Source organism: Microbispora sp. KK1-11, assembly GCF_006874435.1.
GTDB classification, from domain to species: domain Bacteria; phylum Actinomycetota; class Actinomycetes; order Streptosporangiales; family Streptosporangiaceae; genus Microbispora; species Microbispora catharanthi.
The window spans coordinates 112,528-161,215 of record NZ_VIRJ01000023.1; the positions used below are offsets into that span (position 1 = coordinate 112,528).

At 72.1% G+C, this 48,688-nt stretch carries 37 protein-coding genes (1 of these 37 cut by a window edge); 31 read left to right on the forward strand and 6 right to left on the reverse strand.

The genetic code is table 11. From position 1 onward, the window contains the following. From FLW16_RS28585 to FLW16_RS28595, 3 genes are all read left to right on the forward strand, one after another. Positions 1-573, forward strand: the 3' portion of a protein-coding gene (locus FLW16_RS28585; protein WP_142563231.1) for a response regulator transcription factor. It extends 111 nt beyond the left edge of the window; 573 of the gene's 684 nt are visible here — the last part of the coding sequence; its start codon lies beyond the left edge, outside the window; it ends in the stop codon at positions 571-573. Between the two features lie 52 nt (positions 574-625). Continuing rightward, positions 626-1,951 carry a sensor histidine kinase KdpD gene (locus FLW16_RS28590; protein WP_142563232.1) on the forward strand — a complete coding sequence of 442 codons (1,326 nt, stop codon included), beginning with the start codon at positions 626-628 and terminating at the stop codon, positions 1,949-1,951. An 87-nt stretch (positions 1,952-2,038) separates the two neighbouring features. Then, the gene (locus FLW16_RS28595) at positions 2,039-5,374 is read left to right on the forward strand and encodes a BTAD domain-containing putative transcriptional regulator (protein ID WP_142563233.1); all 3,336 of its coding nucleotides are present in this window, start codon (positions 2,039-2,041) and stop codon (positions 5,372-5,374) included. On the opposite strand, the gene FLW16_RS28600 is transcribed toward FLW16_RS28595, so the two are convergent. Beyond that, entirely contained in the window at positions 5,375-6,232 is an 858-nt protein-coding gene (locus tag FLW16_RS28600) for an SDR family oxidoreductase (RefSeq protein WP_142563234.1), read from the reverse strand. 76 nt (positions 6,233-6,308) lie between these two features. Here FLW16_RS28600 and FLW16_RS28605 point away from each other — a divergent pair, with 76 nt between their 5' ends. From FLW16_RS28605 to FLW16_RS28635, 7 genes are all read left to right on the forward strand, one after another. After that, complete coding sequence (locus tag FLW16_RS28605) at positions 6,309-6,680, forward strand: helix-turn-helix domain-containing protein (RefSeq protein WP_142563235.1); 372 nt, start codon at positions 6,309-6,311, stop codon at positions 6,678-6,680. A gap of 56 nt (positions 6,681-6,736) precedes the next feature. After that, on the forward strand, positions 6,737-7,483 hold the full coding sequence (locus FLW16_RS28610) for an MBL fold metallo-hydrolase (RefSeq protein WP_142563236.1): 747 nt from the start codon (positions 6,737-6,739) through the stop codon (positions 7,481-7,483). Between the two features lie 308 nt (positions 7,484-7,791). Then, positions 7,792-9,948: a glycogen debranching protein GlgX gene (gene glgX, locus FLW16_RS28615; RefSeq protein ID WP_142563237.1), complete on the forward strand. Its 2,157-nt coding sequence runs from the start codon at positions 7,792-7,794 to the stop codon at positions 9,946-9,948. Positions 9,949-10,116: 168 nt separating this feature from the next. Beyond that, positions 10,117-12,327, forward strand: coding sequence for a malto-oligosyltrehalose synthase (gene treY / locus FLW16_RS28620; protein ID WP_142563238.1), 2,211 nt, complete (start codon positions 10,117-10,119; stop codon positions 12,325-12,327). Positions 12,328-12,355: 28 nt separating this feature from the next. Continuing rightward, positions 12,356-14,053 (forward strand): malto-oligosyltrehalose trehalohydrolase, encoded by a 1,698-nt coding sequence (treZ, locus tag FLW16_RS28625; RefSeq protein WP_142563239.1) that lies wholly within the window; start codon positions 12,356-12,358, stop codon positions 14,051-14,053. A gap of 109 nt (positions 14,054-14,162) precedes the next feature. Further along, positions 14,163-15,440, forward strand: a complete 1,278-nt coding sequence (locus FLW16_RS28630; protein WP_260615662.1) for an ATP/GTP-binding protein — start codon at positions 14,163-14,165, stop codon at positions 15,438-15,440. Then, entirely contained in the window at positions 15,437-16,042 is a 606-nt protein-coding gene (locus FLW16_RS28635; protein ID WP_142563240.1) for an RloB family protein, read from the forward strand. The genes FLW16_RS28630 and FLW16_RS28635 overlap by 4 nt, the downstream gene beginning before the upstream one ends. A gap of 65 nt (positions 16,043-16,107) precedes the next feature. Here the strand turns inward: FLW16_RS28635 and FLW16_RS28640 are convergent, their stop codons facing one another. Both FLW16_RS28640 and FLW16_RS28645 read right to left on the reverse strand, forming a co-directional pair. Next, positions 16,108-17,706 carry a GMC family oxidoreductase gene (locus FLW16_RS28640; RefSeq protein WP_142563241.1) on the reverse strand — a complete coding sequence of 533 codons (1,599 nt, stop codon included), beginning with the start codon at positions 17,704-17,706 and terminating at the stop codon, positions 16,108-16,110. Positions 17,707-17,745: 39 nt separating this feature from the next. Beyond that, positions 17,746-18,225 carry a hypothetical protein gene (locus tag FLW16_RS28645; RefSeq protein WP_142563242.1) on the reverse strand — a complete coding sequence of 160 codons (480 nt, stop codon included), beginning with the start codon at positions 18,223-18,225 and terminating at the stop codon, positions 17,746-17,748. A gap of 146 nt (positions 18,226-18,371) precedes the next feature. On the opposite strand from FLW16_RS28645, the gene FLW16_RS28650 reads away from it, so the two are divergent. Both FLW16_RS28650 and FLW16_RS28655 read left to right on the forward strand, forming a co-directional pair. Beyond that, positions 18,372-20,366, forward strand: a complete 1,995-nt coding sequence (locus FLW16_RS28650) for an N-6 DNA methylase (RefSeq protein WP_260615664.1) — start codon at positions 18,372-18,374, stop codon at positions 20,364-20,366. Positions 20,367-20,377: 11 nt separating this feature from the next. Then, a complete protein-coding gene (locus FLW16_RS28655) occupies positions 20,378-20,734 on the forward strand; it encodes a nucleotide pyrophosphohydrolase (protein WP_142563244.1) in 357 nt (118 codons plus the stop codon). A 19-nt stretch (positions 20,735-20,753) separates the two neighbouring features. Here FLW16_RS28655 and FLW16_RS28660 read toward each other — a convergent pair whose 3' ends face one another. Continuing rightward, entirely contained in the window at positions 20,754-21,224 is a 471-nt protein-coding gene (locus tag FLW16_RS28660; RefSeq protein ID WP_142563245.1) for an ATP-binding protein, read from the reverse strand. 132 nt (positions 21,225-21,356) lie between these two features. Between FLW16_RS28660 and FLW16_RS28665 the strand changes: the two genes are divergently transcribed. After that, the gene (locus tag FLW16_RS28665; protein WP_142563246.1) at positions 21,357-22,136 is read left to right on the forward strand and encodes a helix-turn-helix transcriptional regulator; all 780 of its coding nucleotides are present in this window, start codon (positions 21,357-21,359) and stop codon (positions 22,134-22,136) included. Further along, the gene (locus tag FLW16_RS28670; RefSeq protein ID WP_142563247.1) at positions 22,127-22,357 is read left to right on the forward strand and encodes a DUF397 domain-containing protein; all 231 of its coding nucleotides are present in this window, start codon (positions 22,127-22,129) and stop codon (positions 22,355-22,357) included. Before FLW16_RS28665 ends, FLW16_RS28670 begins: the two co-directional genes overlap by 10 nt. A 52-nt stretch (positions 22,358-22,409) precedes the next feature. On the opposite strand, the gene FLW16_RS28675 is transcribed toward FLW16_RS28670, so the two are convergent. Next, a complete protein-coding gene (locus tag FLW16_RS28675; RefSeq protein WP_142563248.1) occupies positions 22,410-22,775 on the reverse strand; it encodes a nuclear transport factor 2 family protein in 366 nt (121 codons plus the stop codon). 20 nt (positions 22,776-22,795) lie between these two features. After that, positions 22,796-24,148 carry an MFS transporter gene (locus FLW16_RS28680; RefSeq protein WP_142563249.1) on the reverse strand — a complete coding sequence of 451 codons (1,353 nt, stop codon included), beginning with the start codon at positions 24,146-24,148 and terminating at the stop codon, positions 22,796-22,798. 92 nt (positions 24,149-24,240) lie between these two features. Between FLW16_RS28680 and FLW16_RS28685 the strand changes: the two genes are divergently transcribed. The 17 genes from FLW16_RS28685 to FLW16_RS28765 all read left to right on the forward strand — a co-directional run. After that, positions 24,241-24,798 carry a TetR/AcrR family transcriptional regulator gene (locus FLW16_RS28685; RefSeq protein ID WP_142563250.1) on the forward strand — a complete coding sequence of 186 codons (558 nt, stop codon included), beginning with the start codon at positions 24,241-24,243 and terminating at the stop codon, positions 24,796-24,798. Positions 24,799-24,908: 110 nt separating this feature from the next. Beyond that, complete coding sequence (locus tag FLW16_RS28690) at positions 24,909-25,379, forward strand: hypothetical protein (RefSeq protein ID WP_142563251.1); 471 nt, start codon at positions 24,909-24,911, stop codon at positions 25,377-25,379. Positions 25,380-25,619: 240 nt separating this feature from the next. Beyond that, positions 25,620-26,888, forward strand: coding sequence for a YibE/F family protein (locus tag FLW16_RS28695; protein ID WP_142563252.1), 1,269 nt, complete (start codon positions 25,620-25,622; stop codon positions 26,886-26,888). A 134-nt stretch (positions 26,889-27,022) separates the two neighbouring features. After that, on the forward strand, positions 27,023-27,982 hold the full coding sequence (locus tag FLW16_RS28700; RefSeq protein WP_260615666.1) for a GNAT family N-acetyltransferase: 960 nt from the start codon (positions 27,023-27,025) through the stop codon (positions 27,980-27,982). A 272-nt stretch (positions 27,983-28,254) separates the two neighbouring features. Further along, positions 28,255-29,493, forward strand: a complete 1,239-nt coding sequence (locus FLW16_RS28705; RefSeq protein ID WP_142563253.1) for a histidine kinase — start codon at positions 28,255-28,257, stop codon at positions 29,491-29,493. Beyond that, positions 29,481-30,125, forward strand: a complete 645-nt coding sequence (locus FLW16_RS28710) for a response regulator transcription factor (protein WP_142563254.1) — start codon at positions 29,481-29,483, stop codon at positions 30,123-30,125. Before FLW16_RS28705 ends, FLW16_RS28710 begins: the two co-directional genes overlap by 13 nt. Positions 30,126-30,272: 147 nt before the next feature. Beyond that, complete coding sequence (locus tag FLW16_RS28715; RefSeq protein ID WP_142563255.1) at positions 30,273-30,911, forward strand: DedA family protein; 639 nt, start codon at positions 30,273-30,275, stop codon at positions 30,909-30,911. A 355-nt stretch (positions 30,912-31,266) separates the two neighbouring features. Continuing rightward, positions 31,267-33,120 carry a condensation domain-containing protein gene (locus FLW16_RS28720; RefSeq protein ID WP_260615668.1) on the forward strand — a complete coding sequence of 618 codons (1,854 nt, stop codon included), beginning with the start codon at positions 31,267-31,269 and terminating at the stop codon, positions 33,118-33,120. Then, positions 33,117-34,052: a TauD/TfdA family dioxygenase gene (locus FLW16_RS28725; RefSeq protein WP_142563257.1), complete on the forward strand. Its 936-nt coding sequence runs from the start codon at positions 33,117-33,119 to the stop codon at positions 34,050-34,052. The genes FLW16_RS28720 and FLW16_RS28725 overlap by 4 nt, the downstream gene beginning before the upstream one ends. Next, the gene (locus FLW16_RS28730; protein ID WP_142563258.1) at positions 34,049-35,830 is read left to right on the forward strand and encodes a non-ribosomal peptide synthetase; all 1,782 of its coding nucleotides are present in this window, start codon (positions 34,049-34,051) and stop codon (positions 35,828-35,830) included. Before FLW16_RS28725 ends, FLW16_RS28730 begins: the two co-directional genes overlap by 4 nt. After that, the gene (locus FLW16_RS28735; RefSeq protein ID WP_142563259.1) at positions 35,827-37,110 is read left to right on the forward strand and encodes a condensation domain-containing protein; all 1,284 of its coding nucleotides are present in this window, start codon (positions 35,827-35,829) and stop codon (positions 37,108-37,110) included. Before FLW16_RS28730 ends, FLW16_RS28735 begins: the two co-directional genes overlap by 4 nt. Before the next feature lie 25 nt (positions 37,111-37,135). After that, entirely contained in the window at positions 37,136-37,345 is a 210-nt protein-coding gene (locus FLW16_RS28740; protein WP_142563260.1) for an MbtH family NRPS accessory protein, read from the forward strand. Then, on the forward strand, positions 37,342-38,604 hold the full coding sequence (locus FLW16_RS28745) for an MFS transporter (RefSeq protein ID WP_142563261.1): 1,263 nt from the start codon (positions 37,342-37,344) through the stop codon (positions 38,602-38,604). The genes FLW16_RS28740 and FLW16_RS28745 overlap by 4 nt, the downstream gene beginning before the upstream one ends. 13 nt (positions 38,605-38,617) lie before the next feature. Beyond that, positions 38,618-42,907, forward strand: coding sequence for a condensation domain-containing protein (locus tag FLW16_RS28750; RefSeq protein WP_142563262.1), 4,290 nt, complete (start codon positions 38,618-38,620; stop codon positions 42,905-42,907). After that, entirely contained in the window at positions 42,904-45,960 is a 3,057-nt protein-coding gene (locus FLW16_RS28755; protein WP_142563263.1) for an amino acid adenylation domain-containing protein, read from the forward strand. Before FLW16_RS28750 ends, FLW16_RS28755 begins: the two co-directional genes overlap by 4 nt. Then, positions 45,947-47,245, forward strand: a complete 1,299-nt coding sequence (locus tag FLW16_RS28760) for a condensation domain-containing protein (RefSeq protein ID WP_142563264.1) — start codon at positions 45,947-45,949, stop codon at positions 47,243-47,245. The genes FLW16_RS28755 and FLW16_RS28760 overlap by 14 nt, the downstream gene beginning before the upstream one ends. Positions 47,246-47,251: 6 nt before the next feature. Continuing rightward, positions 47,252-48,688: condensation domain-containing protein (locus tag FLW16_RS28765; RefSeq protein WP_142563265.1), on the forward strand; the 1,437-nt coding region annotated here is incomplete at its 3' end.

Sequence of the window (48,688 nt, forward strand, 5' to 3'; positions counted from 1 at the left end):
CTGCGGGAGATCGCCCACCTCGCCCCCGACGTGGTCGTCCTCGACCTGGGGCTGCCCGACCTCGACGGCGCGGAGGCGCTGAAGATGCTCCGGGCGATCTCCGACGTACCGGTCATCGTGGCCACCGCGCGGGACGACGAGGCCGAGATCGTCCGCCTGTTGCGCGACGGCGCGGACGACTACCTGGTCAAGCCGTTCTCCGGAGATCACCTCAACGCCCGCCTGGAGGCCGTGCTGCGCCGGGCCAGGCCCGGGGCGCCCTCGTCGGTCGCGAGGGTCGGCGGCCTGGTCGTGGACGCCGACCGCAGGGAGGCCCGCCTGGACGGCGCGCCGCTCGACCTCACCCGCCGGGAGTTCGACCTGCTGGCCTACCTCGCCGCCCGTCCCGACCGCGTGATCTCGCGCAGGGAGCTGCTGGCCGAGGTGTGGCGGCAGTCGTACGGGGACGACCAGACGATCGACGTCCACCTGTCCTGGCTGCGGCGCAAGCTCGGCGAGAGCGCGTCCCGTCCCCGATATCTGCACACCGTGCGGGGTGTCGGCGTACGCCTCAGCCCCCCTGCCGAGGGCTGAGTCCCGAAGCGGGGACCGCGATGACGGCACTGGCCCCGGAGCGGGAGCGGCGGTGAGACGGAGCCTGGCCCTGGTGGCGGTGGCCGTGACGGCGATGGTCGCGCTGGCCTTCCTCATCCCGCTGGCCGTGGCGGTCAAGGAGATCGCGGAGAGCCGCGCGCTCGCGGACGCCGAGCGCCAGGCCGCCACGATCGTGCCCGCACTCGTGGTGACCGACGACGCGGTCGCGCTGGAGCGCGCCCTGGCCAGCACCCCGGCGGGAACCTCCCGCCTGGCCGTCCACCTCCCCGGCGGGGGCACGGTGGGCCGCTCCCGGGTCACGGCCGCCGACGTTGCGAGCGCGGCGGAAAGCGCCAGGACCGTGCCGGTCGGCAAGGGATACGTGCTGCTCAGGCCGGTCGCGCTGGGCGGCGGACGGCGGGCCGTCATCGAGGTGTACGCACCCGAGGCGGACGCGAGGAAGGGCGTGTCCACCTCCTGGGCCGTGCTGACCGGCGTCGCGGTCACCCTGGTGGTGGGGTCGGTGGTGGTGGCCGACCGGCTCGGGGCCCGGGTGGTGCGGTCGGCCCGCAGGCTCGGGCAGGCGGCGGCGGCCCTCGGGGCGGGCGACCTGACGGTGCGCATCGTCCCGGACGGCCCACCCGAGCTGGTGGCCGCCGGGCGCGCGTTCAACGCGATGGCCGACCAGGTGGCGGGACTGCTCGCGGCCGAGCGCGAGCTCGCCGCCGACCTGTCGCACCGGCTGCGCACCCCGCTGACCGCGCTGCGGCTCAACGTCGGCGGCACCGGCCCCGAGGCCGAGCAGCGCAGGCTCGCCATCGACCGGCTCGAACAGGCCGTGGACGAGATCATCGAAGCCGCCAGGCGGCCGTCCCGGGCCGTGCCGGCGCGCTGCGACGCCGCGCTCGTGCTGCGGGAACGGCTCGCCTTCTGGTCGGCGCTGGCCGAGGACCAGGCGCGGCCCTGGCAGCTCGTCGGCGCGGATGAGCCCAGCCCCGTGCCGGTCGCCGCGGCCGACCTCGGTGCGGTGGTCGACGCGCTGCTCGGCAATGTCTTCCGCCACACGCCGCAGGGCACGGCCTTCCGCGTCACCCTGCATCGGGGGAGCGGCATGGTGGGCATCCTCGTCGCGGACGCGGGCCCGGGCATCCCCGATCCGGAGAAGGCGCTGCGGCGGGGCAACAGCGGGGCCGGCTCCACCGGGCTCGGCCTCGACATCGCCCGGCGCCTGGCCGAGTCGACGGGCGGCGGGGTGCGGATCGAGCCCTCGGCGCTCGGGGGGACCGGCGTCAACCTGTGGCTGCACACCGACGGCCGGGCGGCCGGCCCGCGTCGCCGTCTGCTGCGGCGCACCCCTGCCCGCGGTTTCCGGCACTGACCTTTTGTTGCGGATCGTCCGCCGATCGTCCGAAAACTCCTACTGTCGCGGGATACATTCGGGGGACCGCAACCGGAGGGGATCACGTTGGAGTTCCGCGTGCTCGGCCCGGTCGTCGTGCTCGACGACGGGGGGACGCCGCTCGACATCGGGCCGTCCCAGCAACGGGCGGTGCTGGCCCTGTGCGTGCTGGCGGCGCCGCGTCCGGTGAGCACGGCCAGGATCGTGGACGCGCTGTGGGAGCAGGAGCCGCCGCCGGGGGCGGTCAACACCGTGCAGGCGTACGTGTCGAAGCTGCGGCGCGTGCTCGAACCCGGCCGGGCGCGCAGGGCGAAGCCGTCGGTGCTGCTGAGCAGGCCGGGCGGGTACGCGATCGAGCTGCCGCCCGAGAGCTTCGACCTCGGTCGTGCCGCGGCGGCCGTCGCGGCGGGCAGGCGGCTGCTGGAGGCGGGCGACCACGCGGAGGCCGCCGGACGGCTCCGCCTGGCTTTGAAGGAGTGGCGGGGCGAGCCGCTGGCGGGGTTCGAGGACGAGCCATGGGCGCGCGACGAGATCGCCCATCTCGCGGAGCTCAGGCTCTCGGTCGTCGAGGACGTGGCCCAGGCCGAGCTCGCGCTCGGGTTCGGGCGGGCGCTGGTGCCCGAGCTGACGAGGCTCGTGGCGGCGCATCCCCTGCGCGAGCGGCTGCGCAGGCTCGGCGCGCACGCCCTCTACCAGGCCGGCCGTCAGGCGGACGCGCTCGCCCTGCTCACCGAGGGCCGCCGGCTGCTCGTCGGCGAGCTCGGCCTGGACCCCGATCCGCGCTCCCGCGAGCTGGAGCGGCGGATCCTGGAGCAGGACCCCGCGCTGACGCCACCGCCCCCGCCCGCGACTCCCCGCGACCCCGCCCCCACCGCGACCCCTGTGCCCACTGCGACCCGTGTGCCCGAGGCGGGCACGGACGATCCAGGACGGGGGGAGGGCGGGCTCATCGGGCGGGCCGCCGAAACGCGCGCCCTGCGCCGCGCCGTCACCGCGGACGGCCCGCGGATCGTGCTCGTGGCGGGCGAGCCGGGCATCGGCAAGACCAGCCTGGCGGAGGACGCCGCGGCGCACGCGCCCGTGGTGGTCTTCGGCCGCTGCTGGGACGGCACGGGCGCGCCGCCGTTCTGGCCCTGGGCCCAGGCCGTCCGGCAGCTCACCGGACGGCACGGCGAACTGGCCGAGATGCTCGGCGCGACCGGGGAGTTCGCGCTGTACGAGGCGTTCGCCCGGCTCGTCGCGGAGCACGCCGCGGCGCACGCCGCGAGGCACGGCAGGGTGAACGGCAGGGTGTATGGCAGGGTGCTCGTCGTCCTCGACGACCTCCAGTGGGCCGACGCCTCGTCCCTGCGCCTGCTGGAGTTCCTCGCCACCACGCGGGCGTGCCGGGAGCTGACCGTGATCGCGACGTACCGCGACACGGAGGTGAGCGGGTCGCTGGCCCGCACGCTCGCCACACTCGTACGGCTCCCGCACGTCGAGCGGATCACGCTGGGCGGCCTCGGCGAGGACGCCATCGCCGAGTATCTGCGGCGGGCGGGCGCGGACGCGACGCGGGCGGCCGAGGTGGCGAGGCGGACCGGCGGCAACCCCTTCTTCCTGGGCGAGCTCGTCCACCTGGACCGCGGCGAGGTGCCGGGCGCGGTCGCGGACGTGCTGCGCGGCAGGATGGCGGCGATGCCGCCAGGCGCCCCAGGCGTCCTGTCGGCGGCGGCGCTGCTGGGCCGCGACGCCCCGCTGGACGTGCTGCTCGACGTGGTGCACGACGTCATGGACGTGCCGCGCGACGAGGTGCTCGACGTGCTCGACGCGGCCGTCCGGGCGCGCCTGCTCACCGAGCACGACCTCGTCTACCGGTTCGCCCACGACATCGTCCGCGACGTGCTGCGCGACGGCCTCGCCCCGCTGCGCAGGCGCCGCCTGCACGCCGGCATCGCGGCCGTGCTCGAACGGCGCGGCACGCACCTGGCCGAGCTGGCGCACCACTACCGCGAGGGCCTGGTCATCTCCGGCATGGCGGCCAAGGCGATCGAGTACGCCCGGCAGGCGGCCGCCCACGCCATGGCCCAGTTCGCTTACGAGGACGCCGTCGAGCACCTGGGGCACGCCGTCGCCCTCACCGGCCAGCTGCCGGTGGCCGCCTCGAATGAGAGCCTTGCGCTGCGGTGCGACCTGCTGCTCGGCCTCGCCGAGGCGCAGTCGGCGGCCGGGATGAGCACGCAGGTCCACGCCTCGCTGGAGGAGGCGGCCGAGATCGCCGACGCTCTCGGGGACGACGACCGGCTGGCCCGCGCCGCGCTCGGGTTCTCCGACCCGCTGTCGTGGGCGATGTACGAGGAATGGGCCGCCGGCGGCGCGCTGACCGGGCGGATCGAGCGGGCGCTGCGAAGCCAGGGGGAGGGCTCGCCCTGGCGGTCCCAGCTCCTGGCGGCCTTCGCCGTCACGGGCTGTTTCAGCCGGCCCGTCGAGGAGAGCTGCGCGCTCGCGGCCGAAGCCGTACGGGAGGCCCGCCTGCGAGGGGACGACGGCTCGCTGCTGCGGGCGCTGAGCGCGTACGAGATCCTCTCGCGTGGGGTCGCCGGGCACGCCGAGCGGCAGGCGGCCATCGACGAGATGGCCGAGGTGGCCCGCCGGACCGGCGACCTGGTGGCCGAATGGCTGGCGCTGGAGGCCGAGCACGTCGAGCTGGTCAAACAGGGCGAGCTGGAGCGGGCGGGCCGGCTCCTGACGTGGCTGTCGGACACCGCGCGCAGGATCAGGCAGCCCGCCCTGCTCAGCCTCACCGCCTGGCTGTCGGCGATCCACGCCCATCTCCGCGGCGATCCCGGCCGCGCCCTGGCGGAGGCGGAGGAGTCGGCCCGGCTCCATCCGGAGGGCGCGCTCGGCCGCGACCACGCCGAGAGCCGGGCCCGCGTGTTCCGCTGCCTGGCGGCGCGGATCCGGGGTGACGCGGCGGCGGCGCTTTCGCTGGCGGAGGAGGCGCTCGCGCGGCGGCCCGGCCAGCCCGGATGGCGGGTGCTGCGCTGCGCGGCCCTGCTCGACCTCGGCAGGAGGGACGAGGCCGCGGAGGTCCTCGCGGGGCTGGCCCACGACGGCTTCGCCGGCATGCGGGGCGACATCGCCTACCGGTTCATCCCCGACCTGCTGAGCGAGGTGTGCCTGGCCCTGGGCGACACGGCCGCGGCGGCGGCGCTGCACGACCTGCTCCTGTCCCACCTGCTTCCTCATCAGGGCCGCCTGCTCGGCTGGTCGGTGACCGACCTGTGCCTGGCCCGCCTGGCGCTCGCGCGGGACGACCGCGAGGCGGCGGGCCCCCGCCTGCGCGCCGCGCTCGCTCTCGTCCGCCGCTCCGGGGCCGCTCTCTACGAGAAGCCGATCCTGGCCCTGCTCAACGGCGAGTGATCACGCGTTCTTCAGGGCTTCGGCGAGGGTGTCGCGCAGCGGTGTGGTCGGCCGGCCGATGAGGCGGGACAGGTCGCCGGGGGTGTCGCCGAGCCAGCCGTCGGCGATGTCGGCGTCGACCTGGGCGAACAGGGCCGCGACCGGTGCGGGCAGGCCGTTCGCCTCCAGCGCCTTGGCGTACTCCGCGACGGGCAGGTCCCGATACTCGACCGGCGTGCCGGACACCTCGGAGACCACGGCGGCCAGCTCCGGCATGCTCCAGGCGACGTCGCCCGTCAGCTCGTACACCGCGTTCCTGTGCCCTTCACCGGCCAGGACGGCGGCCGCGGCGGCGGCGAAGTCGGCGCGCGCCGCCGAGGCGACGCGGCCGTCGCGGGCGCTGCCCGGGATGACGCCGCTCTGCGCGCCCTGCCAGGCCGCCGCGACGTAGTTCTCGTGATACCAGCCGTTGCGCAGGAAGGCGAAGGGCAGCCCGCTCGCGCGGATGTACTCCTCGGTCGCCCTGTGGTCGGGCGCGAGGCCCAGCGGGGTGGTGTCGGCGCGCGGGATGCTCGTGTAGGCGAGCAGCTCGACGCCGGCCGCCCGGGCGGCGTCCACCACGGCCTTGTGCTGGTCGACCCGCCGGCCGGGCTCGCTGCCCGAGACGAGCAGGACCCTGGTGGCGCCCTCGAACGCCGGTCCCAGCGTGGCGGGCCGGTCGTAGTCGGCCTCGCGCACCTGGATGCCCCGCTCGGCCAGGTCGGCCGCCTTCTCCGGGCTGCGCACCGCCGCGACGATCCGCGAGGCCGGCACGCGCCCGGCGAGTTCCTCGACGACCAGCCTGCCGAGGTGTCCGGTGGCTCCGGTCACGACAATCATGGTTTCTCCTCCACAGTGCTTTCCTTCGGTTAGTGCTTTCTATCAGAAAGTACTTCAAGAGCGTAAGCTGACGGCCATGGAGGAGTTCGAGGAGCTCGTCGCCGACGTCTTCTCACGGAAGTGCACTTCGCGCACCGTGCTGGAGACCATCACCGGCCGGTGGGCGATCCTGGCGCTTGCGGCCCTGTACGAGGGGCCCTACCGTTTCAACGCGCTGCGCCGCCGTGTGGACGGCGTGAGCGAGAAGATGCTGTCCCAGACCCTCCAGGCACTGGAACGCGACGGCATGGTGCTGCGGGAGGCCGAGCACACGATCCCGCCCCGGGTCGAATACAGCCTCACCCCGCTCGGTCGCGAGGCCGCCGAGCGCCTGCTTCCCCTCCTCGCCTGGGCGGAGGAGCGGATGCCCGAGGTCGTCTCCGCCCGGGAGCGCCACGAGGGACGCTGAACCCGGGCAAGCCCGCGCCAAGTTCGGAACAAGACCGTCCGTCGAGCCTGTGGAGCATGGACACACAGCCGACAGGTCCCTGGCGGATCGCGCCCGATGTGGTGCTCGTCCCGGTGATCGAACCCGTGGCGGCGGGGTACGCGCACATCGACTCGATGGTCATCACCGGACGCGAGCCGGTGATCGTGGACACCGGCGCGGCCGAGCACCGCAAGCGCTGGACCGAGGACGTCTTCGCCGTCGTCGAGCCGCGCGACGTGCGGTGGATCTTCCTGAGCCACGACGACCCCGACCACGCGGGCAACCTGGAGGTCGCCCTGGAGATGTGCCCGGCCGCGACGCTGGTCACCGGCTCGCCCCCGCGTCCGGGGCGCGGCTTCGCGCCGCCGCCGGGCCGTACGCGCCCGATCGCCGCCGACGAGTCGTTCGACGCGGGCGACCGGCGGCTGACCGCGGTGCGGTCCCCGCTCTACGACGCGCCGGCGACCCGGGGGCTGTACGACGACCGCAGCGGGGTCTACTGGGCGGCCGACTGCTTCGGCGCCGACGTGCCGGTCGCGACCGCGGACGCGGGGGACCTCCCGCTGGAGGACTACCTGGAATCCGTGCGCGCCTTCGGCGCGGGGCTCAGCCCCTGGCACCGCTGGCTCGACCCGCGGATCTTCGGCCGCCACGTCGACCGGCTCGCGGCCATGGAGATCATCGCGATCGCCTCGGCCCACGGGCCCACCGCGACCGGCGACCGCGTCGCCGGCGCGATCGGCGCCGTACGCGGTCTCGCCGGGGCGCCCGGCCCCGGGTGAGCCACGGCGGCTGCGGTGCGTGACGGACGGGGTGGACGCCCACGTCCGTCCGCGGCGAGTCGGTCCAGGTCACCGGCACTTTGCTCGCTGATGAGCGGTTCAACCCGTTGCCATACACGCAGTTAACGTGGCGGGACTGTCGGAGCCTTTTCTGGGCAGGCACGATGTCTTGTGAACGACACTCAGCACCACGATCTCGCACACGGCGTTCCGGGAAGGGTACGGACCGTGGGCGAGCGCAACCATAGAGCCGGTGGGCTCCGGGATCTTCCCGGCATGACCGCCGAGCCGGAGGGCGAGGAGGTCCAGTGAGGGAGATCTGGCCGGGGGATTCCTATCCGCTCGGGGCGACGTACGACGGAGCGGGCACCAACTTCGCGCTCTTCTCCGAGGTGGCCGAGCGCGTCGAGCTGTGCCTGTTCGACGACGACGGCAACGAGGAGCGCGTCTCGCTGAGCGAGGTGGACGGCTTCGTCTGGCACTGCTACCTGCCCGGGGTGGGGCCGGGCCAGCGGTACGGCTACCGCGTCCACGGGCCCTACTCGCCCGCCGACGGCCTGCGCTGCAACCCCAACAAGCTGCTGATCGACCCGTACGCCAAGGCGGTGGAGGGCTCGGTCAACTGGGACCAGGCGGTGTACGGCTACCGCTTCGGCGAGCCGGACAGCCGGGACGACAGCGACTCGGCGCCGTACGTGCCGAGGTCGATCGTCGTCAACCCGTTCTTCGGATGGGGACACGACCGGCCGCCGGCCACGCCGTACCACGACACGGTGATCTACGAGGCGCACGTGCGAGGCCTCACGATCAGCCACCCGAAGATCCCTGAGCGGATCCGGGGCACCTACGCCGCCCTGGGCCACCCCGAGATCATCGACCACCTCACGTCGCTCGGCGTCACCGCGATCGAGCTCATGCCGGTCCACCAGTTCGTGACCGACCACATGCTGGAGAAGCGGGGGCTGTCCAACTACTGGGGCTACAACACGATCGGCTTCTTCGCGCCGCACAACGCCTACTCCAGCTCGGGTCAGCGCGGCGGGCAGGTGCTGGAGTTCAAGGCGATGGTGAAGGCCCTGCACGAGGCGGGCATCGAGGTGATCCTCGACGTCGTCTACAACCACACGTCGGAGGGCAACCACCTGGGCCCGACCCTGTCCATGCGCGGCATCGACAACGCCAACTACTACCGGCTGGTCGAGGACGACCGGCGCTACTACATGGACACCACCGGCACCGGCAACAGCCTGCTGATGCGCAGCCCGCACGCACTCCAGCTGATCATGGACTCGCTGCGCTACTGGGTGCGCGACATGCACGTGGACGGCTTCCGCTTCGACCTCGCGGCCTCCCTCGCCCGCGAGCTGCACGAGGTCGACCGGCTGAGCGCGTTCTTCGACCTCGTCCAGCAGGACCCGGTGCTGTCGCAGGTCAAGCTCATCGCCGAGCCGTGGGACGTCGGCCCGGGCGGCTACCAGGTCGGCAACTTCCCGGCCCGCTGGACCGAGTGGAACGGCCGCTACCGCGACACGATCCGCGACCTGTGGCGGGGCGAGCCCGCCGCGCTACCGGAGTTCGCCAGCCGTCTCACCGGGTCGAGCGACCTCTACCAGGACGACAGCCGCCGCCCGGCCGCGTCGATCAACTTCGTCACCTGTCACGACGGCTTCACGCTCCAGGACCTCGTGTCGTACAACGACAAGCACAACGAGGCCAACGGCGAGGACAACCGCGACGGCGCGGACGACAACCGCTCCTGGAACTGCGGGGTGGAGGGCCCGGCCACCGGTCCGGTCGCCCAGCTCCGCGAACGGCAGAAGCGCAACTTCCTGGCCACGCTGTTCCTGTCGCAGGGCGTGCCGATGCTGTCGCACGGCGACGAGATCGGCCGCACCCAGCAGGGCAACAACAACTCCTACTGCCAGGACAACGAGATCAGCTGGGTCGACTGGGGCACGATCCTGGAGGCCGGCGCGAGGGACGACGCGGGAACCAGGGAGAGGCGTCAGCTCCTCGACTTCACCCGGCGCCTGGCCCGGCTGCGCCGCGACCACCCGGTCTTCCGCCGCCGCCGCTTCTTCTACGGCCGGCCCGTACGCGGGTCGCACGACGAGCTGAGCGACATCGCCTGGCTCACGCCGTCCGGCACGGAGATGGCCGACGCCGACTGGACGAACGGCTACGCCAAGGCGCTGGCGGTGTTCCTGAACGGCGACGCCATCACCGAGCCCGACCGGCGCGGCCGGCGGATCAGCGACGACTCGTTCCTGCTGCTGTTCAACGCCCACCACGAGGTCATCAAGTTCACGATCCCCGACGACTACGGCGAGCTGTGGGCGACCGAGCTGGACACGGCGATGCCGGTGCTGAGCGAGTCGCGCGTGTGCAGGGCCGGCGAGGCCGTGCCCGTGAGCGGCAGGTCGGTGCGGGTGCTGCGCAGAGTCCGGCCCGTGCTGGGGTCCTGACCAGCACCGATGCGCGAATAGAGTGCGCTTCGGCGTTAGTCCGTGTCACGCCGGGCAGGAGGGGAGCCGATTCTGCGCTCCTCCTGCCCGTCGCGGTGCTGGCAGGGGCGCGCCCGTGACGTGCACTATGAACACGACCTCCGGAAACGCGCTGCGAAAGGCGGTTCGGTGACTTCTACCTATCGGGTGCAGCTGACGCCTGACTTCGGATTCGCCCAGGCCGCGAGCCTCGTCGGATACCTCCGCGACCTGGGGGTGGGCCACCTCTACCTGTCGCCGATCCTCCAGGCCTGCCGGGAGTCCCAGCACGGGTACGACGTGACCGACCACGGCCGCGTACGCGAGGAGTTCGGCGGTGAGGAGGGCCTTCGGGCGCTGGCGGCCAGGGGAATGCCGCTGGTCTCCGACATCGTGCCCAACCACATGACCGTGCCGGTGCCGGAGTCGGACAACGCCCAGCTGTGGGCGGCGCTGCGGGACGGCCCGGGGTCGCCGGCCTCCCGGTGGTTCGACTTCCAGTGGCCGGTCACCCTGCCGCTGCTCGGCGACGACGCCGACGAGGCGCTGCGTGTGGACGACGGCGTGGACGGTCAGGTGCTGCGCTACCACGACCACGCGTTCCCGATCAGGCCGGGCACCGAGCACCTGCCGCTGCCGGAGCTGCTCGAGGCCCAGCACTACCGGCTGGCCCACTGGCGGGAGAGCCCCGGCTATCGGCGGTTCTTCGACGTGTCGTCCCTGATGGGCCTGCGCGTCGAGGACCCCGAGGTCTTCGAGGCCACCCACGCCGTCACCTTCCGCCTCATCGAGGAGGGAGTGATCCACGGGCTGCGCGTCGACCACCCGGACGGCCTGGCCGACCCCCGCGGCTACCTCCGGTGGCTGCGCCCGCACGTGCCCGGCCCGCTGTGGGTGGAGAAGATCCTCATCGACGGCGAACGACTGCCCGCCGACTGGCCGTGCGACGGCACCACCGGATATGACGCGCTCAATATGATCACCCGGCTGTTCGTCGACCCGGCCGGCCGCGACGCGCTGATCGAGACGTTCGGCCGCCACACCGGCGTACGCGACGACTACGAGACCGTGCGGCACGACTCCAAGAAGTACGTCATCGACCTGTTCTTCGGGGGAGAGGTCGACCGCCTGACCGACGACCTCGGCGATCCGGAGCTGCGCGAGGCCGTCGTGGAGCTGCTGGCCGCGATGCCCGTCTACCGGGCGTACGTGAACCCGGGCGAGCAGCCGCCCGCGGACTCCGAGGCGATCATCCAGGAGGCGGCCGGGCTGGCGGCCACCAGGACCGACCCCGCCGCGGTGGCCAAGGTCGCCGACCTCGTCCTGTACGGCCCGCCCGAGGCGGTCACCCGCTTCCAGCAGACCTGCGGGCCGGTGATGGCCAAGGGCGTGGAGGACACCGCGCTCTACCGGTGGTATCCGCTGGCCTGCCTCAACGAGGTGGGCGGGGAGCCCGACAGGTTCGGGGTGTCGCCCGCCGAGTTCCACGAGTTCTGCGCCGGGCTGCCGCCGCGGACGATGACCACGCTGTCCACCCACGACACCAAGCGGTCGGAGGACGTGCGCGCCCGGCTCGCGGTGCTGTCGGAGCTGCCCGAGGAGTGGGCGATGGCCGTCGACTCCTGGTCGGCGGCCGTGTCGTTCGACCCCAAGCTCGACTACCTCGCCTGGCAGTCGCTGATGGCGGCCTGGCCGATCCCTCTCGACCGATTCACCGACTACCTGCTCAAGGCGGCGCGCGAGGCCAAGACGTCGATCTCCTGGCTGAACCCCGACCCGGCGTACGAGGAGGGGATCAGGGACTTCGCCCGGCGGGCCATCGACGCCTGCGGCTACTCGGTCGCCTCGTTCACCGAGGTCGTGGACCGGTATGCCCGGGTCAACTCGCTGGGGCAGAAGGCCGTCCAGCTCCTCATGCCGGGCATCCCGGACGTCTACCAGGGCAACGAGATCACCGACTTCTCGCTGGTCGACCCGGACAACCGGCGGCCGGTGGACTTCGAGCGGCGCCGCCGGCTGCTGGCCGAGCCCGACGACAGCTGGGACGGTCAGAAGATCCGTGTCACCGCCGCCGCGCTCGGCCTGCGGCAGCGGCTCGACCCCGAGGCGCCGTACGCGCCGATCGAGGCGGGGGAGCACGCGGTGGCGTTCACGCGGGGCGTTCCCGGGCAGGGGACGGCCGCCGTCGTGGTCGCGACCCGGTTGCCGGTCGGGCTGGAGCGCAGGGGCGGATGGGGGAGCGACACGATCACGCTGCCGCAGGGGCGCTGGCGCGACCTGCTCACCGGCGCCGAGCACGCGGGTGAGGTGCGGATGGCCGACCTGCTGTCCGCGTGTCCGGTCGCGATTCTCGAAGGCTGACGGCTCCGTCCGATAGGGGGATATGCGCATGTTCGAGGTGTGGGCGCCCGAGGCGGCGCGGGTCGAGGTCGAGCACGGGGGCGCCCGGCACGAGATGTCGCGGGGCGAGGGCGGCCGGTGGACCGCCCCCGGCGACGAGCACGACCTCGACTACGCCTTCTTCGTGGACGGCGAGGGGCCGTTCCCCGACCCCCGGACGCGGCGGCAGCCGTACGGGGTGAACGGCCCGAGCCGGGTCTACCACCACGACAGGTTCGCCTGGACGGACCAGGACTGGCACGGCCGCGACCTGCGCGGCGGGGTGATCTACGAGCTGCACGTCGGCACGTTCTCGCCCGAAGGCACCTTCCGGGGAGTGGCCGACCGGCTCGACCACCTGGTCGGCCTCGGGATCGACTTCGTCGAGATCATGCCGGTGCCGCCCGTGCCGGGGAAGCGCAACTGGGGCTACGACGGCGTGGAGCTCTACGCGGTCTTCGAGGAGTACGGCGGGCCGGACGGGCTCAAGAGCCTGGTGGACGCCTGCCACCGGGCCGGTGTCGGGGTCATCCTCGACGTCGTCTACAACCACCTCGGGCCCTCGGGCAACTACCTGGCCAAGTACGGGCCCTACTTCCACGACGCGAAGGGGTCCTACTGGGGCGACGCGGTCAACCTGGACGGGCCCGGTTCGGACGGGGTGCGGCGCTACTTCATCGAGAACGCCCTGCAGTGGCTGCGCGACTACCACATCGACGGGCTGCGCCTCGACGCCGTGCACGCCCTGCACGACAAGCGCGCCGTCCACTTCCTGGAGGAGCTGTCGGCCGAGGTCGACGCGCTGTCCGCCGCCGTGGGCCGACCGCTGACGCTCATCGCCGAGTCGGACCTCAACGACCCCCGCATGGTCACCCCGCGCGAGGCCGGCGGACTCGGCATGCACGCGAGCTGGAACGACGACGTCCACCACGCCATCCACGCGAACGTCACGGGGGAGACCAACGCCTACTACGGCGACTTCGCCACCCTGTCGTCCCTGGCCAAGGTGCTGACATCCGGCTATTTCCACGACGGCACCTACTCGTCGTTCCGGGGGCGCTCGCACGGCCGGCCGGCGACCGGGATTCCCGGGCACCGGTTCGTCTGCTGCGCGCAGAACCACGACCAGATCGGCAACCGGCCCGAAGGCGACCGCATGCGGCCCGAGCAGCTCCGCCTCGCCTCCGGGCTGCTGCTGACCTCGCCGTTCACCCCGATGCTGTTCATGGGCGAGGAGTGGGGGGCGACCACCCCGTTCTACTTCTTCACCGACCACTTCGAGCCGCACCTGGCGGAGGGCGAGGGCGAACGGCGCAGGAAGGAGTTCGAGGGCTTCGGCTACGACTGGAAGGCCCCCGAACCGGGCGAGGAGACGACCTTCCTGCGCTCCAAGCTCGACTGGGAGGAGACGGCCAAGGACGAGCACGCCTCGCTGCTCGGCTGGTATCGCGACCTCATCGCGCTCCGCAAGTCTCATCCGGATCTCACCGATCCCCGCCTGGACCGGGTGCGGGTCGAGGTGGACGAGGACCGGCGCGTCGTGGTGATCGAACGCGGTGGGCTGCGGATCGCCGCCAACTTCTCCGAAGGCCCGGTGCCCGTACGGCTGGCCGCGTCGCGGCTCCTGCTCGCCTCCGACGAGTCCGCCCGCCTGACCGGCGACGTTCTCGAACTGCCGGGCCGCTCCCTAGCCGTCGCGGAGGTCTGACAGGCGGACGAGCTGGCATCCGCAGAATCGGTGTCATAGGCTGGTTCGTGCAGAGAATCTGCGTGAAGATGCAGATGACATGTGGGAACTAGACACCGGTGGGGAGATCGTGGTGCTGCTCCGCTTTCGGGTGGCCAATCACCGATCCATCCGGGATGAGCAGGAGCTGTCGCTCATCGCCACGGAGTTCGACGAGGGGACGGCCCGATCGACGGGCCTCCGCCACCGGGGGCGCGATGTCCTGGCGCAGCCCGTGGTGGGCGTTTTCGGAGCCAATGCCTCTGGGAAGTCCAACCTGCTCAGCGCGCTTCTGGCAATGAGAGAGGCGGTACGGAACTCATTCGCCGACTGGGCGAAGTCGCCGGAGGCGGTGCCCCGGGAGCCGTTCAAACTCGACGCCGGGGCCCGTGAGAACACGACCCTCTTCGAAGTCGACCTCGTGCTTGGCCGGGAGCCGGTCCGTTATACCTACGGCTTCGAGTTGTCGGATGAGCGTGTGGAGGCGGAATGGTTGCACGCCTACCCACACGGCCGCCGGAACGTCTGGTTCGACCGTGAGGCGGCTCGGCCCGGATCGGAAGGCGGGGAGTTCGTCTTCAAAGGCGAGGGTTTCAAGGGCGAACGCGATGCTCTGGTGAAGTTCACCCGTCCCAACGCGCTGTTCCTGTCCACCGGCGTCACGTTCAACGATCCTCAGTTGTCCGCGATCCACCGGTGGTTTTTGCGCGACCTGCGCGCTGTCTGGCCGGGAAGAATTCGCAAGTCCCGGCCGAACTCGACACGCCATCTGCTGACGCATCCGGAGCTCACGAATCACTACCACGCACGGATCGTCGATCTCCTGCAGTCGGCCGATCTGGGAATCACCAGGCTCGACACGGACCCGGATACCGGAGAGATCAGGCTTTGGCACCGTACGTCAGATGGGGGCGAGGCCCCTCTGGATTTCTATTCGGAAGAATCCTTGGGCACGCACGCCTGGTTCGCCTTCCTGGGCCCCATGCTTACCGTCTTGGATCAGGGTTCGGTTCTTGTGGTCGATGAACTGGATTCGAGCCTGCACCCCGCACTCGCGGCGGAGGTCGTGCGCGTCTTCCAAGATCCCGATGCCAATCCTCGTGGCGCGCAATTGCTTTTCACGACACACGACGCGACCCTGCTCGGCAGCGCGGTCCTCGACCGTCCACTCGGCCGGGACCAGGTGTGGATTACCACGAAGAAACGCTCGGGGCAGACTGAACTGTACCCCTTGAGCGAGGCGAAGCCGCGCAAGGAGGAGAACCTTGAGCGCGGTTATCTCCGTGGCCGTTACGGTGGGATTCCGCGTGTGACGGCGGGTGAGATCGTCCGTGAGGTTGCCCGGCAGGAGGCGAAGGCGACGGCGTGAGCAGGCGCACCGAGGACGGCAGGGAACAGAGCGCACGGAGAAGACGCGGGCGGCTGGACGACGAGCGCCCGCTCACGCGCAGGCCCGAGTCGCGTAGGCGGGAAGTGCGCGTGCTGTACGTGGCATGCGAGGGCGAATCGACGGAACCGGACTATTTGCAATACCTGAACGAGCAGTTCGGCGACGGCGACGGCCGGGAGCGGCAGCCCTTTCGTATTCAGCCGGTCTACCGAAGGAACGGGATGACCCCGTCCCAGGTTGTGGAAGCAGCCAGAGCAGCGGCCGCGGAAGATGAGGCATGGGCGCTCTTCGACCGCGATCGCTGGGACGACATTCCCCAGGCGATCAAGGCGGCGGCTGAGTCCCGCATCGAGCTCGCGTTCTCCCATCCGTCCTTCGACCTGTGGCTGCTGTTGCATTTTCAGGCGTTCTCAGGGGCGCAGAGCGGCAGCAGTAAGAACGTGGTCGACAAGTTACGGCAGGCGGCGGCCGCCTTCCGTGAGTGGACCGCTCGCTCAGGACACGCCCCGGGCTGTCCGATCCTGCGCCGCGATCCGTCCACCGACGTGTGGCGTCTGCTGGTCGCACTGGGAATCGTCTGAGACGTGGTCCGGCAGGCAAGGCGCACGCTGACGAGGCATATGCTCCTCTCTCCGGTATGAACTGGTCAGGCCCTGTCGAGGATGAGGTCCGCGGCGCGCCAGGCCATCGCCATGATGGGGCCGTTCAGGTTGCCGGAGATCATGGTGGGCAGCACCGAGCAGTCGACGATCCGCAGGTTGTCGACGCCCCGCACGCGCAGCCGCGAGTCGACCACGTCGTCGTCGCCCGGGCCCATCGCGCAGGTGCCCATCGCATGGTAACCGCAGTAGCCGCCGCCCAGCGCCGCGTCGATGATCTCCTCGTCTGACTCGACCCGGGGACCGGGGAACGTCTCGGACGCCAGCCGGCCCGCGATCGGCTCCTGGGCGAAGTACTCGCGCATCCGGCGGAACAGGTCGACGCCGACGCGCCGATCGTGCTCGGAGCCGAAGTAGTCGGGCTCGATGCGCAGCGGCGCGCCGGGGTCGGCCGAGGTGATGGCCACGCTGCCCTCCGCGGTCGGGCGCAGGATCTCGGCGACGACCGAGACCCCGGGCTGCCGCTCGACCGCGACCGTCTCGCCCGCGCGGTACGTCGCCACCGACCACGGCCCCATCAGCAGTTGGGCGTCCGGCCGGTCCAGCTCGGGCCGGGTCTTGAGGAAGGCGATCACGTCGTAGGCCGGCGCGGCCAGCGGTCCCTTGTGGTTGAGCAGGTAGCGCAGCGCGGTGACGCCCTGCCGCAGCGGCGTGGACAGCATGCGGTTGTAGCCGAGATCCTCCTTCAGCCGGAACTTCAGTGCCAGGCACCGGTGCTCGCGCATGCGGGCGCCGACCATCGGCCGGTCCAGCCGGACCTCCACCCCGGCCGCCCGCAGCACCTCCGCGGGGCCGATGCCGGACGACTGCAGCAGCTTCGGCGTGCCCAGGCTGCCCAGGGACAGGACGACCTCCCGGGCCGCGCGGTATTCGACGGTGGCGCCGCCGGCGTCCCGGGCGGTGACCCCGACGACCTTGTCGCCGTCGAACAGCAGCCCGGTCACCGTCGTCCCGGTCACGACGGTGAGGTTGCTCCGGTCGCGTACGGGGTGCAGGAAGGCCCGGGCAGCGCTGAACCGCCGCCCGTCCTTGATGGTCGCCATCGCGTGGCCGACGCGTTCGTCGTCGGACTCGTTGACGTCCGCCATCGCGGTCAGGCCGAGCGCGACGCCGGATGCGATCATCTCGTCGCAGAGGGGATCGGGGTCGCGCGGAGGGGACACGTGCAGCGGCCCGCCGGCCCCGCGGGTCGCCGTCGGGCCAAGGGCGTTGTCCTCCATCGCCCGGAAGATCGGCAGAATCGTGTCCCAGCCCCAGCCGGGGTTGCCGAGCCGTACGAGTTCGTCGTAGTCGGCGCGGTGGCCGCGGTTGTACACCATGCCGTTGATGGAGCTCGACCCGCCGAGAACCCGGCCGCGCGGCCATATCTCGGCCTGCCCGTCGGGACCGAACGGCTGTGTCCGGTAGTGCCAGACCTTCCGCGGATCGTCGAAGAGCTTTCCGAACCCCTTGGGCACGTGGTAGAGCGGGTGGCGGTCGGCGCCGCCCGCCTCCACGAGCAGGACGCGGACGTCCGGATCCTCCGACAGCCGGTTGGCCAGGACGCATCCGGCCGACCCGGCCCCGATCACCAAATAGTCGATCATTCCCTCATAGTGCCCACGCCGCTCCGGCGAGGGTAGGCCTCAAGCGGCCTGGGCTACGGGCAGCTCGAAGGTGACGGTGTCGGGGACCGCGGTGTAGAGCCGCCAGCTCAGGCAGGTGCGCTGCGAGACGACGGTGACGTGCAGGCCGCAGCCCGCCAGCCAGAGGGCCAGGTCGGCGAAGTAGCCGTCGCCCGACCCGATCACCGCCCGCTCGAACCGCAGGTCCACCCGAGTCGTACGGGCCGCCTCGTCGAGGGCGTGGTCGGCGCCGTCCGGCCCCGAGCGGGCCAGCAACTGCACCCCGCGCAGCGCGATCCCCACGGAGACGAGCGCGTTGTGGTTGACCGCCACGATGAACTGGTCCAGCGGCCCGACCGGCACCGTGCGCTGGTAGGCGCCCATCACCCGCCGTACGTCGTGGGTGGTCGGAAGGGGGGATCCCGTGAGGTTCTCGATGTCCAGGAGATGGATCGCGCGCCCGCGGCGAAGTGACCTGAAGCGAGTGATGGGGGTGCTCACGATCCTTGCTCCCTTCCATGGCGACTTCTGGCGTCCATTAGAGCATGTGTTGACACAATCAACCAGTCCTTGGTGCGACGTTGCCCATGTCCGAGGCATCGGATATGGTCCGGTCTGATCGAAGAACCGGCGGAAGGCGGAGCGGCGTGCGGCGAGACGTACACGTCACCGCGGCGGACATCGCCCGCCTGGCCGGCGTGGGACGTGCGGCGGTCAGCAACTGGCGCCGCAGGCACGACGACTTTCCCGAGCCCGTGGGAGGCACGTCCACCAGCCCGGCGTTCTCACTCGCGGAGATCCGGGAGTGGCTGCGCGGCCACGCCGAGGGCAGGGACCTGCCTCCGGACGAGTGGCTCTGGCAGGACCTGCGCACCACCGTGGACGACGACGACCTCGCCGACCTGATCGCCGACCTCGGGGCCTTCCTGGTGTACGTGCAGCACGAGGCGGACGACTGGCGCGGGCTCTCGGCGGGGACCAACGAGGAGGTGGCGCGGGGACTTCCGGCCCGGGTGCGCGCGACGTGCGCGAAGACCGTCAGCGCGGAGGCGTTTCCCGAGTCCGTGCCGGTGACCAGGGTGCCGCTGGTCCGCTCCATCGCCCGGCTGGCCGCCGAACGCGGCGTCCGCGACACCTTCGAGTTCCTGTGTGAGCGGTACTTCGAGGTGCACACCCGGCGCGTCTACTCCACTCCCGCCGAGATCGTCACGCTCACGCTCGACCTCGTGGGCGACGGGTTCGGCTCCGTGCTCGACCCGGCCTGCGGCTCGGGACGCATCCTCGGCCGCGCGCTCGAGCGCGCGCCCGGGACCCGGCTGCTCGGCCAGGACGTCGACCCGGTGGCCGCCCGGCTCACCGCCGTACGGCTCGCGCTGCGCTGCGACAACGCGCGGATCAGGCCGGGAGACTCCCTGCGCGCGGACGCCTTCCCCGGCGAGCTGGCGGACGCGGTGGTGTGCAACCCGCCGTTCAACGACCGCAACTGGGGCTACGAGGAGCTGACGGCCGACCCCCGGTGGGAGTACGGCCTGCCGCCGCGCGTGGAGCCGGAGCTGGCCTGGGTGCAGCACGCGCTCGCCCACCTGGCGCCGGGAGGCGTGGCCGTGCTCCTCATGCCCCCGGCCGTCGCCAGCCGCAGGTCGGGCCGCCGGATCAGGTCCCAGCTGCTGCGGCGCGGCGCGTTGCGCGCGGTCATCACGCTCCCGCAGGGCGCCGTGCCCAACGTGGCGGTCGGCCTGACGCTGTGGATCCTGTGCCAGCCGTCCGAGGGCGGCACGCCGAGCCATGTGCTGATGGTCGACACCTCCGGCAGGCCGGACGACTACGCCGGGGTGGCCGTCCAGGCATGGCGGGAGTTCTGCGCGGGGCGCGAGCTGGACGAGCCCGGCGTCAGCAGGTCGGTCCCGCTCGTCGATCTGCTCGACGAGGACGTGGACCTCACCCCCACGCGCTACCTGTCCACGGCCGCCGACGACCTGTCATCGGAACGGATCGCCGGAGCCCGTTCCCGGCTCGCCGAGCTGCTGGGGACCGTCGGCGGGCTGCTGCCGTCCGTCGCGGCGGCGCCACCGGAGGAGCTCGCGCTGGTCCCGCTGCCCGAGCTGGTGCGGCGCGGCATGCTCGTCGTGGAGCAGCAGACGCCGGCCCGGCCGGGGGAGGAACCTCCTCGGGGGACGCCCGTGCTCACCGTCGAGGACGTGCTCGAAGACCGGCCCGCGACGGGAGCCCCGGAGCAGGCCGGGGCGATGCCGATCGTCACGCGGCCCGGCGACGTCGTGGTGCCGCAGGTCGTGGCCGCCCCGGTCGCGCGGGTGCTGACGAAGGGCGACGCCCTGCTCGGCCCCTATTTGTCCCTGCTGCGGCCGGATCCCGAGGTGCTCGACCCCGACTTCCTCGCCGGATTCCTCTGCGCGTCCGTCAACGTCCGCCACTACACCTCGATGTCCTCGCGCTACCGGGTGGACGTACGGCGCGCGGAGCTGCCGCTGCTGCCGATGGAGGAGCAACGCAGGTATGGCGCGGCGTTCCGGCGTCTGGCCGGTTTCCGGTCGGCCCTGCGCGAGGCGGCGGTGCTCGGCGAGGACCTGGCCAGGCTGGTGGCCGACGGCCTCACCCACGGCGCGGTGCGGCCGCACGAGTAGGGTCGGGTGCCGTGAGCGGTGAACTGGAGCACCTGGCCGCCCGGCTGCGCGAGTTCGTCCGCGTGCGGGACTGGGAGAAGTTCCACACGCCCAAGAACCTGGCGATGGCCCTCGCCGGAGAGGCGGGGGAACTGGTCGCCGAGTTCCAGTGGCTGACGGCCGAGGAGTCGCGCGACCTCGACGAGGACGCCCTGAGCAGGGTTCGGGCCGAGCTCGGGGACGTGACGTTGTATCTGGTCAGGCTGGCCGACGCGCTGGGCGTCGACCTCGCCGAGGCCGCGAACGCGAAGCTGGACGACAACGAGCGCCGGTACGATCCCGAGACCTATCGCGGCTCCGCCAGGAAGGCTCCTCCGCTGACCCCGTGACGACCCCGGCGTCGCCCGGTCAGGGCCAGGCGAGGAGCTGGAACCAGACGGACTTGCCGTACGGGGTGAGGGCCCAGCCCCAGTGGTGGGAGAACGTCTGAACGATCGCGAGCCCCCGGCCGAACGCGTCGAGCGTGCCGGCGCGGCGCAGCCGGGGGAGCGTGGGACAGGGGTCGTGGACGTCCACGACGAGGAGGTCCTTCTCCCGGCTGACCGTCACGCGGACCGTGCTCGCCGCCGGGGCTCCGGTGGCGGCGGTCGTGCCGTGGGTGAGCGCGTTGGTGATGAGTTCCGACGCCAGGAGCTCGGCGACCTCGGGGACGTCCGCGGCCGCGTTCCAGTCGACGGCCACATCTCTGACGAAACGCCGCCCCGAGGCGACGCATCTGATGTCGCACGGCAGCCGTCTCTCGCCGAGGACGGGGACGAGCCGGTCGGGCGTGTAGCGATATTCGGCCAGCACCGTGCGGGCCACGACTGCCTCGGTCATCGGCGTTCTCCCGGTTGTGGAAATCCACATCCAGACTGTCGAGTCACGACTACTGTAAGTATCGATTTCGTTACCAAGGACGACATTTGAAGGCCATGTCCATGTCGTTGAACTCCGACACAAGGGGGCTTTGTGGTCGATGTCTACTCGCCACAGGCGATATGGGGCAGAGAGCTGCGCCACTACCGGCAGGCGGCGGGGCTGACGCAGGCCCAACTGGCCCAGAAGGTGCATTTCAGCGAGTCCCTGATCAGCGGTATCGAGACCGGTCAGCTCCCGGCCAGCCCGGAGTTCGCGCAGTGCTGCGACGAGGTCCTGTCCACCGGCGGGGCGCTGCATCGCCTCCTCGACTGGCGCAAGGGCCAGGTGTTCCCCTCCTGGTTCGGCAAGTGGCGCGACAAGGAGCAGGTCGCCACCGCGCTCCGCACCTATCAGCCGCTTGTGATTCCCGGCTTGCTCCAAACAGAGGCGTACGCCCGCGTGTTGTTGTCGGGGGACGAGACGGCGGTGGCCGCGCGGCTGGACCGCCAGCGGATCCTCGCCCGTGAGGATCCGCGACCGCCGATCCTCCGGTGCGTCGTCGACGAGGCCGTTCTGCACCGGCCGATCGGGGAAGCACTGGTCATGCGCGAACAACTGAATCATCTGCTGGCGATGGTGAGCCCGAGGCTGAGCATTCAGGTCGTGCCGCATGGAATGCATTCGGGCTTGCTCGGTGGGTTCTCCATTGCGACGCTGGATGGAGGAAATGTCCTGGTTTATATGGAGACGGCCGTCCGGGGCCTCACTACGAGTGACCAAGAGGACGTCACGGCAGCCATCGAGTGCTTCGAAGCCATCAGGACCGAGGCGTTGCCGCTGAGCATGTCCACCGACCTCATCAGAAAGACAGTGGAGGAGAGATGGACCTGAGCCGGGCGCGCTGGCGCAAGTCGAGCTACTCGGGAAGCAACGGCGGGGACTGCGTCGAGGTCGCGGAGGTCGACGGCGACGGACCCGGGCACAAGAGCGGCCGGCTGATCGCCGTGCGGGACTCGAAGGACCCCGACGGCCCCGCGCTGTTCTTCACCCCTGAGGAGTGGAAGGCGTTCCTCCTCGGCGTCCACGCCGGTGAGTTCGAGCCGAGCCGCTGACCAGGCCCTCGCGTCGTGGGGCGATCCGTACGCGAGGGCCGGTCGGGTTACGTCAGCTCTCGATGAACTGGTGGTCGGTCCTGATGCGGCCGTCCTCGCCGAGCGTGAGGAAGTCGAACCCGACCGAGTCCACCTCGCCGGAGGCGGTCCGCACCATCTCCCAGTTGAAGCGGACCGCGCCGTGGTGGCCGCCGGCGTTCTCCACGGCCCGGAAGACGTACGCGCCCGGCGCCACCCACTTGTCGTACGACGTGGCGATGCGCACCTCCAGCTCCGCGTGGCCGCGGGCCTCCATGGACGGGGTGTAGTGGGCGGCGTCGGGGGCGAACAGCTGGGCGATCATCTCGCGGCGTACGGCGGCGTCGGGCTCGTTCCACACGGCGACGTAGCGGCGGGCCAGGTCGTTGAGGTCGTTCATGTTTCTCCTCGTGAAGACGGTCAGGCTGTGGCTCTCGCACGCGGGAGCCACTGGACGAGAGCGGCGATGGCCAGGGTGATGACGATGAGGTAGACGAGCCCGTGCTGGAACGCCACGGTGACGCCGCCGGACAGGGCGCCGTAGAAGACGATGCCGATGATGCCGACGCCCAGCGCGCCGCCGACCTGCTGGGCGGTGGTGAGGGCGCCCGCGGCGCCGCCGGCGTGGTGCGGGGCGACCCTCGACAGGACGGTGCCCATGATGGGCGCCAGCACCAGCCCCATGCCGGCCCCGTCGACGGCGAGCACGGGCACCAGCCAGCCGATCGGCGCGTTCCCGGCGACCGCGATCAGAAGGACGGCCAGGCTGACCGCCCTGGTCAGGCCGCCGAACGCGATGATCTGGCGGCCGAAGCGCGCGGCCAGGCGCGGCGCGAGCAGCGACGCCGCGAGGTAGCCCGCGCCGATCGGCGTGAAGACCAGGCCGGCGTGCAGGGCGTCCAGGCCCCGGCCCTCCTGGGAGTACATGGCGAAGATCAAGAAGTACGCCGCCATGCCCATCGAGAACGCGAGATTGGTGAGCAGCCCCGCCGTGACGGCGCGCTCGCGGAACAGGGCGAGGTCGATCAGCGGCGAGTCGTGCCGCCGCCGGGCGTACGCCAGCAGCAGCGCGACGGCCAGGGCGAACGACACCCAGGTCCACACCGGCCACCCCTGCTCGCGGCCCTCGATCAGCGGCAGCAGCGTGGCCGCCAGCGCGAGCGTGACCAGGGCGGCCCCGCCGAGGTCGAGCCGTACGGCACCGGCCGCGCGGCTCTCCGGGATCACCCGCCAGGTCGCGGCGAGAGCGGCGGCGCCGATCGGGAGGTTGATCAGGAAGCAGGCCCGCCAGCCGAGCCCGAACAGGTCGGCCTGGATGAGCAGACCCCCGGCCAGCTGGCCGAACACCGCGGCGAGACCCATGGTCAGCGCGTACGCGTTGACGGCTCTGGCCTGGGCGGCGCCGCTGTAGGCGGTGCGGATGACGGCCAGCACCTGCGGGGCGAGGACGGCGGCCGCGGCCCCCTGGACGACGCGGGCGGCCACCAGCGAACCCGCGTCGGGGGCCAGCCCGCAGGCGACCGAGGCCAGTGTGAACAGGGCGAGGCCGAGGGCGAACATCCGGCGCCGGCCGAACACGTCGCCCAGGCGTCCGCCCAGGACCAGCCCAGAGCCGTACGCCAGGGCGTATCCGGCGACCACCCACTCGATGGCGGACGGCCCGGCGTGCAGATCCCGCTGCGTGGTGGGGATGGCCACATTGACGATGAAGAAATCGAGGATCGCGACGAAGACGCCGGTCAGCACGGTGGGGAGAGTCCCCGCGCGGGCCATTGACACTCCTGGGATAGATAGACCAATCGGTATATGGCGCCTAATTAGATAGACCGATTGATCTACTGTCAAGCGCGTGCCACAATCGTCAGGTGACGACGAGACCCGGCCCCCGCGAGCGGCTGCTCGACGCCGCCAGGGAGCTCACCTACAGCCAGGGCGTGCAGGTGGGCGTCGACGCGATCCTCAAGCAGGCCGATGTCGCGAGACGCTCGCTCTACCAGCACTTCGGGGGCAAGGACGGCCTCGTGGCCGAGGTGCTGCGCAGTGACGGCGGGCTCGACCGCTACCGCCAGGTCATGGACGAGGCCGGGGACGACCCGCGCGAGCGGGTGCTGGCCGTGTTCGACGAGCTCGACGTCATCACCTCGCAGCCCTCGTTCCGGGGGTGCCGTTACACCGCGGCCGAGCTCACGCTCACCGACCCCGGGCATCCGGCGCACGCGGAGGTGCGGGCCTTCAAGGAGGGACTGCACCGGCTGATGGCGGCGGAACTCACCCGCCACGGGCATCCCGCTCCCGACGCGGGCGCCGACCAGCTCCTCGTGCTCGTCGACGGCGTGCTCGCCCACGCCGTCACCCGGCCCGGCGCCCGTCCCGCCCTGGCCGCGCGGGCGCTCGCGGAGGCCGTACTCGCAGCGCCGAAGTGATTGGCCTTGCCCAAATTTGACTGTTTCGGTCATCTCCTGGTTGATGATCCGCAAGGATGATCGCCAGGACGCCGCCCGGACGGAGGGCGGCGGTTGGGAAAGGACAACGTATGCGCAGGTCCGCGAGTACGGTCGTCGTCGCAGCGGCGCTGGCCGTCGGAGGGCTCGTCGCCAACCCGGCATACGCGATCTCCGCCGGCTACACCCCCGAGGGCGTGTGCGGCTCCGGCTTCGGCAGGGTCACTCACGACGGCAGCCGGCCGGTGAAGACCCCTTCGGGGCAGGTCTTCGGGCGCGTCTACCTGCTCTACAACCGCTCGACCGGGCAGAACTGCGTCGTCACCATCAAGTCGGCGTACGTCGGCACGCCCACCAGGACTTCCGCCCAGCTCATGGTGAAGCTGTCCAACACGAGGACGGCCGAGAAGATCGACCATCTGAAGAAGTACAAGTACTACGCCGGCCCGGTGAAGCTGAACGCCAAGGGCAAGTGCGTGAAGTACTACGGCACTGTCGCCGACACGCGCGTCGACGGGGAGATCGCGAGCGGTGGCCGCCTGACGTGGGGCAACTGCAAGTGACCCCGGACGTCCCCACCACGGCCCGGTAGGGCCGGACGCGGGCGCCGCCCGGCCGGCGCCGGGCGGCGCCTCCGGTGGAAGCCGTCGTGGGTGGCGGGTCCCCGGTGCGGGCAGGTCCCCCGGGCGCGGGCCCCGGCCGTCTCCCCGGGGCGGCCACCGCGCCGCAAGCGGGCGAGCCTGCCCCGGTGGGCCTCTAGCATCGGTGCGGCACGAGCCGGATGCGAGGAGACGTACGTACAGATGGGTGCCAATCACAGTCACGGCACGTCCGCCCTGCCCGTTTCCCGCCGGACCGTGGTGGCGACGCTGGCCGTCATCGTTCCCGTCGCCCTGGCGACGGTGGCCGCCCTGATATGGCTGTGGCCGGGCGACGGCCTGCCATCCGGTTCGTCCTCGTCCTCGCTCCGCCAGGTCAGCGGGACGATCGTCGACATCGTCCCCAAGCCGTGCCCCGCCGTACCGGACGGGCGGGCGGCCGGTCCGGCCGCGGCGCCGGGCTCCGATGCCTGCGGGAACGCCCGCGTCAGGATCACCGGTGGGCCCGACGAGGGCCGGAGCGTCACCACCGATCTGCCCACCGGTCCCGGTGCGCAGCGGTTCGCGGTGGGCGAGGACGTGGTGCTGGTCCATATGCCGGACGGCGCGCTCGACGCACCCGAGTTTCTGCTGTCGGACCACGACCGGTCCGCTCCGCTGTGGCTGTTCGCCGCCGCGTTCGCCCTCGCGGTGGTCGCCTTCGGACGCTGGCGCGGACTGACCGCGCTGATCGGGCTGGCCGTGACCTTCGTCCTGCTGCTGACCTTCGTCGTCCCCGCGATCCTCGCCGGTGAGCCGCCGGCCCTGGTGGCGATCGTGGGCTCCGCCGCGATCATGCTGGCGGTCCTCTACCTCACCCACGGCTTCACGATCGCGACCTCGATGGCGGTGCTGGGCACGCTGGTCAGCCTCACCCTCACGGGTCTGCTGTCCGCGTTCGCCATCGACGTCGCGCACCTCTCGGGGGTCACCGACGATAGCTCGTTCCTGCTCGACAGCGACTACCGGATCAACGGGCAGGGCCTGCTGCTCGCGGGAATCATCATCGGCGCGCTCGGCGTCCTCGACGACGTCACCGTGACCCAGGCCGCCACCGTGGGGGAACTGGCCGTGGCCAACCCCGGCTACACCTTCGGGCGCCTCTACCGCGCCGCCGCCCGGGTCGGCCGGGCCCACATCGCCTCCGTGATCAACACGATCGTCCTCGCGTACGCCGGGGCGGCGCTGCCCCTGCTGTTGCTGTTCAGCGTCGGCGACCAGCCGCTCGGAGACGTGCTGCGCAACCCCGTCCTCGCCCAGGAGATCATCCGCAGCGTCGTCGGCACGCTGGGACTCATCGCGGCCGTCCCCGTGACCACCGCGCTGGCCGCCCTGGCGGCACCGCGGCGGCGCTCGGGGGAGGAACCGAAGGGCCACCGGCCGGCCGGTCCCGCGGCGGAAAAGGATTGGCCGGCGGAGCAGCACGTCCGATAGAACAGGCGCAGACCTACGACGACGAGAGGAGGGACGAGCCGATGTGTGCCAAGAACTCGTGCCGGTTCCTTCCCGGGGTACGGTCGGACGCCGACCCCTGGGCGTGAGCGGCACGCCTCACCTGAGGAAGTGCAGTGAACCCCGAAAACATGATCATGCGCCCCATCGCGGGGCGTGCGGAACTCGACCTTTTCCGCCGTCTGCCCTACGTGCTGAACGACGAGCTGGACGACGACCTCGCCGCCGGCCGCAGGCGGCCCGAGTGGATGTGGATGGCGCTGCGCGGCGACCGCCTCGTCGCCAGGCTGGCCTGGTGGGCCCCGCGCGCGGGCGAGGCGCCGGCGCTGCTGGACATCCTCGACCTCGACGACACCACGCCCGGACCGGCGAGCGTCGACGCCGGGGTCCGGTTGTTCGAGACCGCGAGTGCCGCGGTGCTGCCGGCCGGGGTACGCCCGCCGGAATACAACGCGTTCGTCCCCCCGCGGTGGCGTGACGACGCGAAGGCGAGGCCCGCCGTCGAGGACCGCATCGCCGTGCTGGAGCGGACCGGCGCCCGGCTGCTCGTCGAACGGCTGCGGCTGGAGTGGCGTCCAGGCACTCCCGTCGCTCCGCCGGGCGGGCGGCTGGCCTTCCGTCCCGTGGCCGGCAGGGAGGAACTGGTCGCCCTGATGACTCTCGTCCTCGACGGCACGCTCGACGCCCACAGCCGCGCCGACCTCGCCCGCATGCCCGCCGAGCGGGCCGCTGCCCAGCACTACGACGAGGAGCTCGCCCACTACCGCAGCCCCCGGGAATGGTGGCGGATCGGCACATCGCCCGAGGGCGAACCGGTGGGATTCGTCATCCCGGCGCGCAACGAATACAACGCGATGATCGCGTACATCGGGGTCGTGCCCGCCCACCGTGGGAAGGGCTACATCGACGACCTGCTGGCCGAGGGGACGCGTATCCTCGCGGAGGAGGGCGTCCCGCGAGTCCGCGCCGCCACGGACGTCGGGAACGTCCCGATGGCCCGGGCGTTCCTCCGCGCCGGATACGAGGTCATCGGGCAGCGCATCGACATGACCTGGAGTGAGGGCGGGCCGCAGTAGGCCCGCGGCCTCCGGGCGACAGCAGGGGCATCCCCTCGGCCCGGAGCCTCTCCATCTCGGCATGTCCACGCCGCGTCCGATGGGCTCCGCCCGCGCGGCGTGGACGTCGGAGACGACGAGGCGCGGCCCCTCCGCCGAACCGCGCTGGTGTCTCAGGACGCCCATAGGGGGGTTAACCCGCCATCCGACAGACGTGTCAGCAGGCTGGTGAGCCTCGGACGGCGCTACGTACGCTCTCCCGGAGATCGCATCACAGCGGACCCTGGAGGGACATGACAGCGTCGGCCCTGGTCCGGCTCCTGCTGCGGCCGATGGTTTCGGCCGCGACCTGGAGGGCGGGCGCGCATCTGCTCGTCGCGCCGCTGAGCGCCGGGGCCGCGGCCGTGTTGACCTGCGTCGGTCTGCTGTTGGTCCTGGTGACGGCGCCCTTGGCACCGGTCAGGGGATACGCGTCGGAAGCCTGCGCGCTCACCCTGCGCGAGCTGGCACGGCTGGACGCGCGCCGGCTCCGGGCCGCCTTCGGGGTCGACCTGCCCGTGGACGTGCCGGGCCAGGAGGGGGACGATCCGGCCGCCTTCAGAATCGCCGCCTACACCCTGCTGCGGCTGCCTGTCGCCTTCGGGCTGTCCGTCCTGTTGCTCCTGGTGTGGGGTGGCTGCCTCTGGCTGGTGACCCTTCCCGCGCACCTGCCGTTGTACGAAGCCAGCGAAGTGGACCTGGGCCTTTTCCAGGTCTCCACGCCCGAGCGGGCGGGTGTCGTCGCGGCCGTGGCCGCCGTGGCGCTGCTCGCCGTGCCGCATCTGGTGCGCGCGCTCGCCACAGCCGACCTGGCACTGGCGCGGACGCTGCTGTGCGGTCTCACCGCGGCGAGGCTCGCCGCCCGGGTGGACGAGGTCGAGCGACGGCGGGCGGCGATGGTGCAGGCGGTGGAGGCCGAGCGGCGCCGCATCGAGCGCGATCTGCACGACGGCACGCAGCAACAGTTGCTCTCGCTCTCGCTCCTCGTGGGACGTGTCAGGCAGCGGTTGCTCCACGATCCGCAAAGCGCACTCGCGCTGGTGGACGAGATCCAGGCCGAGGCCCGGCAGGCGATCGCGGATCTGCGCAGCCTGATCCGGGGTCTGCACCCGCCGATCCTGGCCGATCTCGGGCTGGACGCGGCGCTGTCGGCGTTGGCGGCGCGCTGTCCCGTGCCCGTGAGGGTCGAGGTCGCGCTGTCCGGCGGGCTGCCCTCCGCGATCGAGTCGATCGCCTACTTCACGGTGGCCGAGGCGCTCACGAACGTCGCCAAGCACGCCCAGGCCAGGCAGGTCAGGATCGACGTCGACGGCGGCGGCGGACGGCTGCACGTCACGGTGGCGGACGACGGCGTCGGCGGTGCCCGGATCGTCCCCGGTTCCGGGCTGACGGGCCTCGTGGACCGCGCCGCCGCGGTCGACGGCCGGCTCCACCTGTCCAGCCCGCCCGGAGGGCCGACCGTCCTGAGTCTGGATCTGCCGTGCGCGTCGTGATCGCCGAAGACTCCGCTCTGCTGCGTAAGGGCATCACGCTGCTCCTGCAGGAGGCGGGGCACGACGTCGCCGCCGCGGTCGGCGACGCGGAACTCCTGCTGCGCGCGGTCGCGGAGCATCGGCCGGACATCGCCGTGGTGGACGTCCGGATGCCGCCGACCTTCCGCGACGAGGGCTTGCGGGCCGCGCTCCTGCTGCGTTCGGAGTTCCCGGAGACGGCCATCCTGGTGCTCTCGCAGTACGTGGAGGAGCGCTACGCCGCCCAGTTGCTCGCGGGAGACATCTCCGGCATCGGCTACCTGCTCAAGGACAGGGTCGCCGACGCCGACGACTTCCTCAGAATCCTGGACCAGGTGACCGGCGGCGGCACGGTCTTCGACCAGGAGGTGGTCGCGCAGATTCTGGTGCGTACCCGCCGGCAGGACCCCATACAGGCCCTCACCCGCCGCGAGCGGGACGTGCTGCAGCTGATGGCGGAAGGGCGATCCAACGGCGGCATCGCCGGCACCCTGGGGGTCACTCCCGGTGCGGTGGAGAAGTACGTCACCTCGATCTTCGCCAAGTTCCGGCTGCCGCCATCGGAAAACGATCACAGAAGGGTCCTGGCTGTCCTGCGCTACCTGGACGGCTGACCACGGGCGTCGAGGACGGGAGTTCGAAGGTGGAGACAGTGATCGTCGGAATCGGGGGTGAAGCCATGAGGGTCCGCTCAGGGGGAGCCGATCCTGCCCTCTCCGGGCCGCCCGCCTCAGGGCGCCGGCGCGAGGAAGTGGGGTGACATGGAGCTCCTCGCCCCGGTCCTGGACTGGCTGGAGTCCCAGAGCGACGCGGTCGTCGGGCTTGTCGCGGGGCTGTTCATGGTCGCGGAGACCTCGCTGTTCGTCGGTCTGCTGGTGCCCGGCGACGGGGTCGTGCTGCTGGCGGGGGCGACCGTCACCTCGATGGCCGAGTTCCCGCCCCTGGTCGCGGTGGTGATGCTCGGTGCGCTGATCGGGGAGTCGGGCGGCTACCTGCTGGGCAGCCGTTACGGTCGCCGGGTGCGTTACAGCCGGGCCGGGCGGCGCCTGGGTGAGCGCAACTGGATCCGGGCCGAGGAACTCGTCCTGGGGAGGGGAGGCGGCTGGGCGCTCGCGGGGTCGCGGTTCGTCCCGCTCATGCACTCCCTGGTTCCCGTACTGGCGGGCACCCTGCGGATGCCCTACCGGCGCTTCCTCTTCTGGGAGAGCGTCGCCGCGGTGGCGTGGTCCACCAGCTACCTCGCCGTCGGCGCGGTGGTCGGGCAGACCCTCAGGCGGCAGGGGCATCTCATCGGGTACGGGATCTCCGCCCTGATCCTGATCGCCACGTACGTGATCACCCGCATCGCGGCCAGGAAGCAGGAACCGTGCGAGGAGGTGCCGGCGGGACGCGACCGCTGAGGTCTCCATTCGTCAACAAGTAGCACTGTCAAGTCGTGTCACCACCACTCCGCGTGGGGTGGTGACACGACTGACAGTGCTTTTTTGCGTTTATAGGGTCACTCCTAGATCAATCGGTGCAAGAGGGGTTCTGCCGAATAAAGGGCAATTTTCGGTCATCTTGCTTGATTGTCTGCGCCTCGGGGGAGGCGGTGCGCAAAGGGGGCAACCTAACCATCTGTCGGCTCGGTCCGAACGTGTGTGGCCGGCCCGGTAGTCCGGGGATTCCCTGATCAGTTCGATTCCGCAGGTATCGGCGCAAACTAGTCCGCCGTCCGGCAAGTTCCTGATCGAGGATGTTCTCATGTATGGAGAAATGTCGTCGCACGACGGTGAGCCCTTTCCTCTCTTGTGGGGACAACGGCTGCACTGGCAGGTCTACAGAATCACCCCGCCGGGCTCGCGATGGCGGAACAACGCACTCTTCCATTGGGCGATTCCGGACGGTGCCACCCTGCTTGACGTGCGGGAATCGGTGTCGTCGCTGATCGGCAGGCACCAGGCCCTGCGCACCCGTTATGGCATAGACGCCGACGGCCGCGCCGTACAGACGGTGGAACAGAACGGCATTCCCGATCTGCGGATTCTCGATATCGAGGGGCGGGCCGATCCCGTCGCCGCGGCCCAGGAATTCGTCGCCGGCCTGCACCGAATGGATTTCGACCTGGAAGCCGGCCCTCCGGTGCGCGTCGGGCTGGTCGTGCAGGGGGAAATTCCCCGCTGGCTGGCTTTCGTCGTTCACCATATCGTCACCGATTGGCTGGGTGCGGTTACGTTGCGGACGGAATTCCGTGACGGGCTCGACGAGGAATGGCGGAAGAAGGCGTCCGTGTCGCAGGCCGCACAGCCGAGATCGGTGGCCGGTCAGGAGGCGTCGGAGGCGGGACGCCGAACGCACCGAAGTGCCCTCCTCTATTGGCAGAACATTACTCGGGAGTTTCCCGATACCACCCTTCCTGTTCCCGCCGTTCCTCCTGTCGAATTCCGTCCGGGCGAGGTGGTGCTGAAGTCGGAGGCGGCGGCCCGCGCGGTCGTGGAGCTGTCCCGCCGGTACGGCGCGCCCGAGGCGGCGGTCGTCCTGGGCCTGTACGCGATGCTGCTGGCCGCCTACACCGGCAACGACCGGCTCGCGATCCGCATGTTCGTGGCCAACCGCTTCCGCAGAGAGCTTCTCGGCCTTCTCGGCTGCCTCTACCAGACGATGCCGGTCCTGCTCGACGCTCCGGCGGGCTGCCCTCTGGAGGAGGTGTTCGCCCGTGCCAGGGCCGCGATCACCCTCGGCTACCGGTATGGCTCCTATGACCAGGACGAGATCGCTGAGCTGGTCGTGCGGGAGCAGTTCCACCGCGGCGTCAACCTCAGCACGATGCCGGCGTTCAACTTCCTGCCCACGAGGTCGGGCGGGAATCCCGACGCCTCGGCCGAGTCGGAGCTGACCTGGCGGGACATCGAGATGGACATCGGGGATCCGCTGGAGCTGCTGGCGCGGTGGGAAGGCGACGCGATGCGCTTCGCGATCCGGTGCAACAGCGCCCTGATCCCGCCGGAACAGGCCGTCGAACTGCTCGTCGCTCTCGAAGAGCTCGCCGTACGGGCCGGGGAGGGGGCGACGCGGCTCGACGCGGTACGTGTGCCGGCGCGGGAACGCGGTGCCGGCTGGATCAACAGGCGGGGCAGCTGGATCTGGGCGGAGGGCGTCGCCGGCCTGCTGCGCGCACACCCGGCGGTGGACACCGTGACCGTCGGGTCCGAGCGCGGCGTGCTGACCGCCCGGATCGACGCGGGGAGAACGGTGACGGTCCACGAGCTCCGCGCGTTCCTGGCGGGTGCGCTGGCGGCGCATCCCGCGGCGGTCGTGCCCGACCGGTTCGTCCTCACCACCCCCGACGGCACCGAGGAGGGCGACGGAAGGGACGCCCCGGGGCGGGACGGCACGGACGCCGAGGACCTTCTCGCGTCGATCGTCGGGAAGGCCGATCCGGCGGCACGGGACCGCCTGCCCTATCTGGTCGCGGGAGGGACCCTGGCGGGCGCGGAACGCGTGCTGGCCGAACTAGAAACGGCGGGCCATACCGGTCTCACGTACGCGGACCTGACGGGATACGTCCCGTTCCACGTGCTCGCCACCAAGATCCGGTCGCTAGACACCGTGGGAGGCGGGCAGCGATGAAAGCGCTGGACACGATCACGACCCCGCAGGACGTCGCAGAGGCGTCCGGCGAGATCCTCGCGGCGCTGCACGACGCGGGCGCGGTACTGCTGCGGGGATTCGACCTGACCAAGCCGGACGCGCTCGGCGAGGTGGTGCGGGCCTTCGGCGGATCGCCCCTGAGCTACCAGGACGCGGCCACTCCGCGGACAGAGGTGGGCGGGCAGGTGTACACCTCGACCGACTATCCGCCTTCGGAGGAGATCGAGCTGCACAACGAGGGCTGCTACTCCGAGATGTGGCCCGCTTACCTCTACTTCGGCTGCGTGACCCCGGCCGGCGGCGGCGGCGGCGCCACCACGATCGCGGACGGCCGGCGCCTGCTCGAGGAGCTGCCGCCCGACCTGGTCGCCCCGCTGCGGCAGAAGGGGGTGGCGTACGTCCGCACGTACCACCCCCGCCTCGGGCTCTCCTGGGAGCACGTGTTCGGCACGGACGACCCGGCCGAGGTGACGAGGCTGGGCGCGCTGCGCGGCATCGAGGCGGAGTGGCTCGACGGGGGAGTCCTGCGTACGAGACAGCGCAGGCCCGCGACCGTCCGGCATCTCCGGACGGGGGAGGAGTGCTGGTTCAACCAGGTCGTGGCCTTCCACCCGGCCGCGCTGCCCGCCGACATCCGCACCGCCCTGGCCAGGGCCGTGCCGGCCGGGATGGCCCCCAAGCAGGTGACGTACGGCGACGGCACGCCGATCGAGGACGAGGTCGTCGCGGAGATCAGGCGAGTCGCACGGAAGCTGAGCGAGCCGATCGAGTGGCGCGAAGGTGACGTCGCGATCGTCGACAACGTCCTCGCGGCCCACGGCCGCCTGCCGTACCGGGGGAGACGAAAGGTGCTGGTGTCGATGTCGCACGCCATGGCGTGGACCGGGGCCGATGAGGCGGTGCCGGCATGAACCACTCCTATCTCGACGTGATCAGGGAGATCGCCGAGAGCGACCCCGCGAGGGTCGCCCTCCGCTGGGATGGCGGCGAACTCGGTTTCGGCGCACTGCTGGCGAAAGCGGAGGAGCTGGCGGGCGAGCTGGCCGTACGCGGCGTCGGCGCCGGACGGACGGTCGCGCTCCGCCTGCCCCGCGGCCCCGCGCTCGTGGTGGCCATGCTCGGCGTCACGCGGGCGGGCGCGGCGTTCCTGCCGCTCGCTCCCGAGGAACCGGAGGAGCGCCTGCGCATGATCCTCGGCGACTCGGACGCCTCTCTCGTCCTGTGCCAGACGGGCGGCCCGCGGGCGCCGGAGGAGACCGAGCCGGTGATGCTCCTGCCGGACGGCCGTCTGGCCGAACCTTCGTCAGGCGTGCCGCCCACCTCGGCCGGCCCCCGCCGTGAGGACCTCGCGTACGTCGTCTACACCTCCGGCTCCACCGGCAGGCCCAAGGGGGTGATGGTCGAACACGGCGCCCTGCTCGACTATCTGACCTGGTGCGCGACGACGCTGCTCGACGCGGGCGCCCCCATGCCCGCCATCTCGTCGCCCGCCTTCGACGCTTCTCTCAAACAGACGCTCGGCACCCTCGTCGCCGGCGCCCAGGTGTGGCTCATCGACGACGCGACCGCCACGGACCCGCTTGCCTTGGCCGGACTGCTCGCGCGGCCCGCGCCGTACGCGTTCAACTGCGTGCCGAGCCTGTGGCGGGCGGTGCTCGCGGAGCTGGAGGCGGTGCCGGGGGAGATCGGGCTGCGCCGGCTGCTGCTCGGGGGCGAGGCGGCCGACGCCGAACTCGTCGCGAGGACCCGCAGCCGGGCCCCCGGAGTCGAGATCTGGAACCTGTACGGCCCCACGGAGACGACCGCCAACGCCAGCGCGGGCGTGGTGACCGGGTCCGGCACCCCCACGCTGGGCCGGCCGCTGCCCGGCAGGCGGCTGTACGTGCTCGCCGCCGACGGCTCCGAGGTCATGCCCGGGGAGTCCGGGGAGTTGTTCATCGGCGGCGACGGCGTCGCGCGCGGTTACCGGGGGCGGCCCGCCCAGACGGCCGAGCGCTTCGTCCCCGATCCCTTCTCACCCGTGCCCGGGGCCCGGATGTTCCGCACCGGCGACCTCGTGCGCCGGCGCGCCGACGGCGACCTGGAGTACCTCGGCAGGCGTGACCGCATGGTCAAGCGCTCCGGCGTCCGGATCGAGCTGGACGAGATCGAACACGCGATACGCCGGATAGCGGGGGTCCGCGACGCGGCCGTCTTCATGAGGGAGACCGCGATGGTCGCCGCCGTGGAGGCGCCGCACACCCTGAACGTGCGACGGGAGCTCACCGCCTGGCTGCCCCGGGCGGCCCTGCCCGACGTGATCCGCATCGTGGACGCCCTGCCGCGTACGGCAGGCGGCAAGACGGACCTCGACGCGTTGCGCGCCGCGCAGGACGCCGCCACCGGCGCCGCCGAGCGGCGGACGACGGAGGAGGGCTCCCTGGAGGACCTGCTGGCCGCGATCTGGGCCCGGGTGCTCGAGCTGCCCGAGGTCAGCCCGGAGGACGACTTCTTCGAGGTGGGCGGTCACTCCCTCGCCATGCTGCGCATCGTCGGCAGGGTCGGCGAACTGTTCGACGTCGACCTCCCCGTGGACCTGTTCTTCGACGCCCCCACCGTCGCCCTGCAGGCGCAGGCCATCCGCGAGAAGCTCGGTGTGGAGGCCGACGCGAGGGCGGTCCGGGAGCCGGCGGCCGGGCGGCGCCCGTGACGCGGGATGTGTCGTACGCGGAGAAGGGCCTCTGGTTCCTCCACCAGACCGCGTCCGCGGGCGCCTGCAACGTGAGCGTGGCGGTCCAGATCCGCTCGGAGCTGGACGTGCCGCGGCTCCTCGCGGCCCATGACCTCGTCGTGGCCCGCCACGAGGCGCTGCGCACCTCGTACGAGGTGGTGGACGGCGCCCTGAAGGCCGTCGCGCACGAGCCGGGCCCGGCGGGCGGGGACGTGGAGGAGGCGCCGCCGGGAGCGCTCCTCCGCGAGGCGGTCGAGACCGAGCACACCCGGCCCTTCGAGCTGGCCGGGGGACGGCTGAGCAGGATCAAGGTGTGGCGGAGGGCGGACGACGATCACATCGTTCTGCTGACCGCCCACCACGCGGCGGTGGACTGGACGGCGATGATCGTCTGCGCCTTCGAGATCTGCGCTCTGTACGGGGCGGGCCTCGACGAGGCAGGGCTGCCGCCCCTGACGGCGCCCTACGCCGAGTTCGTCGCGGAGCAGCAGGCCGCGCTCGCAGGCTTCGACGGGGAGGAGGCCTGGCGCTACTGGTCGCAGGCGTTGCCCGCGAAACGGCCCGAGCCGCCCGTCGCCGTGTCGACGAGCAGGAGCGACCGCGACGGCAGGCACCGGGTCGTCACCTTCTCCGTCGGCCCCGAGGCGACGCGCCGGATCGGCAAGGTGTCCTGGGCCGCCAGGGTGCCGCCCAACGTCGTCGTGCTCGCGTTGTGGGTGCTCGCGCTGCGGCAGGAGAGCGGCGACTCCACCATCGCGGTCGGGCTGCCCCGGTCGCTGCGGGGCCGCAGGTTCGACCGCACCGTCGGCTGCTTCACGAACACCGTGCCGCTGTTCGTCGAGGTCGACGCGGACGCTCCGCCCGGCGTTGTGATCGAGGCGGTCCGGGAGAGGCTCGCCGACTCCGTGCCGCACCAGCACTATCCGTTCGAACTGCTCGCCCAGCGGATGCCCGACCTCAGCACGGTGCCGGGACGCGCGCCCGTCTATGACGCGACGTTCAACTTCGTGCCCCGCGACGCCCTCGGCATCGCCCCGCTCGTCACCGGCGCCGCCGACGTGACGGTGGAACTGGGCGGCCTGCGGATGAAGCCGTTCCCCACGCCTCCCGCCATCGGCCCCGGGGCCGACCTCAGCCTGCACATCACGGAACTGCAGGACGGCATGGCCGGAATGGTCAGTTACGAGGCAGGTCTTTTCGAGTCCCACGTGGCCGAACGCGTACGCGACCGGCTGCTCACACTGATCGCTCAGCTCTGACTGACCCGATTGAGGAGGAAGTTCCGTGTTCGACGATCCCGAGGCGATTTTCCATGTGGTCATCAACGGCGAGGAGCAGTACTCCATCTGGCCCGTTGCGCTGCCCGTGCCCGACGGGTGGCGCACCACGGAGTTCGAAGGCACGAAGGACGCCTGCCTGGAGAGGATCGAGGCCGAGTGGATCGACATGCGCCCGCGCAGTCTGCGTGAGCAGATGGAACGGGTGGAGTCGTGAGCATCGTCGCTCCGCTCAAGCTGCCTCCGTTCCGCCGCCTGTACGCGGCGCAGGTGGTCGCGAACTTCGGTGACGGGCTCGACTACCTGGCGATCGTCACGATCGTGGTCTTCGAGTGGCAGCGCGGAGCCTCGGCGCTCGGCGTGATGGCGCTGGCGACGGCCCTTCCCCTGGTGTTCGGCGCGCCGGTGTTCGGCGTGGTCGCCGACAGGTTCGAGCCGCGCATCGTCATGGTGCTGGCCAACGTCGTGCGCGCGGGCGCCGTCGCACTGATCATGTTCGTCGACGACTTCCCGTGGGTGTGCCTGCTGGCCGCCGTCGCGGGGGTGTGCGCCGGCTTCTTCGGCGCGGCGGAGCAGCGGTTCATCCGTTACCGGGTGCCGGAGAACCAGCTGCTGCAGGCCAACTCGCTGCGCTCCACCACCGAGCGCATGCTGACCGGGCTGACCGGCCCGGGCATCGCCGCCGTGCTCATCGCCCTCGTGGGCGCGCGCGGCACGCTCGCGGTGACGGCGGGGTGTTTCGCGCTCTCCGCGCTGGCCGTCTTCTTCGTCGGACGTATCGCACGGCCGGACGACCCCGCGGAGCCGGAGGAGAGGGCCGGCTGGCTGCGGAGGGTGGCCGCCGGCGTCCATCACGTCGGCACGCTGCCCTCGCTCCGGCTCGTCGTCGCGGGGGTCGCGGTGGCCTACCTGTTCTCGACGATGTTCGACGTGATGCTGCCGGTGTGGTACCGCGACATGGGCGGCGGTCCCGCCTTCACCGGCACCGCCATGACCTGCATGGGCGTCGGCGGAGCCCTCGGCGCGCTGGCGCTCGCGAAGTTCGGTGACCGGTTCAACCTGACGACCGTCATGGCCCTGTCGTCGATCGTGATCGGGCTGCTGGTCGGCGCGATGGGGCTGGCGGGCACGCTTGAGGGCCGGGTGCTCCTCGGCGTCTGGCTGGTCTTCGCCGCGTGCATCGGCGTCTGCGCGGCGGTCGCCATGATCGGCTACGGCACTCTCGTCCAGCGGCTGACGCCGCCCGAGCTCATGGGCCGGGTGGGGGCGCTCACCGGCGCGGCCGTCACCGCGCCCACCGTCGTGGGCCCGGCCGTCTCGCCGGTCATCGCATCGGCCGTGGGCGTGGACGGTCTCTTCACGATCTGCGGTGCCGGACTGATCGCCGTCGGCCTCGTCATCGTCTGGCGCAGCCGCGCTCACTCCGCGCCCGCGGCGGCGCCTTCACCCCAAGCCGCGCCGACCGCGATCAAATGAGGAGGGCTGACGAATGTCTGCGACGCACGACGGATCGGAGATCTGGCGGCTGTTCGCCGATCGCGCGGCCGCGCATCCGGACGCGCCGGCCGTCTCCGACGGGACGACGAGCCTGACCTACGGCCAGCTGGCCGCCAGGGCGTCCGCCGTCTCCGATCGCCTGCCCGGCGGGCTGACCGGGGTGTGCCTGCCCAGGTCGGTGGACCTGGTCGTGGCCATGCTGGCGGCACTGCGGCGGGGCGGCTATCTTCCGCTGGACGCCGCGACGGAGACGCCGGCCGGGAACGAGGTCGCCGAACGCTTCGGGGCGAGTGCCGTGATCGCCCCCGCACGCGTCCCTTCTGCGGGGGGCGTGCCGGAGATCGAGATCACCTACCGTGGCGCGCGCGGTGACACGGGCGCGGGCGCCTGCGGCCGGTGGGACACCGCGTACGTCCTGCGCACCTCGGGCTCCACAGGAGAGCCCAAGGGCGTGCTGGTCGAGCACGGGCCGCTCGCCGAGCACCTGCGGACCTTCGGGCGCCGCGTCGAGGTCACGGCGGAGGACCGGATGCTGTTCTTCGCGTCGCCCGTCACGGACGTCAGCGTCGAACAGATGCTGGTGCCGCTCATCCACGGAGCCTTCCTGTTCGTGCGGGATCCCGGGCTGCCGGACACCCCCGCCGATTTCTTCGCGACCGTCGCCGCCGAGCGCCTCACCGTGGTCAACGTCCCCGCCGGATACTGGCGGCTGCTCGTGCGGGAGGCCGCCACACTCCCGGCCTGCCCCGACCTGAGACTCGTGATCGCCGGCAGCGACGTCATGCCCGCGGAAGCGGCCAGGGAATGGCTGGCGGGGCCGCTTCGGCCGGTGCGGCTGCTCAACGCCTACGGTCCCACCGAGGCGATCATCACGGCGACGGCCGAGCGGGTGGAGTCGGTGCCGGAGGGCGCCGCCTCGGCCGCGATCGGGACGCCGCTCGCGGGGCGCTCGATGTACGTGCTCGACGACCGTCTCCGGCAGGTCGCGCCCGGCGAGGTGGGCGAGGTGTATCTCGCGGGGAGACTCGCCCGCGGCTACGCCGGGGATCCGCGCCGCACCGCCGAGGTGTTCCTGCCCGACCTGTTCGGGAGCGGCGGCCGCATGTACCGCACGGGCGACGAGGCCCGCGCGCACGCCGACGGCTCCGTGGAGTTCCTCGGGAGGATCGACCGCCAGGTCAAGGTGCGGGGTTTCCGGGTCGAACCCGCGGCGGTCGAGGCCGCGGCACGGAGCGAGCCCGGCGTCGCCGACTGCGCGGCGATCCCCGACAGGGGCGCCGACGGCGAGACCCGGCTGATCCTGCTGGCGGTGGGGGAGGAGGGGCTGGACACCGGACGGCTGGCCGACCGGTTGCACGCCGTTCTGCCCGGCGCCGCCGCACCCGCCGCCGTCGTCAGGGTCGACCGCCTTCCGCTCACCGAGGGGGGCAAGGTGGACCACCGCGCGGCGCTCGCACTCGCCCGGGACGCGCATCGCTCCACAGCACCGGGCGACGACGCACCGGGCGAGGAGGCGGAGGGACTCGAAGGCGCGCTCCTGGCCATCTGGCGTGAGGCGTTCGGCGGGGTGCAGGTCGGCCTCGACGACGAGTTCGTCGCGATCGGCGGCGACTCGATGACCAGCCTCGCGATCGCCTGCCAGGCGCCGGCCATCGGCGTGCGCCTGAGACCGCGCGACATCTTCGAGGCGGGGACGGTGCGGAAGCTGGCCAGGCGGCTGTCGGCCGGAGCCGAGCGGCCGGAGGCCGTCACACCGCGCCGGTCCGGCGACGAGGCGACCCCCGCGACGTTGTGGCTGGCCGACCGGCTCGGCACCGTCCCCGGCGAATGGAACCAGTACGTGCTCGCCGACCTGGCGTCCGGCGCCGAGGAGCCGAGCCTGCGGGCCGCCTTCGCGCACGTGCTCGCCTGTCATCCCGTGCTCACCGCGGAGCTGGTGCGGGACGGGGACACCTGGCGGCACCGGCCCGCCGCCCCGGCTCCCCTTCCGTGGCACGTCGTCGAGGTCGCGGACGAGGACGAGGTGGCGGACCTGATCGGCAGGATCAGCGCCGGCATCGATCCCCGGCAGGGCCGGATGATCGCAGCGGCCTGGGTTCGGGGGCCGCACGAGCGCGGGCGGCTGCTCATGGTGGCCCACCACGCGGTGACGGACGCGGTGGGCTGGCGCCTGCTGATGGGTGAGATCGAGGCGGCCCACCGCTTGACCGCGGACGGATGGGGCCTGCCCGCCGCCGAGCCGCGGCCGGGTCCGGGACAGTGGAGCGCCACACTCAGGTCCGTGGCGGCGGAGGGCCGCTTCGACCAGGCGCTGTCCCACTGGACGCAGACCGTGGCCGCGGCGAACGCCGTCCAGCGCGGCGACCACCCCGGCACGGAGGGGACTGCCCGCGCGCTCACCCTCACCGTCGACGCATCGGTGCTCCTCGCCCACCCGTACGCCGGCCTCGCAGAGCTCGTGCTCGCCGCCGCGCTGAAGACATGGCGCACGCATACCGGCCGTGAGCGATGCGTCGTCGAACTGGAGAACACGGGCAGGGACGAGCTGGACGCATCCGCCGCCTTCGAGGTCGTGGGATGGCTGACCGCGCTGTACCCGGCGGTCGTGGACGTCCGGGAGGACGCCGCCGCCACGCTGTGGGCCGCGCGGCGGGCACTGCGCGAGGTGCCCGGGCGGGGGCTTGGTTACGGCGTCCTGCGCCACTACCATCCCGACCCCCAAGTGCGGGAAAGCCTGCGCCTGCGACGCTCCCCCGACCTCGCCTTCAACTTCCTGGGCCGGCTGGAGGTGCCGGACGGCACCGCCCTGTACGCCCCGGGGTCCCGGATAGCGGCGGGGCCGCGGCGGGCGGCACAGGCCGTCCGCCCCTGCCACTGGGTCGTGGAGGCCGCGCTCGACGGGGAGAACCTGACGATCACGATCGAGATCCCCGGAACGGTGACCGACGCCGCCGCCGGAGCCGTCGTGGCCGGTCTGGGGGCGGAGCTCGCCGCGCTCACCCACGAGGACGCCGGGCTCCCGCTCACTCCCGCTCAGGAGGGCATCCTCTTCCACGCGGCCGCCGACACACGGCGCGACGGCTACGTCGGGCAGTTCGCCGTCGAGCTGACAGGCGCGCTCGACGTCGCCAGAGCCGAGGCGGCCTGGCAGGAGGTGGCGGCCGCGACGCCCTCGTTGCGCTCCTCGTTCGACTGGCGGCGCAGGGAGCAGCCCGTACAGCGGGTGAGCAGGCAGGCCGGGATTCCGGTGACCACTCACGACTGGAGCGGTCTCGGCATGCCGGCCGGCGAAGCGGCCGAGCGGCTGCTCGCCGCCGAGCGCGCGCCGTTCGACCTCGAACGCCCACCGCTGCTGCGGGTCGCGTTCGCCCGCCTCGGCCAGGACCGCCACCTGTGCGTGGTCACCCACCACCATCTCATCCTGGACGGCTGGTCGATGAACCTCGCGCTGCGGGATTTCTGCGCGGCGTACGAGGGACGGCCGCTCGGCCGGCGGCCGCTGCCCGTCACCGGAGAGGGCGCGAGCAGGCCGGACGACGGGTTCTGGCGGGAGACGCTCGCCGCAGGCGCGGGCGCCCCCCTGGTGCCGCAGGACCGTGTGCGCTCCCTGATACAGGCGGAGGCCACCCGGCTCGTCCGGCCCGAGGAGTGGAGGCGCGCCGCCGCCGAGGCGCGGGCGGGCGGGCTGACCCCTGCCCTGCTCCTGCATCTCGCCTGGGCGCTGACCCTGGGAACCCTGCTCGACGTCGAGGAGGTCACCTTCGGGACGGTGCTGTCGGGCAGGTCGGAGGGCGTCGAGGACGTCGAGCAGGCCTCGGGCATGTTGATCAACACGCTGCCGTTCCGGGTGCGCCTCGACCGGGATCTGCCGCTCGACGCCTGGCAGGCCGAAGCGTCGGAGGTCTTCGCCGGTGTCCAGGAGCGGCAGCACGACTCCCTCGTCGTCATCCGGAGGACGGCCGGGCTCACACCGCGCGACCTGCTGTTCGACCACATCCTCGACTTCGGCACCGGCGCGACCATGCTCGGCCTGTCCGGGGAGATCGGCTTCGGCGGTCTCGTCGGCGTTCCACTGCGCTCCGTCGAGCGAACCAACTACGGGGTGACCGTCACCGCGTACGCGAACGAGGGCCTGGAGCTGGCCGTCAACCACGACACCGGCCTGCTCTCTCCCGAGGAGGCGGAGACGGCCCTCGCGATCCTCGAGTCGCATGTGATCAGGCTCGCCCACGCCCGGGGGCAGGGCACCGTCGGCACCCGGCTGAAGGAGGCGGCACGATGAGCCCGATCGAGACGGTCGGCCTCGGCACGGCGCCGGCCGGCGCGCCCACACTGCAGGAGCTCGTCGGCGCCGGCTCGGACCTGCCCGCCGTACGGCACGGCGGGCGCGTCCTGAGCTATCCGGACCTGCACGCGAAGGCCGCCGCGGTCGCCGCGGAGGTCGTCGGACGGGGGATGGCGGCGGAGACGCCGATCGGGGTGTGCACGAGCGATCCGATCGAGTTCGTGCCCGCGGTCCTGGGGATCCTGAGGGCCGGCTGCCCCTACGTGCCCCTCGACCCGTCGTGGCCGGCGACCAGGTATGGCAGGGTGGCCGAGCGCATCGGCATGCCGTTCGCCCTGACGGGGCGGGAGAGCGCGCAGCGGCTCCTGGCGGAAGGGCTCGCGGTCGGCCGGCTGGACGAGCTGCGGCCAGACACGGACACGGACACGGCCGGTGCCGTCCAGGGACGCCGGGGATCGCTCGCCTACATGATCCTCACGTCCGGTTCCACCGGCGAGCCCAAGGCCGTCGCGGTGGAGCACGCGTCGGCGCGCGAATCCGTCCTGGCCAGACGGCAGGTGTACGGCGGAAGGGTCCGCCGCTTTCTCTGGCACTCCCCGCCGGCCTTCGACAGCTCCGTCGCGGGCCTGTTCTGGACACTGGCCGACGGGGGAACCCTCGTCGTGCCGGAGGCGGAGGAGCGGACCGACCCCCGGCGCCTGCTTGATCTCATCCGTGCGGAGAGGGTCAGTCACGTGCTGTGCCTGCCGAGGGTATGGCGCGAGATCCTGGCGCTGGCCGCGCCCGGAGACCTCGACGGGGTGCGGGTGACCATCACGGCGGGCGAGCCGCTCACCGGCCCGGTCGTGGCCGCGCACGGAAAGCTCTGCGCGACGCCGCTGTGGAACGAGTACGGCCCGGCGGAGGGGTCGGTCTGGGCCACCGTGCACAGGTGCGATCCCGCCGACGACATGGACGTCGTGCCCATCGGCCGCGCCCGTCCCGGCTCGGAGGTCCTCCTCATGGGCGAGGACCTGACCCCGTGCGGCGTGGGTGAGACGGGGGAGATCTGGCTCACCGGCCGGGCGGTGGCGCGCGGCTACGCCGGCGCGCCGGCGCAGACCGCCGAGCGGTTCGTTCCTGTCGCGGGCGGTCGCGCCTATCGCACGGGAGACCTGGCCGTACGGCGCCCCGACGGTGCCCTGGAGTTCAGGGGGCGCAGGGACGACCAGGTCAAGGTGGCCGGCATCCGGGTGGAACTCGCGGAGGTCGAGCGCGCCCTGCTCGCGGTCGACGGCGTCCTGGACGCCGCCGTCCTCGCTCACGAGGTGGGGGAGGACAGGACGGCGATCGCCGCCTTCGTGGTCGGCCTCGCGGCCGAGGACGTGCGGACGCGGGTGGCCGCGCACCTTCCCGCGCCGATGATCCCGGCCACGGTCGTGGAGCTGCCGGAACTGCCCCGCAACTCCAACGGCAAGATCGACCGGACGGGCCTGACCGCGCTGCTGAGCACCGGCGATCCGGACGCCGGGGCCGGCGAGCGGTTCGACGAACCCCTGCACACCGTGATCGAGGTATGGCGAACCGTGCTGCGAAATCAGCGGCTCGGACCGGACGCCGACCTGTTCGCCTCCGGCGGCGACTCCATCAGCGCCGTCCTGATCTGCGCCGGCCTCGGCGGACACGGCGTGACCGCCTCCCCCAGGGACGTGTTCGAGGCGAGGACGCCGCTGCGGCTGGCCGAACTGATCGCCGCCGCGGACCGGCCGCTGGACGAGGAACCCTCCTCCGATGCCGCGGCACCCGTTCCCGCCGGGCCGCCGCCGGTCCCGCGGCGTGAGCGGGCCACGGTGACCTTCACCGACCAGCCGATCCCGCTCACCCCGATCCAGCGGTGGCTCGTGGACGGCGGCGCGCCCGGGCACTGGAACTTCTCCGTCGGCCTGACCGTCGAGCGCGGCCAGGCCGACAAGGTCCGGGCGGCGCTGGCGGAGGTGGTCGACCGCCACCCGATGCTCTCCGCCGTCTTCGAGCCCGCGCCGCGGTCCGCCGACTGGCGGGTGCGCCCGGGGCGAGGCGCCGTCCCCATGGTCATCGAGTTCCTCGACGACGCCGCGCTGCGCGGCGACAGGATCGCGCACTGGCAGCGCACACTGGATCTCCAGCACGGCCCTGTGGCGAGGCTGTTGTGGTTCGAGGCGCCGGGCACGCGCCCCCACGTCGTGCTCGTCGCCCATCACATGGTGTTCGACGCGGTCTCGTGGCGGATCGTCATGGCGGATCTCGGGAACGCGCTGCGCGCGCCCCTGCCGCCGCGGGGCTCCTACGGCCTGCCGGACTGGGTGGCGGACCACCACCGCGCCATCCAGGAGGGCGCCTACGACGCCGAGCTCGACCACTGGCTCACCACGGCGAGGCGGGCGGCCGACACCCGGCTTCGCATCGACCCCGGCACGGAGGGCGGCGCCGTGCGTTCCGTCCACAGGCTGCCGGCGGTCTCCGCCTCCACGGAGGTCCTGCTCGGCGCGGTGGCCACGGCCTTCCATCGCGTCTTCCCCGAGCTGCCCTGGCTCGGGGTGGACCTGGAGACGCACGGCCGCGCGGCGGCGAGTGCGGGGGCGGGAGAGGTGGGCTGGTTCACCTCCTTCCATCCCGTCGCCGTGGCGCTCGACACCGTGTCCGCGCCGGAGGAGGCCATCGCCGCCGCGAGGGACGCCCTCGCCAGGGTGCCGGGCGCGGGCGACGGGTACCTCGCCCTCGTCCACGCCCGCGACGGCCTGGCCGGCGCGGCGGAGCTGCGAACGCTACCGCCGCCGCTGCTCGGCCTCAACCATCTGGGCCGGCTGGAACGGAGCGTCCCCGTCGGCGACGCCCGGCTGACCGTCGACCTGGAGTCGCCGATGCAGCGCGCGCCGTCGGCACGACGCCGGCACGCCTTCGACCTCGACTGCGTCCTGGTGGAGGGCGCGCTCGTCGCCCTCTGGACGGCTCCCGGCCCGGCAGGAGACCACCTGCCCCGCCTGGCCGAAGAGTTCACCGCCTGCCTGGAGGCCGGTCATGAGCCTGCTTGACGCGACCCCGTACGACGAGGTGCTTCCGCTCACGCCGGAGCAGAGGGCGATCCTGTTCGAGTCGCTGAACGAGGGTCCCTCGATCTACGCCGTGCAACTGCGCTGCTCGGTGTCGCACTTCGAGCTCGGCGCCTTCCAGAAGGCATGGGACCGCCTCGTGACGAGGCACGGGGCGCTCAGGACCGCCGTCCGCTGGGAGGGCCGTGCCCAGCCCGTGCAGATCCTCCGCGGTTCGCCGCCCACCGCGATCCGCGCGGTCGAGGTGCGCGGGGCCGATCGGGAACGCCTCGGCGACCTGGCGGCGCGGCTCATGGACGAACAGTTCGCCAGGGAGACCGACCTCCAGGCGCCCCGTCTGATCACCCCCTACGTCGTGTACGCGGGTGACAGCGCGTACGCGAGCTGGAACGCGCACCACCTCGTGCTCGACGGACTGTCCAGCAGGCTGATGATCCAGCAGTTCGCCGAGGAGTACGACAGGGTGCTCGCCGGAGTCCCGGCGCCGCCGGGGCCGGCCGATCCCCTCGCCGGCTACCTGCGCCGGCGGTCGGCGCAAAAGCCGCTCGCGCCGGTGCGGCAGGCCGAGGAGCATGATCCGATCCTGCTGCGCGTCCTGGGCGCCGAGCGCAGACCGGGCGCGCGCAAGCGCCTCGTCGTGCCCTTCCCCGAGGGCCTCACCGGGCTCATGAGGGCGTTCGCCAAGAGGGCCGGCACGACCATGGCCGTGCAGTACCACGCCGCGTGGGCGCTGGCGCTCGCCGCGCTGGGCGGGACGCGCACCGTGCGGCTCGGCACCACCAGCTACGGACGCCCCGCCGAGATCCCCGGCTCCATGTCGATGCTCGGCATGTTCACGGTCACGCGTCCCACGACGGCCGTGCTCGACGAGGAGCGGAACCTCGCCGACTGGCTGGGCGCCTACCAGCAGGAGCTCGTGCGCGTCTGGGAAGGCTCGGTGCCCGCGGGCTCCCTCGGCGACGCCCCGGTCATCGTCGTGTCCCACTACCGGCCGCTCGACACCTTCCACGGTCCGCACAGCGGCGCGACCGTGGAGATCACCGACATCGTCGACCGGTCCGCCCACCCGCTGGTCGCCACCACGTTCATCGGCGACCAAGCCATGATCGTCGTCAATTTCAACGGCATCGTGCCCGCCCGGGGTGCGGTCCAACGGCTCGTCGGCGAGGTGATCGGCCGGCTCAAGCGGCTCGTCACGGTCCCGGATCCCCGCGCGGCCACCCTCCACGACCTCCTTTCCACCCCCGTATCGGCCATCGAAGGGTAGTGCGCAATGACCCAGCGTCTTCTCTCTCCGATCGAGGAAGCCCTCTGGATCGAGTGCCAGGACGAGAGCGGCTCCGCCGCCTACCACGTCCCCTACGTGCTGAGAGCCGACGGGGACCTGGACGTCGACGCCCTGCGCGCCGCGCTGGACGACCTGGTGGCGCGGCACGACGCGTTGCGCACCGGCTTCGCCTGGCACGAGGGCGCCGCGGTGGCGGTCACCGAGCCGCGGTGGGCCGTGCCGTTCGAGGTGGTGGACCTGCGCGGGGACGACCGGAGCGCGGGCGAGGTCTCCGCGCTCGTCGCGCAGGCGACAGGGGAGACCCTCGACCTGTCCAGGCCGCCGTTGCTGAAGTGCACCGTCCTCCTGGTCGAGCCGGGCCGAAGCGTCGTCTGCCTGCTGCTGCACCACCTGGTGACCGACGGGCGGTCGCGCGAACTGCTCTTCGACGACCTGGTGCGCGATTACCGGAGGCACGCGCTCGGCGAATCCGCCGAGGTGACGGCGGAGCTGCGGTCCTACCGGGAGTGGAGCGAGAGCTGGCACAGGTCGCTGGACGGCGGCGAGTTCGAGGAGCACCGCCGTTTCTGGAGGACCCAGGTCGCCGACGCGGCCGACAACCGCCCCGAACGGCTGCTCGGCGGCCCGCGGCAGGCCCGCGGATACCGGGGCCGCAGGATCGAGCGCGTGATCGGGCGGCCGCGCCTGGCCGCCGTCCGGCGGTTCGCCGCCCGCAACCGGAGCACGATGAGCGCGGTGCTGATGGGCGCCTGGGCGGCGACGATCGCCCGCCTGGGAGCCGTCTCCCGTGTCCCGATCGGCGTTGTCTCGGCGAACCGCATGCCGGACAGCACCGACATCGTCGGTGCCTTCGCCGGAACGGTGCCGGTGGTGGTGCCCGTCGACCCGGCCGCCGGTTTCGCCGCCTGCGTGACGGAGGCGGGCCTGGTGCTCCGCGAGGTCCTCCGCCGCCCCGTCGTCCCCCTGCACCGGCTCGATCCGGAGGCGGACCGCGTTCCGGAGGCGTGGCGGCACGTCTTCGACGTGATGTTCGTGCACACCATGGTCCCCGGTGCCGTCGACATGGGCGGACTCACCGTCACCCCGCTGGCCGCCCCGGCCGAGTCGGCCAAGTGCCGGCTGCTCCTCACCGTCGTCGAGAGCAGGGACGAGTTGCGCCTCGGCGTGGAGTACGACGAGGGCGTCCTGTCGGCGGAGACGGCCGAGGCCGTCGCCGGCGAACTCGTCCGGGTGCTCGACGAGGGTCCCGCCAGGCCGGAGGCCCCTCTCGCGACGTTCGCCGCGTCCGCGACTCCCGAGCCGTTGTCGTTGGCGGGGTCGGTGGTGGTGGAGGGGTCGTTGCATGGGTTGTTCGAGCGGTGGGTGGGGGTGTCGCCGGATGCGGTGGCGGTGGTGGGTGAGGGGGTGGAGTGGTCGTATCGG

Excerpts from the sequence above, each read along its gene's own strand:
- FLW16_RS28730 (WP_142563258.1), top strand. The coding sequence starts at position 34,049 with ATGAACCACTCCTATCTCGACGTGATCAGGGAGATCGCCGAGAGCGAC.
- FLW16_RS28675 (WP_142563248.1), bottom strand. The coding sequence starts at position 22,775 with ATGAACGACCTCAACGACCTGGCCCGCCGCTACGTCGCCGTGTGGAAC.
- FLW16_RS28640 (WP_142563241.1), bottom strand. The coding sequence starts at position 17,706 with ATGATCGACTATTTGGTGATCGGGGCCGGGTCGGCCGGATGCGTCCTG.
- FLW16_RS28660 (WP_142563245.1), bottom strand. The coding sequence starts at position 21,224 with ATGACCGAGGCAGTCGTGGCCCGCACGGTGCTGGCCGAATATCGCTAC.
- FLW16_RS28680 (WP_142563249.1), bottom strand. The coding sequence starts at position 24,148 with ATGGCCCGCGCGGGGACTCTCCCCACCGTGCTGACCGGCGTCTTCGTC.
- FLW16_RS28760 (WP_142563264.1), top strand. The coding sequence starts at position 45,947 with ATGAGCCTGCTTGACGCGACCCCGTACGACGAGGTGCTTCCGCTCACG.
- FLW16_RS28755 (WP_142563263.1), top strand. The coding sequence starts at position 42,904 with ATGAGCCCGATCGAGACGGTCGGCCTCGGCACGGCGCCGGCCGGCGCG.
- FLW16_RS28600 (WP_142563234.1), bottom strand. The coding sequence starts at position 6,232 with ATGATTGTCGTGACCGGAGCCACCGGACACCTCGGCAGGCTGGTCGTC.
- FLW16_RS28725 (WP_142563257.1), top strand. The coding sequence starts at position 33,117 with ATGAAAGCGCTGGACACGATCACGACCCCGCAGGACGTCGCAGAGGCG.
- FLW16_RS28610 (WP_142563236.1), top strand. The coding sequence starts at position 6,737 with ATGGACACACAGCCGACAGGTCCCTGGCGGATCGCGCCCGATGTGGTG.
- FLW16_RS28720 (WP_260615668.1), top strand. The coding sequence starts at position 31,267 with ATGTCGTCGCACGACGGTGAGCCCTTTCCTCTCTTGTGGGGACAACGG.
- FLW16_RS28605 (WP_142563235.1), top strand. The coding sequence starts at position 6,309 with ATGGAGGAGTTCGAGGAGCTCGTCGCCGACGTCTTCTCACGGAAGTGC.
- FLW16_RS28670 (WP_142563247.1), top strand. The coding sequence starts at position 22,127 with ATGGACCTGAGCCGGGCGCGCTGGCGCAAGTCGAGCTACTCGGGAAGC.
- treZ (WP_142563239.1), top strand. The coding sequence starts at position 12,356 with ATGTTCGAGGTGTGGGCGCCCGAGGCGGCGCGGGTCGAGGTCGAGCAC.
- FLW16_RS28705 (WP_142563253.1), top strand. The coding sequence starts at position 28,255 with ATGACAGCGTCGGCCCTGGTCCGGCTCCTGCTGCGGCCGATGGTTTCG.
- FLW16_RS28690 (WP_142563251.1), top strand. The coding sequence starts at position 24,909 with ATGCGCAGGTCCGCGAGTACGGTCGTCGTCGCAGCGGCGCTGGCCGTC.
- FLW16_RS28750 (WP_142563262.1), top strand. The coding sequence starts at position 38,618 with ATGTCTGCGACGCACGACGGATCGGAGATCTGGCGGCTGTTCGCCGAT.
- FLW16_RS28695 (WP_142563252.1), top strand. The coding sequence starts at position 25,620 with ATGGGTGCCAATCACAGTCACGGCACGTCCGCCCTGCCCGTTTCCCGC.
- FLW16_RS28715 (WP_142563255.1), top strand. The coding sequence starts at position 30,273 with ATGGAGCTCCTCGCCCCGGTCCTGGACTGGCTGGAGTCCCAGAGCGAC.